Here is a 57,671-nt window from a genome sequence, read left to right as displayed (position 1 = left end):
CGCGCTGCGGCGTGAGCATTTCGGCTTCATCTTCCAGCGTTATCATCTGCTGCCAGAGCTGACGGCCATCGGCAATGTCGAGATACCGGCGATCTATGCTGGTATCGACCCGTCGGCGCGTGCCAAGCGCGCCGGGTCCTTGCTGACGCGTCTTGGCATGGGTGACCGGCTGCATCACCGGCCCGGCCAGCTTTCCGGCGGCCAGCAGCAGCGAGTATCCATTGCGCGTGCGCTGATGAACGACGCCAGCCTAATTCTGGCCGACGAGCCGACCGGCGCGCTCGACAAGCATAGCGGCGAAGAGGTGCTGCGCATTCTGGGTGAGCTGCATGCCGAAGGGCGCACGGTCATCATCGTCACCCACGATATGTCGATTGCCAGCAAGGCAGAACGCATCATCGAAATCAGCGATGGCGAGATCATCGCCGACCGTCCGGTGGAAAAGACCGAAATCGTGGAAAGCGCCGTCAGCCCGGAAGATGCGGCCTCGAAGCGCAAGCGCGCGCTGTCGCTCTATGGATTGATGGGTTCGATCCGCGAGGCCTTTCTGATGGCATTGCTCTCGATGCGGGCGCATAAGCTGCGCACCTTCCTGACCATGCTGGGCATTATCATCGGCATCGCTTCGGTCGTCAGCGTCGTGGCGCTAGGGCGCGGTTCGCAGGAGCGGGTGCTGGCCAATATTTCCAGCCTCGGCACCAATACGCTGGAAATTTTCGCAGGCAAGGATTTCGGCGATGTGCGATCCGGGAAAATCACCACGCTGGTGGTTTCGGACGCTTTGGAACTGTCCAAACAGCCCTATGTCGCGGCTGCCACGCCAACAGTCTCGACAAACAGCACGGTGCGTTTCGGCTCGCAGGAGTCCAATGCGCTGGTAAATGGCGTCAGCGAGCAATATTTTGTCGCCAAGGGCAGCAAGATTGCCGATGGACAGTTTTTCGACCGCGAAAGCGTGCGAACCACGGCGCAGGATGTGGTCATCGACCAGAACACCAAAAACGCGCTGTTTGCCGATATCAATCCGGTGGGACAGGTGCTGCTGATCGGCAATGTTCCCGCGCGCATTGTCGGCGTGATGGAGCCGCAGCAGGGCGGTTTCGGCTCCAATCAAAACCTGTCGCTTTATCTGCCATACACCACCGTTCAGGCACGGTTTCTGGGAAGCAATTCGCTGCGCAGCATTACCTTGCAGGTCAAGGACGGGATCGATACGGCGCTGGCCCAGCAGTCGGTCACCGAATTTCTGTTGCAGCGCCACGGCACCAAGGATTTCTACATCCTGAACACCGACGATATTCGCAAGACGATCACCAGCACGACCCAGACGCTGACGCTTCTGGTGGCGGCAATCGCCATTATTTCGTTGATCGTCGGCGGCATCGGGGTGATGAACATCATGCTCGTCACGGTGTCCGAACGTGTTTCGGAAATCGGGGTACGCATGGCGGTCGGCGGGCGACAGAGCGATATCTTGCAGCAATTTCTGATCGAGGCGGTGCTTGTCTGCCTGATCGGCGGCGTTCTGGGCATTCTGACGGCGCTCGGCTTCGGCTTGCTCTTCAGCTTGTTCAGCTCGAATTTCAGCCTTGTCTATTCAACCACGTCGATTATCGCAGCTTTCCTGTGTTCGACGCTGATCGGTGTCGTGTTCGGCTATCTGCCAGCGCGAAACGCTTCGCAACTGGACCCGGTCATCGCGCTTTCCAAGGGGTAAGTGCGACGACTAGCGCCAAACGCAGGTTTGCAGCGGCACTCTTAAAAAAAAATCAGCGGCAATAAAAGAAAATGCGTGTGTCTGTAGGGATTTTTGCTAAATCCCTACAAAATAATAAAAACTTATAAGCTGAACTCTGCCCCCGATCCTTTAAAAATACGGATAAAGGTTGCAGTGCTCACTGTTCGTCATCTGATTGTAACAGAAATGGGCGAAGCATCCGGACATTCGCAGTTCGTTGGGGGACAACGGCTGCGGGGATGTATTGAAGAGGGGTGAAATATGGCGGGTTTGGCTACCATCGAAAATGTTGAGGCGATGTCTTGCACGCTGCCAAGGCGGTGCATGATGTCGCTCGCTTGCACAATAGCTGCCCGCGGCATGTAGCGTTTCCACCATCTGCACGGGTTCCACCGGGAAGCTGCAGAAATCCTCAAAACAGCGCTCCGGGCATCCGGGGGATCGAAAATCCAGATCCCGCAAAAGTGGGAGAGCGGCGGGCCATGGCTAATTATGACTGTTGCAGAATTTCAACGGTCGCTAATGAAGTAACGGTCTGTATCTTATTGGGAAAAAACGCCATTGACTAACGAAACCATCAATGAAAATCGTATTATGCAATCGTAAAAAACGACTCGTAAAAAAATCGAAACTTCTATCAACTTGATCCTGGAGGTCAGAAATGAACATCAAGAGCCTTCTTCTCGGCTCCGCTGCAGCGCTCGTTGCAGTTTCCGGCGCACAGGCTGCCGATGCAATCGTTGCACCGGAACCTGAAGCAGTTGAATATGTCCGCGTTTGCGATGCTTACGGCGCTGGCTACTTCTACATTCCGGGCACCGAAACCTGCCTGCGCATCAGCGGCTACGTCCGTTACGACGTAAAGGGCGGCGATGACGTCTACACCGGCGTAGACCGTGAAGGCTGGGACAAGGGCGCACGCTTCACGCTTCGTACCCACACGGCTTCGGAAACCGAACTCGGCACCCTGAAGACCTACACCGAAACCCGCTTTAACTACGGCGCCAACAATAGCCGTGAAGATGGTGATTACGGTTATACGACGCAGGGCGTTGATTTCCGTATCGGTTACATCCAGCTCGGCGGCTTCAAGGTTGGTATCGACGAATCCGCATTCCACACCTTCACCGGTTACCTCGGCGGCGTCATCAACGATGACGTGGTCGGCGCAGGCAGCTACACCACCGGTCAGATTTCGTACACCTACAAGGGCGGCAACGGCTTCTCGGCTATCCTGGCTGTTGAAGAAGGCGGCTCGGGCTACGTCATCGACGGCTACACCCCGCACATCCTCGGCGGTCTGAAGTACGAAGGCGGCTGGGGTTCGATCGCAGCTGTTGCAGCTTACGACTCGGTCATCGAAGAATGGGCCGCCAAGGTTCGCGGTGACGTGAACATCACCGACCGCTTCTCGGTTTGGTTGCAGGGTGGTTACGCTTCGGAAGAATCTCCGGTGCAGAACTACGGCCAGTGGGGCGGCGATTGGGCTGTCTGGGGTGGCGCGAAGTTCAAGGCAACCGACAAGGCTACCTTCAACCTTCAGGGCGCACACGACGACTGGGGCAAGACTGCAGTTACGGCTAACGTAGCTTACCAGCTCGTTCCTGGCTTCACGATCACCCCGGAAATTTCGTACACCAAGTTCGGTGGCGAATGGCGTGATCTCGCTGTCGAGAAGGACGCTTGGGGCGGTATCGTTCGCTTCCAGCGCTCGTTCTAATAACACATATCAAGATTGGATATCGGGGCATCGTCCCGATATCCGGACAGGTTTCGTCTAGGTTTATGTTCGCAGTAATGTGTCGGGTTATCTGACGAAGCTTGAAAATATGAACTGATAATAATGTGACCTCCAGTCCATTGTTATAGACAGGCGATAGGTCTCCGATCTGTCGCCTGCTTTTTATCGGGGCGGCGGTATTGCCATTTGGGTTGCCCTTTGAAGCGCACCAGTTCGGGTCGAGCAAAGCGGCTCCCCGGCCGTAACTCCCGCTATTTTTCAGAAAACTGCTTTCCGTTTCGCCTCATCACGCGCCGATCACATTGGCGTGCCCTCAAGCGAATGGAACTCCCGCGCGTGCAGATTTTTGTTATAAATTTGTCACGGAGGATTTACCGCGCGTGAACATCATCGTAACAGCACCCCGGACGGACGGAACAGTGACGCAAACCGGTTTGAGCAATCTTCAGGTGGAAGTTGCGCATAAGATGCTGGCGCTTATCACCAAGGAGCGCTGGCAGATCGGTGATCGCATTTCCGATGCCGCGATTGCGCGCGAATTGCATGTCTCACGCTCGCCGGTCCGGCAGGTTTTGCATCTTCTGGTGGAGCGGGGGATCGTCGCGCAGGCACCGAACCGTGGTTATCTGTTGCAGCGTTTTCCGAAACAGGACGAGCTGTCGAACGAGATTTTGCCGCCGTCCGATTTCGAAGACCTCTATCACAGGCTGATGAGCGCGCGTGCTTCCGGTTCGATCGGCCTGGAAGTTTCTGAAGCAGCCCTCGCGGAACAGTTCGAAGTGACCCGTGGAACGGTGCGCCGCACATTGATGCGCTTTGCCGCCGAAGGACTGGCCGAGCGGCTTCCAGGCTACGGCTGGCGCTTTGCCGAAGCGCTCGACAATGAACATGCCGTCAATGAAAGCTATTCTTTCCGGGTGGTCATCGAATGCGGCGCGCTGACACAAGCTGATTACAGCCCGGTTCTCTCCGAGTTGCAGGAACTGCACCGCGAACAGCTTGAAATACTCGAACGCCCGATATCCGATTTTCCGGATGGGTTTTGGTTCGACGTCAATGCGAATTTCCATGAAACGCTGGTGTCATGGGCCAATAACCGGTTTCTCACCCAGGCTCTGCGCTGGCAGAACCATTTGCGGAGACTGACGGAATCCTGTGAGTTTGAGCGTATGGGAGAAGCGCGAATTCGTCAGGCCTGCGCGGACCATCTGGAAATTTTGCAGGCTATCGAGGCTGGGGATTTCGAATTTGCAGCCGCATTGCTGAAGCGGCATATCGCGCGTCCAGCTCACGATAGCGTTTGATTCCGCGCGGCATTTTTCAACGAATGAAATGGAAAAGGCCGGGATCCGAAGCGATCCCGGCCTTGTTCTTGGTTAGATTTTGGCGGCCTGCACAAAGCGCGGATCGAAAGTCTGCGCAAATGAAATATCCGCGCTGGAAAGCTCCGGATCGAGCGCCTTCAACATTTCATAGAGGCTCTTGAAGCCTTCTTCGGCAATCAGGCCCTTTTCGGAATACATGGCGCGGGATTTCTCAAAGCCGGTTTTGTAGAGTTCGCGGTCGCCAAGCAGATATTCCTCCGGCACGGCGTCGGCAACGTCGTCGGCGGATGCCTTGTGAATCCAGTCCAGCGACTTGACGAAGGCATTGACGACGCGCTGCGTGGTGATCGGGTTTGCGTCGATAAAGCTCTGCTGCACATAAACTGTCGCGGCCGGATTGGTGCCGCCGAACAGCTGTCGCGTGCCTTCTTCTGTGCGGGTGTCGATCAGCAGAGTGATATCGCCATCGACTTCGAGGCGGGTGATTACCGGATCGAGATGGACGAGAGCGGCGATTTCGCCTTTCTTGATGGCTGCAACCGCGCTTGCGCCGCCGCCAACGCCGATAATCGACGCGGCATCTTCCGACAGACCGTTCTTCATGAGTGCATATTGCAGGAACAGCGACGTGGAGGAGCCGGGCGCCGTAACGCCGACATTCTGGCCCTTCAGGTCGGCAATGGTCTTGATTTCGCCTGCGAGGTCCTTGCGCACGCCGATGCAGATGCCCGGGAAACGTCCAAGTTCGCAGACTGCCTTGATGTCCTGGCCCTTGTTCTGCATGCGGATCGTGTGTTCGTAAGCGCCCGTCACGACATCGACCGAACCACCGATCAGAGCCTGCAACGACTTCGCGCCGCCGCCAAAATCGTTGACCGTTGCCTTCAGGCCCTGTTCTTCAAAGAAGCCTTTGCGCTCGGCAATCGTTAGCGGCAGGTAGTAGAAAAGCGGCTTGCCGCCGACGCCGAACATCAGTTCGGGTTTTTCTGGCGTTGCCGATGCGTCCTGCGCATAGGCGGGCAGGCGGGAAGCAATGCCGGCCAGTCCAAGAGCTGCGGCGCCCAGCAGGGCGTCTCTGCGATTAATCTTCATGATTTTCCTCCTAGAGCATTTCCAGCAAAAGTGCGTAGCGGTTTTGCGTGGGATAATGCGTGAAAACAAATAGATAGAGCGGTTCCATGATTCCATTTTGACCGGAACCGCTCTCGTAAGCGCGACGCGCCGTTATGCGTTGTGGCTTGCGGCTTTGGGGCGCCAGACAAGCAGGCGCTCCTCGATGATGGTGACGCCCCAGTCGATGATCAGCACAAAGACGGTCAGCACGAGCATACCGGCGACAACGCCGGTCACGTCGAACACGCCTTCCGCCTGATGAATGAGGTAGCCAAGCCCCGCCGAAGAACCGAGATATTCGCCCACGACCGCACCCACGACGGCGAAGCCGACAGCGGTATGCAGGCTCGAAAACATCCATGACAAAGCCGAGGGCAGGTAGACGTTGCGCAACAATTGCCGCTCGTTCATGCCGAGCATGCGGGCATTGGACAGCACGGTCTGGTTCACTTCCTTCACGCCCTGATAGACGTTGAAGAAGACAATGAAGAACACCAGTGAAACGCCAAGCGCTACCTTGGACCAGATGCCGAGGCCAAGCCACAGCGCAAAAATCGGTGCCAGAACAACACGCGGCAGGGAGTTGGCGGCTTTCACATAGGGATCGAAAACAGCTGCCAATATGGGCTTGCGCGCAAACCAGAAGCCGATCAGGACACCCGCAATCGAGCCGATGGCAAAGGCGAGCATGGCTTCGAGCAGCGTGATGCCGAGGTGATACCAGATCGTGCCTTCGGCAAACCATTTATAGGTGCGCAAGGCGACATCGCCCGGTGTGGCGAAGAAGAATTTCGCCTTGGCGGGGTTGCCGAAAAGATGCGTGGCGGAGAAGACGTGCCACACGAGAATAACGGCAACAGCAATACTGAGCTGCGCCAGAAACAGCAATGGCTTTTTCATGAACGTCCTCCGGCGCGTTCTCCACTCGTCTGCTGGTAGCCCTTGAGGACTTCTTCCTTGAGCGCGCTCCAGATTTCCCGGTGGATTTCGTGAAACTGGTTGTCGAGGCGGATTTCGGAAATCTCGCGAGGGCGTTCGAGCGGAATGCGATATTCCGCCATGATACGCGCCCGCGGACCGGCAGACATGATGACAACGCGGTCGGCAAGCGCGATGGCTTCTTCGAGATCATGCGTGACGAACATGACCGCCTTCTTGTCCTGCGACCAAAGATCGAGCAGCAAATCGCCCATGATGACGCGGGTTTGCGCGTCCAGCGGGCCGAATGGCTCATCCATCAGCAGATATTTCGGATTGCGGATCAGCACCTGCGCCAGACCCACACGTTTGCGCTGGCCCCCGGAAAGCATATGCGGATAGCGGTCGCCGAAGCTTGCAAGCCCGACGCGGGCCAGCCATTCCTGCGCATGTCTGCGGGCTTCGGCCTTTGTTGAGCCCGCGATTTCAAGGCCGATGGCGACATTGTCGAGCACCGTCTTCCAGGGCATCAGCGCGTCCTGCTGGAAGAGATAACCCGCCTTGCGATTTAGCCCTTGCAGGCGCTGGCCGTTGATCTCGACAATACCCTGCGCAGGCGTCAGAAGACCGGCCACAGCATTCAGCAAGGTGGATTTACCGCATCCGGTTGGGCCGACAATGGCGACGAATTCGTTTTCCGCGACCTTGAGATTGCTTTCGGCAACCGCATCGAACCGACCGCCATCGGCCAGTTTGAACGAAATCTCTACATTCTTCAGCTCGATGGCCGTCTTGTCGGTTCCACCCGCCTGCGCGTGTTTTACTTCGGCGTTCATCGTCTTCTCTCCTTGGGAAGTCGACGAGGCGCCTTGCCGCAATATTGCATATAATCACTCCTCCGAAGGCGCACTTCAACGATGGGGGTTGGGCAAGACGGCCAGAATTCAGGGTCCTGCACGTCGCGAATGAAGCGCGCGAACGTTTAATTTCAGCCTTCCTATACCGCTCTTGCAACAAGGCGCAATGGAAAGCTGACCGCGCTTTGCATTATATCTACATAAATAAGTCTATACGAAATAATATTGCCGTCTGGCAATGTGCCGCAAATTGGCAGCGCATATCGCCTCTTTCGTCCGTCGAAGCGGGGCTTTAAAGTCCCAATTTAAAAAGCCGTCCGGCGATGTTGGGAGGAGCTAGGCGTGACGCTTCGATATCAGATTCTGGCTCTGGCCATTGTGCCGTTGATCGTCGCGATCCTGACGGTCACGGCCTTCATCACGTGGCAATCGGCCAATCTCGTGCAGAGCAGCATCGCGACTTTTGAGAAGAACATGCTGAAGGCGAAGGAGACCGAGCTTCTGAACCTCACCAATCTGGCTCTGTCAGCAATCCAGAAAATCTATGACGAGGCCGGTCCCGACGATACAGCGGCCATGCAGAAGGTGACGAGCATTCTCACCTCGCTCGATTACGGGCGGGACGGTTATTTCTTCGTTTATGACTATGACGGCAACAATGTCGTGCATCCGCGCCAGACCTTTCGTCCCGGTCAGAACTGGCTCAATCTGGTCGATCCTGATGGCGATCATGTCATTGCCAATCTGATCGACAAGGCAAAGCAGGGGGCGGGCTGCACCAATATAAATGGGAAAAGCCGTCGAGCGGCGAAATGGCCGACAAGCTGTCCTTTGCGGTTGGGCTGGATAAGTGGAAATGGATGCTGGGAACCGGCGTTTATCTGGATGATGTTTATGCGCAGACGGCGGCGGCCAATGCCGATTTTCGCGCCAATATCCGCAACACGTTTCTGGTGGTCAGTCTCATCGCCGTGCCTGCCGTCATGCTGGTTTTCGCGACATGCATGTTGTTGAACATTCGCGAGCGGCGCATGGCGGACAGCAAGCTCAAGGAGCTTGCCCAGCGCATCATCGATACGCAGGAGGAGGAACGCGCCCGTCTGGCCCGCGAACTTCACGACGGCATTTCGCAGAATCTGGTGGGCGTGCGCTATGCCATCGATCTGGCCAGCCGTCAGGTGCATACGGGCAGCGACGGTGCGCCGAGGGCTATCGAGAAGGCATCGGATGTGCTGAACGGCGCGATCAAGGAGGTGCGGCGGCTTTCGCATGATCTGCGACCGCGTATTCTGGACGATCTGGGCATGACGGTGGCGCTGAAAGCGCTCTTCGAGCATTTCGCGGAGCGGACTGGTATCGAGACCCGCTTTGAGGCCGATACGCTGCGCGTCAATCTGAAACCGGAGCCCAGCACGGCGCTCTACCGGGTGGCGCAGGAAGCGCTGACCAACATCGAGCGCCATTCGGGCGCGAGCGCGGTCTCTGTGCGCCTTTGGGATTCGAACGGGCGCGTGACGATGACGGTGAGCGACAATGGCGATGGATTTGCCGGTCAGGATCTGAAAGGGGCGACATCGGGACTTGGCCTCAGAAATATGCAGGAACGCATGGCACATTTCGGCGGTGTGCTCTTGGTGGAAACCGGCAGCGATGGTACGCAGTTGACCGCGCGCCTGCCGCTTTCGGCAGTCGAAAGACCTATGACGAAGCCGTCCCTGATGAAACCGGAAGTCGCATGACGAAAGAATGCAAGATTCGCGTATTGCTGGTCGATAATCATCCGCTGGTTCTCGACGGCTTGCGCGCCGTGCTTGAAACCTATGACGACATTGAAATCGCGGGCGCGGCATCCAATGCGCGGCTGGCGCTGGATATGGCGCAGACCGCCAAGCCCGATGTCGTGCTGATGGATATCAATATGCCGCTTCTCAACGGTATCGATGCCATCGAGCTTTTCAAGCGGCAACTGCCGGGTACGCGCATTCTGATGCTCTCCATGCATGACAGTCGCGAATATATCTCGACCTCGATCATGCGCGGTGCTTCGGGCTATGTGCTGAAGGATGTTTCGACGAGTGAAATCGTCGCCGCCATCCATGCAGTCGCATCGGGCGGAACCTATTTTTCCTCCGGCGTTTCGGAAGCACTTCTCGACAATGCCGAGAAGAAGGCGGAAGGCCTGTCGTCGCGTGAAAACGATGTGCTGGTTCTGGTTGCCGAAGGTAGCAGCAATCGCGAGATTGCTTCCGCGCTCGGCATATCGGAAGCAACAGTCGAGACTCACCGCAAGAACATCAAGAAGAAACTCGGCATCGCCAGCACCGCCGGATTGACCCGTTATGCCATTGAAAACCGGCTTGGCTTTTCAGAAAGTTAGCCGCCGGAAGACGGGAAAGCTCTGCTTATTACCCACTAGTGGGTAATTGTGCTTTTGTTGCGACTATCGTCTGCTTGCGGGTGGATTCCCGCGCACTTATTCTCTTTTGCAAAACGGCTTGAGGAGGCCGAAACAAAAGGGGAGGAGCAATGTCAGTTTTGCTGGCGTTGTCGCGCGCTATTGACGCGGCCAATAATTTCATCGGAAAAGCAGTATCCTGGCTGATACTCGTGGCGGTGCTGATCAGCGCCATCAATGCGGTTTCGCGCAAGCTTTTCAATCTCAGTTCCAACGCATGGCTGGAAGCGCAGTGGTATCTGTTTTCAGCAGTTTTCCTGATCGCCGCCGGTTACACGCTGCTACACAGCGAGCATGTGAAGGTCGATCTGCTCTACAGCCGTTATTCGCGCCGCACCCAGCTGCTGGTCGAGATTTTCGGCACTATCGTCTTCCTGCTGCCCTTCTGCCTCATCACGATCTATCTTTCATGGCCCATTGTGGAAGCGAAGTTCGCCAGCGGTGAAACCTCCAACAATACAGGCGGGCTGGTTCTCTGGCCTGTCTGGACGCTGATCCCCATCGGTTTCGGACTCTTGGCGCTGCAAGGCCTGTCCGAACTCATCAAACGCATTGCCATTCTGCAAGGGCGTCTACCGGACACGGTGGCGGCTGAAGACGCAGAAGCCCAAGCGCTCTGAGGGGGACGGATATATGGTTGCTTTCTTCGCGGAAAATCTCGCGCCGCTGATGTTCCTCTCGCTGATCGTCGTGCTTTTGCTCGGCTATCCGGTGGCTTTTGCGCTTGCCTTTGTCGGGTTTGCCTTCGGTTTCGTCGGCATCGAAATGGGGCTTTTGCCGGTCAATCTGTTCGGGGCCATACCCGACCGCATCTTTGGCCAGATGTCGAACGAAACCCTGCTCGCCATTCCTTTCTTCACCTTCATGGGGTTGATATTGGAGCGAAGCGGCATGGCCGAAGACCTGCTCGACACGATCGGGCAGTTGTTCGGCCCCGTGCGCGGTGGCCTGGCCTTTGCGGTGATTATTGTCGGCGCACTTCTGGCGGCGACCACCGGCGTCGTTGCCGCTTCGGTGATTTCGATGGGCCTGATATCGCTGCCGATCATGCTGCGCTACGGCTATGATCGAAAAGTGGCCAGCGGCACTATTGCCGCTTCCGGCACATTGGCGCAGATCATTCCGCCGAGCCTCGTTCTGATCGTTCTCGCCGACCAGCTCGGTCGGTCGGTTGGGGATATGTATAAGGGCGCGCTCGTGCCGGGCCTGATGCTGGTCGGCTTTTATTGCGCCTACATCATCGGCATGTCGATCCTACGGCCTCAGACTGTTCCAGCCTTGCCGTTGCAGGCCCGCACCTTGAAGGGGTGGAAACTGGCGCAGCGCGTGGTGGTCTCGCTCGTGCCGCCGCTGGTGCTGATCTTCCTCGTTCTGGGCACGATCTTCATCGGTGTCGCTACGCCGACGGAGGGCGGCGCAATGGGCGCGGTCGGTGCGCTTCTGCTTGCGATCATCAATCGCCGCCTGAACATGAAGATGCTGACCTCGGCGCTTTACGCCACGGCGAAGCTTTCGTCTTTCGTCATTTTCATTCTGCTTGGCGCACGTGTGTTTTCGCTCACCTTCTACGGTGTCAACGGTCACGTCTGGGTTGAGCATCTGATGACGTCGATTCCCGGCGGCGAAGTCGGCTTCCTGATCGTCGCCAATATTCTCGTCTTCTTTCTGGCCTTCTTCCTCGATTATTTCGAGCTGGCCTTCATCATCATCCCGCTTCTGGCGCCGGTTGCCGACGCGCTCGGCATCGATCTCGTCTGGTTCGGCGTCATGCTGGCGGTAAACATGCAGACATCGTTCATGCATCCACCGTTCGGCTTCTCCCTGTTCTATCTGCGTTCGGTGGCGCCGTCGCGCGCCTATAAGGACAAGGTAACGGGAGCCACGATCCAACCGGTCACGTCGGGCCAGATCTATATGGGGTCAATCCCGTTCCTGCTGATCCAGCTGGTGATGGTCGCGATCATCATCGCGTTTCCCGGTATCGTTACCCATTACAAATCCGGCCATCCGGTCGCCGATCCGTCGACGATCCAGATCAACGTGCCGATGCCGGGTGCGGATGGCGGCAATCCGTTCGGCACTGCGCCCGCCCCATTCGGTGCGCCTTCGCCGTCCACGGACCCGCTGCCCGCCCCATCGTTCGGATCGCCGCAGCCAAGCTTCGGACAACCGGAAAAGCCAGCGCAGTAACCGAGGGGAGACCAGTTACCGCGCCGGTGATAAGTGAAACAGTTTTGGAGGAGGAAAACATGAAACAGGATTTGAACCGCCGTACATTTCTAACCAAGGGGGCGGCCATCGGAGCCGCCGCCGCCACAAGCGGTGCGGCGCTGGCCACACCGGCAATCGCAGATGAATTGCCGAACATACGCTGGCGTCTGACATCGGGCTTCCCAAACAATCTCGACACGATCTATGGCGGCGCGGTCTTTATGGCCAATGCTCTGTCGAAGATGACGGACGGCAAGTTCCAGATACAGGTGTTTCAGGCGGGCGAACTGGTGCCCGGTCCGCAGGCTATTGACGCGGTGCAGGCCAATACCGTCGAAATCGCCCATACCTGCGGCTATTATTTCACCGGCAAAAACCCGGCTTTCGCCATCGGCACCGCTATTCCCTTCGGCATGAACACGCGCCTGCAAAATGCATGGCTCTATCATGGCGGCGGCAATGAGCTTTATAACGAATTCCTTTCCGATTACGGCGTTGTCGGTATCGTCGGCGGCAACACCGCTGCACAGATGGGCGGCTGGTATCGCAAGGAAATCAAGAGCCTCGAAGACCTGAAAGGTTTGAAGATGCGCATTGCCGGTGTGGCTGGTGAAGTCATGTCGCGCCTTGGCGTCGTGCCGCAGCAACTGCCCGGCGGCGACATCTATCCGTCGCTGGAACGCGGAACCATCGATGCCGCCGAATGGGTCGGCCCGTATGACGATGAGAAGCTCGGCTTCTACCAGATCGCGCCTTACTACTACTATCCGGCGTTCTGGGAAGGTGGCGCTTCGGTGCATTTCTTCGTCAACAAGCAGCAATATGAAAGCCTGCCGGAAGCCTACAAGGTGGCGCTGAACACCGCCGCTCAGGCTGCAACGCAGAACATGATTTCGCTCTATGACGTGAAGAACACCGGTGCAATCCGCTCGCTGGTGTCGAAGGGCGTAAACTTGCGGCCTCTCCCGCGCGACGTGCTGGATGCCGCTTACAAGGTCACCTTCGATCTCTACGCTGAATATACCGAAAAGAACCCGGCCTGGGCGAAGATCTATCCGAGCTGGAAGAAATTCCGCGACGAGGGTTTCGAGTGGTTCCGCGTCGCTGAATATACCTATGACAGCTATGTCTATGCCGCGCAGGCGGCGGGCAAATAGCGTAGCGTCAAGCCTGTTGAACTTAGAGAAGGGGTCGGTTTACCGTCCCCTTTTCCATTTGCGCATGTATGACAGTGCCCCGTGCTTGCCCCTCGCTGAACTATGCGCCTATATAACCCACCAGTTGGTACATTTTAAAAGGCGGCCAGACGATCACGATGGACAGCGCAGTCGAGCTTGCACAGGCCCGCGCGGGACGGAAAAACGATCCCGACAGCACCAGGGAAAACATCCTTGAGGTCGCGACCGAAGAATTCGTTCGGGCAGGTTTTTCCGGTGCGCGTGTTGATACGATTGCCGAGAAGACTAAGACGTCGAAGCGGATGCTCTATTATTATTTCGACAACAAGGAAGGGCTTTATCTGGCTGTGCTGGAGCGCGCCTATGCCAAGATAAGGGCGCTGGAAAACCGCCTTCAGCTTCAGGATTTCGAGCCGGAAGAAGCGATGCGGCGGTTGATCGAGGCCACATTCGATCATGACGACGCCAATCCCGATTTCGTGCAACTGGTCAGCATCGAGAACATCCATCGCGCCGAGCATCTGAAGAATTCCAGCGTTTTCCAGCGCACCAATTCCGGTGTGATCGGGATCATTGCCGAGATTCTGGCACGCGGGGAAACAAGCGGTGTATTCACCCGCAAGGTCGATCCGGTCGATCTGCATCAGATGATCAGCGCCGCCTGTTTTTTCCGGGTCGCCAACCGGCACACATTTGGCGCGCTTTTCGACCGGGACCTCATGGCCGATGAGTACCGAACGCGGCATCGTCAGCTTATCGCGGATATGATCCTGGCTTACCTGAAATCGTGAGGCTCAATAGCGGTTCCGGTTGAAACGGAATCGTTGGACCGTTCTAGATAGTTGTTTTCACGTATTATCCGACGCCAAACCGCTACGCACTTTTGCTGGAAATGCTCAAAGCACATTCAATTCGGTGTGCATTGCAAAAATAGTCGCCATGTCCGATTGACGTTACTAACCAGTTCGTACATTTTCAAAAACAAGAAACCTGCCGTGCGAAAATGGCGGGACGATAGGGGTGGAGTTTAAATTCCGTGACGGAAACAGTGACGCGGTCGGTTCGCGTGGGCTTGATTGGCAGCGGCATCGGTGCCTCTCGCACTCCAGCCATGCATATGCATGAAGGGCGCATGAACGGCATCGATTACCGCTATGACCGATTCGATCTTTCGGTGCTGGGCGTGGGCGTTGAGGCTTTGCCGCAGCTGATGGATCAGGCGGAGAAAGACGGGTTTGCAGGGCTCAACATCACCTATCCCTGCAAACAGGCGGCGATTCAGTTTGTCGATGAATTGTCGCCCGATGCGGCGGCACTCGGCTCGATTAATACGGTGACATTCAAAAACGGTCGCAGAACCGGCTATAACACCGACTGGTGGGGCTTTTCGCAGGGCTTCCGGCGCGCTTTGCCCGATGCCCCGGTCGACAATGCAGTATTGATCGGTGCCGGTGGTGCGGGTGTTGCGGTTGCGCATGCATTGGCGACAATGGGCGCGCGAAACGTGCAGGTTTTCGATTTGGATGCCGCCCGAACCGAAGCGCTGATTGCGCAACTGGCGCCGAGGCATGAGGCTTGCCGGTTTGTATCAGGCGGGGATATCGCCGCCGCGCTGGAAGTTACCGATGGGCTGGCCCATGCCACGCCGACCGGAATGGCCAAGCACCCCGGCGTGCCTTTGGATACGGGTCTGCTGACGCCACGGCATTGGGTGGCGGATATTGTTTATTTCCCGCTTCAGACGCAGCTTCTGGTCGAAGCGGCAAAGCGCGGATGCAGCATCGTCAACGGCGGCGGCATGGCCGTTTTTCAGGCGGTCGGCGCGTTTGAATTGTTCACGGGTCTGACACCCAATGTCGATCGCATGATCGAGCATTTCGGCACTCTCGGCGAGGGCGGCGGTATCTAACGAAACGGCCCGCATGAAGCGGGCCGTTTTTGTTTGCGTAGCGCTTACTCCGCTGGCTCCAGCTGCGGCATCGCATCGGTGATGGCGGGGGTGCCAGCCAATGCGGCGGCAAGCTTGTCCTGATCCAGCTCGTTTTCCCAGCGCGCAACAACGATGGTGGCGACTGCATTGCCAACGAGATTGGTCAGGGCGCGGCATTCCGACATGAAACGGTCGATGCCGAGGATGAGCGCCATACCGGCCACAGGCACAGCCGGGACGACCGACAAGGTCGCGGCCAGCGTGATGAAGCCCGCGCCGGTTATGCCAGCGGCACCCTTGGAGCTGAGCATGGCCACCAGCAGGAGCAGAATCTGGTCGCTCAACGACAGCGGAATATCTGTCGCCTGCGCGATGAAGAGGGCAGCAAGCGTCATATAGATATTGGTGCCATCGAGATTGAACGAATAGCCGGTGGGAATGACGAGGCCGACAACCGAGCGTTTGCAACCTGCCTTTTCCATCTTGTTCATCAGGGCAGGCAGAGCCGCTTCCGATGAGGAGGTGCCCAGCACGAGCAGCAACTCTTCCTTGATGTAACGGATCAGAGCGAGAATGGAGAAGCCGTTATAGCGCGCCACCGCACCCAGAACGACGAGCACAAAAAGCAGCGAGGTGAGGTAGAAGGTGCCGATCAGCATGGCGAGATTGGCGATGGAACCAATGCCATATTTGCCGATGGTGAAGGCCATCGCGCCGAAAGCGCCGATGGGTGCGGCTTTCATTAGGATCGACACCAGCTTGAAAACCGGTGCGGTCAGCACATGCAGGAAGTCGGTGACCGGCTTGCCGCGGTCGCCCACAAGCGCAAGCGAAATACCGAACAGGACCGAGAAGAACAGCACCTGCAGAATGTCACCTTCCGCAAAAGCGCCGACAATCGTCGTCGGGATGATGTTGCTGAGGAAGCCAGTAATGCTCTGCTCATGCGCCTTGGTGGCGTAGTCGGCCACGGCCTTTGGGTCGAGAGAGGCTGGGTCGATATGCATGCCAGCGCCCGGCTGCACGACATTGGCCACGACGAGACCGATAATCAGCGCCAGCGTGGAGAAGGTGAGGAAGTAGATCATCGCCTTGCCAGCAACGCGCCCCACCTTCTTCATGTCGGTCATGCCAGCAATGCCGGTCGCGACCGTCAGGAAGATGACGGGCGCGATGATCATCTTCACCAGCTTGATGAAGGCGTCGCCCAGCGGCTTCAGCTGCGTGCCAAGTTCGGGATAGAAATGGCCGAGCGTGATACCGGCGGCAATCGCCACCAGTACCTGAAAATAGAGATGCTTATAAAGCGGGATGCGGCCGCGCGGCTCATCCGCCGTGCCAGTCGGAACTGCAATCATTGTGTCCTCCATTTGGCTCAGTCTGGATCGCGTCCAGCCTCCCGAGCCTTTCAGTCCTGGATTTCAGCGGCGCTCAACCGCTGTTGGAGGTTCTAATTGCAATGTCCGTGCCAAGTTTGTGAGCGCGTACTTATCCGATTGAAAACTATGGATATTATACCATGGGCAGGGGTAGCGTTACTCAGTATTGTGCGAATTTTTACACATTCTTCTTTTCAATTTGTGCGAAATATCGCACATTGATTTGATGAACAAGTTGGTGTCCCCAATCATTGATGAAGCGGATCTGCGAGCCGCCAATCGCCGGGCCTGGGCTCTGTTTGCGCTCATCTGCGCCGTGTTCTTCGCGCTGGCATTCTGGCTGGTTGGCAACACGGCGCATGAGCGCGCCGTCGAGGACTTGAGCGAGCAGACGCGCATTGATGCCAATCTGAATACAGCGCTGCTGCGCGCTGTTCTCGACAAGCAACGCGCCTTGTCGCTTGTGCTTTCAAAGGATCGGGAGCTGGCGTCGGCACTTCTGGACAAGACGGTGGCGACGATAGACCCCGCAAACCGAAAGCTGGAGACGCTCGCGGATGGCACGCAGGCGGCGGTGATCTATCTGGTGGGGATGGACGGGATCGCGATTGCGGCCAGCAACTGGCGCGAGCGGGACAGCTTTGTCGGCAATGATTACAAGTTCCGGCCCTATTTTCGGGATGCCCTGACCAATGGCGGCGACGAATATTTTGCGCTCGGCAATGTGAGTTTCCGCCCCGGCCTTTATATCTCGCGGCGCGTCGATGGGTCTTCGGGCCCGCTCGGCGTCATCGTCGTCAAACTGGAATTCGACGATCTGGAGCAGGACTGGCGCAATGCGGGCCGTCCGACTTTCGTGACCGACGAACGCAACATCGCGCTGATAACCAGCCTTCCGTCCTGGCGCTTCATGACCATAGGCCGCATCGGTTTGGAACAGTCTCAATCTATTCGTGACAGTCTGCAATTCGGCGATGTGCCGCTGCAACCCTTGCCGCTGTCTATGAAGGCGGTGGGCGAGGGCGATGTGCTTTTGATGAATGCGCAAATGCCCGGCGAGGGGCGCAGCACGCAGTTTCTGGCTATTCATTCCACGGTGCCGTCCACGCCCTGGCAGATGTACAGCATGGCGCCGACAAAGCCGCAGATTCCAGGCGCGGTGCGCGAGGCGCGGCTGATTGCCTTCATCATTCTGGCGGCCATTGCGACCATCGCCGGGATGTTGTTGCGCAGGCGGCAGAAGGTGGTGGCGCGCATCGCAGCGGCAGCGCGCACGCAACAGGAACTGGAGCAACGCGTAGAAGAACGCACCCGCGATCTCAGTCTTGCGCGAGACCGGCTGGAAGCTGAAATCAGCGACCACCATCGCACGGAATCCATGTTGCAGGGCGTGCAGCAGGATCTCGTCCACGCTAACCGTCTCGCCATTATGGGGCAAGTGGCGGCGGGTGTTGCGCATGAGATCAATCAGCCGGTCGCGACGATAAGGGCCTATGCGGACAATGCGAAGACGTTCATCGAACGAAAGCGGCTGGAGGCCGCAACCGAGAATCTCGATGAAATCGCCGCGCTGACCGATCGTATCGGCACTATCACCGGCGACCTGAAGGCCCTTGCCCGCAAGGGACGTTCACCTTCGGAGCCGACACCGCTCAGTCAGGTCATATCGGGCGCGCTTGTGCTGCTGCGCAGCCGTTTTTCCGGTCGGATGGATCAACTGGATATCGAACTGCCGCCGCCCGATCTGCGCGTTGTCGGACATTCGCTTCGGCTGGAACAGGTGCTCATCAATCTGTTCCAGAACGCGCTGGAGGCGGTGGAACTCAAAGGCAATGACGGACGCATCGAAGTGCGCGCAACAGAACAGCGCGAGACGGTGCTGGTCACCGTGTCCGATAACGGACCGGGCATGCCGCAGCATATTCGCGACAACCTGTTTTCGCCCTTCAATACATCGAAGGAAAAGGGCCTCGGCCTTGGTCTGGTGATCGTCAAGGAAATCGTCACCGATTATGGCGGAACCATATCTGCGGAAAGCAGTGCCGACGGCACAGTCTTCCGCGTCGAATTGAGAAAAGCATGATGAACCCTCCTCACTCCGTTATCCTGGTCGATGATGACAGGGCATTGCGCCGCGCCACCCGGCAGACACTGGAGCTTGCCGGTTTTTCCGTCGCCGATTATGGCAGTGCCGTGGACGCGCTGGCCGATGTGACGGCGGATTTTGACGGCGTGATCGTATCCGACGTGCGGATGCCGCAGATTGATGGGCTGCAATTTTTTACGCGGATCAAGGGCATCGATCCCGATCTGCCGGTGATCCTCATCACCGGTCATGGTGATATTCCGATGGCGGTTCAGGCCATTCAGGATGGCGCCTATGATTTTATAGCCAAGCCTTTTGCTGCGGACCGGCTGGTGCACAGCATTCGACGCGCCGGTGAAAAGCGCCAGCTTGTGCTTGAAAACCGCGCCTTGCGCGCCGCTGCAATCGACGCCGAAGGCGATCTGCCGCTGATCGGCCAGACGTCCGTGATGGAAAACCTGCGCCGCACACTGCGCGATATTGCGGATACAGACGTGGATGTGCTGGTGGCGGGCGAAACCGGCAGCGGCAAGGAGGTCGTGGCACAACTGCTGCACAATTGGAGCCGCCGTCGCAAAGGCAATTTCGTTGCGCTCAATTGCGGCGCGCTGCCGGAAACTGTGATTGAAAGCGAATTGTTCGGCCATGAGGCGGGTGCCTTCACCGGCGCGCAGAAAAAGCGGCTGGGACGCATCGAACATGCAAGCGGCGGCACGCTGTTTCTCGACGAGATTGAAAGCATGCCAGCCGCAACGCAGGTAAAACTGCTGCGCGTGCTGGAAATGCGGGAGATTACCCCGCTCGGTACCAATGAAATCCGCCCGGTCGATTTGCGCGTGGTGGCTGCCGCGAAGATCGATCTCGGCGATCCGGCGCAGCGCGGCGATTTTCGTGAAGACCTTTACTATCGGCTCAATGTTGTGACGCTATCGATACCGCCGCTGCGGGAGCGCCGCGAGGACATTCCGCTGCTTTTTGCGCATTTTTTGACGCGCGCGGCAAAGCGCTTCAATCGCGATGTACCGGTGGTTGACGCCGCCACGCATCGCCATCTGATGAGCCATGTCTGGCCGGGCAATGTGCGTGAACTGGCGCATTTTGCTGACCGGGTGGCGCTTGGCGTCTCATCTTCCAATGGCGTGGGCCGTTCCGTGGCGGATGATCAGGAACCTTTGCCGAAACGTCTGGAGCGTTATGAAGAAACGCTGATCCGCGAAACGCTTGCCGCTCATAGCGGCAATGTGCAGGAAACGATCAAGGCGCTCGGCATTCCGCGCAAGACCTTTTACGACAAGATGCAACGTCACGGCATTACCCGCGCTGATTATCGAGCCAATGACTGACGTCAGAGCGCGTTTCGATCCGATTGTATCAGATCGGCACTCTAACTGTTTGTTTTAACACACATCTTATCCGAAAACCGTTTCACACTTTTCGGGATGTGCTCTAAAATGAAGGAGAGCGGGTTCCTCCCCAAGAACCCGCTCTCCAGATGCATCGCCCCCCGCTTCGGTGCGATGCTTGTTTTGTCGGCCTAACTATTAGCTGTCTATATTTTTCTTGCAAGCAAAACGTTACACAGTTTTGCGGGAATTGCCGCCGGTCAATTCTTGCCGGACAAGGCGCTTTCCAGAAGCTTCAGCGCGCCTTCCTTGGTAAGCTCAATCGGGTTGCCGCCAGCCGTCGGATCAACGATTGCCATCTCTGCAATCAGGTCCTTGCGAGCGCTGTCCATCTCCAGCCCTTTGATGAATTCCGGCAATGTGTCCGGCACGCCGAGGTCCTTGCGCAGTTTCATGATGGCAGCGACGAAGCCGTCGAAACCGCCCTTGATACCGAGATAATCCGCAAGGCGTTCAATCCGCTTTTCGATAGCGGCGCGGTTATGATGCAGCACATAGGGCATGAAAACGGCGTTGGTCATGCCGTGATGGGTGTCGTAGAGCGCGCCAATCGGGTGCGACAGCGAATGGATCGCGCCGAGCCCTTTCTGAAAAGCGGTTGCGCCCATCGCGGCTGCGGCCATCATATTGGCGCGGGCTTCAATGTCGTTGCCGTTGGCATAGGCCCGGGGCAGATTTTCGAACACAAGGCGGATACCTTCGAGAGCGATGCCATCCGCCATCGGGTGAAAGCCCGGCGCGCAATAAGCTTCAAGACAATGTGCCAGTGCATCCATGCCGGTGCCGGCAGTGATGAAAGGCGGCATGCCGGTGGAAAGTTCGGGATCAGCAATGACCGTGACCGGGAGCATTTTCGGGTGGAAAATGACCTTTTTCGTGTGCGTCGCTTCATTAGTCAACACGCCCGCGCGGCCCACTTCCGAGCCGGTTCCAGCGGTGGTTGGCACGGCAATCACCGGCGCGATGGCGTTGCTGTCGGCGCGGGTCCACCAGTCGCCAATATCCTCAAAATCCCAGACCGGGCGCGTCTGGCCCGCCTGAAAGGCGATCAGCTTGCCAAGGTCGAGCGCAGAACCGCCACCAAAGGCGATGACGCCATCATGTTTGCCGTCCTGAAAAACCTTGACGCCCGCATAGAGATTGCTTTCGACCGGGTTAGGCTTCACATCGGAAAAGACGCCATATTGCACACCTGCCGCATCGAGAACGGCCAGCGTGGAAGCAACCACGGGAAGTTTCGCGAGACCCGGATCTGTGACGAAAAGCGGGCGCGCGATACCTGCCGCCTTCAGAACAGCAGGCAGTTCCTTGATGCGCCCCGGCCCGAAAAGAACGGTGGTCGGGAAGTTCCATTTAGCGGTCAGTGTCGTCATATCGATTGCTTTCAAAGTAGGGCAGAACAGGGATCAGATCAGATTTTTTCACGTAGGTGGAAGGATTTAGGCCGGGTCAGATTGCCGTATCCGATGGGCGAAAGGGAAGCGCCTTTGCCGGTATCCTTAACGCCGGTCCAGACAAGGCCCGGATCGAGATAGTCGCAGCGATTCATGAAAACAGTGCCGGTTTCGATGCGGTCGCCGAGCGTTGCCGCGCGGTCAGTGTCCGTCGTCCATAGCGAAGCGGTGAGGCCATAAATGCTGTCATTCATCAAAGCGAGCGCTTCCTGATCGTTGCGTACCTTCATGATGCCGACGATGGGGCCGAAACTTTCCTCGCGCATGACGCTCATCTGGTGATCGACATGGGTGAGTACTTCCGGCGCGATATAGGGTGAGCCGGCGACGTCATTTTCAACTTTCATGTTCACATGCGCCTTGGCACCCTTGCGCAGCGCTTCGGCCTTCTGCTCGCGGATAAGATCGGCAAAACGCGCCTGCGCCATGGGGCCGAGCGTTGTACCAGCGTCCAGCGGGTTGCCGACGACATATTGGCGGGTCAGATCGATGAAACCGTCCACGAAACGATCATAGACATCTTCATGCACATAGATGCGCTCGATGCCGCAGCAGCACTGGCCCGAATTGAAGAAGGCACCGTCCACCAGATTGGCGACCGCATGATCGAGATTGACGTCCGGCAGGACATAGGCCGGGTCTTTGCCGCCAAGCTCCAGCCCCATGGTCATGAAGGTGCCTGCGGCAGCGCTTTTCAATCGCCCGTCCGCCGCCGACCGACCCCGTGAAATTCACATGATCGACCGTGCCGGAAGCCAGCAGTTTTTCGGTGGAGGCATGATCCAGAACCACATTCTGGAAAACACCCTTGGGAAGCCCCGCCTTCTCAAAGGCTTGGGCGAAGCGCTCGCCCGCCAGAAGCGTCTGCGTCGCATGTTTCAGGATGACGCTATTGCCCGCCATCAGGGCTGGGATGATGGTGTTGACGGCAGTAAGATACGGATAGTTCCACGGCGCGATCACCAGCACGACGCCAAGCGGCACATGTTTGACATAGCGGCGGAAACCGTCCTTTGGCGCGGGGAGATAAGGTTCCAGCGCTTCCGCGGCAATATCGATCATATACTGACCGCGCTCCTGCACGCCGCCATTTTCGCCGCCATAGCGAGTCGGGCGACCCATCTGCCAGGCAATCTCCGGCACGATTTCGTCCTGCATGGCGGCAAGCGCTGCAAGCGCGGCACGGCAATAGCGCGCCCGCTCCGCAATGCTCAGTTCAGCCCAGGCGGCTTGTGCCGTTCGCGCCGCCGCAACGGTGGACTGAATGGCGGCTTCGCTCAAAAAAGGGCGCTCGGCATAGACCGAACCGTCGATAGGCGAGATGATTTTCGCAGTGCCGCTCATTGGGCAGGTCCTTCATAGCTCATTCTGGATATCCATGGACGGTCAGTAGCGCTCGAAACCGCGATGCAATTCCCAATCGGTGACGCGGCGGTCATATTCGATCTGCTCCCAATGGGCGGTGTGGACATAATGGCTGACCACCTCCTCACCGAGTGCTTCCTTCAGGAAAGACGAATTCTTAAGCGCAAGCGCTGCTTCGCGCAGCGTGTAGGGAATTTCCTTCAGCTTCACCGCGCCATAGGCATCGCCGACAAAAGGTTCTTCCAGTTCAAGCTTCTCATCGATCCCTTGAAGACCAGCAGCGATCAATGCCGCAAAGGCGAGATAAGGATTGAGATCGGCCCCGCCGATGCGGCACTCGATGCGAATGCCCTTGGTGCCTGCACCACAAAGCCGGAAACCTGCGGTGCGGTTGTCCTCGCTCCACATGATCTTGGTGGGCGCGAATGTGCCCGCCTGAAAGCGCTTATAGGAATTGATGTAGGGCGCGAGGAAATAGGTGTAGTCGGTTGCATATTTCAGCTGTCCGGCCACCCATGACCGCATCAGCGGAGTCATCGTATGTGGCGCCTTCGGGTCAAAGAACAGCGATTCCTTGCCGTCAGCGCTCCAGATCGAATTGTGCACATGGCTGGAACTGCCAGCCTTGCTGTAATCATACTTCGCCATGAAGGTGATGCATTTGCCATGCTGCTCGGCAATGTCCTTCATCGCCGTTTTCATGATCACATGCCGGTCAGCCATTTCCAGCGCTTCGGCATAGCGCACATTCAGCTCTTCCTGACCCGGACCCCATTCGCCTTTCGAATTCTCAACCGGAATTCCGGCTGCGGCCAGTTGATTGCGCATGGCGCGCAGGACCGGTTCTTCCTTGGTGGTGAGGTGGATCACATAGTCCTGCACATAGGGCGAGGCCGTTTCCATGGCCTGCCAGTGCTTGTTGCGGGCGGTCTTGTAGGTCTCGTCGAAGAGATAGAATTCCAGCTCGGAGGCAAAATAAGCGCGATAGCCGCGCTCTTGCAGGCGGGTGAGCTGCTTCTTCAAAATAGCGCGCGGCGAATGGGCGAGATCGTCATGGTGATGGTCCTGCACGTCGCAAAGAACGAGGGCGGTCTTTTCCAGCCATGGCGCAAGCCGGATGGTGGAAAGATCGGGTTTCATGACGAAGTCGCCATAACCCTTGTCCCAACCGGCGGCTTCATAGCCGGGCACCGGTTCCATGTCGATATCGTCGGCGAGGAGATAGTTGCAGCCATGCGTTTCGTCATAGGCGGATTCCACGAAGAACGGCGCATAGAAACGCTTGCCGATCAGGCGTCCCTGCATATCCACGATGCAGGCCAGAATGGTGTCGATCTCTCCGGCGGAAACGGCTGTTTTCAGCGCGTCGAAAGTCAATTGTCCGGCCATTTATATGCCTGCTCCTCAAAGCATGAAAGGATAGACCGGGATCGGAGACTTTCCCGTAAGCCTCCGATCCCTCGCTGGTTCGTTATGTTCACCGTCAGCTGTAGCGATACGGCGCTCCGGCATTGCGCATGGTTTCCTGATATTTCTTCAGAATGGCCACGACCTTGGCGTTGCGCTCGCTCTGCTTGGAAATGTCGTCCCAGAACTCCTGTGCCGCATCTTCGATCTGCTTCCATTCCGATTCCGGAATGGTGGTCAGTTCCAGCTTGCCGCCGGTAGTGCGGTAATGCGCTTCGCCCCACCAGTACCAATGCTGACGGTAGTAGTGCGAGGAATCCATCGCCAGCTTGAAGAGCGCTTTCAGGTGTTCCGGTACGGCATCCCACTTTTCGGTGTTGGCGAAATAGGAACCGGCCCATGCGCCGTTGATATTGTTGGTGAGGTAGTACTTGTTGATATCCGCCCAGCCAACGGTATAGGCCTCGGTCGCGCCGCACCAGGCCACGCCGTCGAGTTCGCCGGTCTGGATGGCGACTTCAATATCTTCCCAGGGCAGCGTGACAGGCACCACGCCGAACTTGGTCAGGAAACGACCGCCTGTCGGGAAGGTGAAGACGCGAAGGCCCTGCAAATCGGCAACGCTGCGGATCGGTTTTGTGGTGACGAAGTTGCACGGGTCCCACGAACCGGCGCTGAGCCAGGTGACGCCGGGAATTTCCTTATAGGCTTCCTCCCAGATTTCGTTCAGCCCGTACCAGTTGAAGAGTGTCGGCACGTCGAGGCTATAGCGCGAAGCGAAGGGGAAATAAGCGCCGAACACCGCGACATCGACGGGCGATGCCATGGAATCGTCATCGCTTTGCGCGGCATCGATGGTGCCCGACTGCACGGCGCGGAAGAGTTCGCCCTGCGGCACCAGCTGGTCAGCGGTGTAAAGTTCAATTGTCATTTCGCCGTTCGCCGCCTTGTTGAAGGCGTCAATCGACGGCTTAATGACATGTTCGGCCAGTGCCGGGCCTGCATAGGTCTGCAATCGCCACTTGATCGGGCTTTGTGCTTTGACATAGGGCGTCGCAAGTGTGCTGGCACCCAATGCTCCAACCGTCGTCAGCCCGGCCTTCTTGAGAAAGTCACGTTTATTAAGCTTGTTATTCTCGCTCATGCCCATTCTCCCGTTTGTTTGAAGTTCACCCTTTCACATGAGCCGGGCCGGTCCATTCGGACTCTTGTCACCGGATTATTCGTATTTCCTCCATCGTTTCTCATCGCCCGGTATACCAGTTCGGCAGCCACAGCGCGATTTGCGGGAAAATCATCAAGATGATGATCGTCAGCACCATAAGGAAGAAGAACGGCACGATGGATTTGTAGATGTCGATCAGCGTGATTTCCTTGGGTGCCAGCGCTCGCATCATGAAGAGATTGTACCCGAAAGGCGGCGTGATATACGCAATCTGGCAGGTGATCGTGTACAGAATGCCAAACCAGATCGCATTGAAGCCGAGGCTCTTGACCAGCGGAATATAGAGCGGCGCCACGATCACCAGCATGGCCGTATCATCCAGAAACATGCCGAGCAGAATGAACGACAGCAGCATCAGGATGAGAATGGTCCACGGCGACAGATCGAATGTGCCAAGAAGGATCTTCTCGATTGCCTTGACGGCGCCCAAACCGTCATAAACCGACGAAAAGCACAGCGCGCCGAGAATGATCCAGAGGAACATGCAGGTGACGGTCAGGCTGTTGCGGGACGTCGTTTCCCACACCTGCTTGTTAAGACGCCCGGTGAACAGCGCCGCCAATGTGGCGAGCAAAGCGCCGACCGCCGCACTTTCCACCAGGCTGGTAATGCCCGTCAGGAACAGGCCCATCATCGCGCCGAAGACGACGAGTGGCAGCAGACCGGCGCGCAACACGGAAAAGCGTTCGCTCCAGCTGAATTTCTCCAGCTCTTCTTTTGGCAGGGCTGGTCCAAGTTCCGGGTTCAGGCGGCAGCGTATATAGATATAGATCGCGAAAAGTGCCGCCATCAACAGGCCGGGGCCGATGCCAGCCAGCCAGAGTTGCAGCACCGGCTGGCGAGCGATCATCGCATAAAGCACCAGCACGACGCTCGGCGGAATGAGAATGCCGAGCGAACTGCCCGCCTGTATGACGCCGGTGACCATGACCTTGTTGTAGCCACGCTTGAGAAGCTCCGGCAGCGCCACGGTCGCCCCAATGGCCATGCCTGCAACGCTGAGGCCGTTCATGCAGGAGATGATGACCATCAATCCGATGGTGCCGAGCGCCAGACCGCCGCGTATGCCGCCGAACCAGACATGGAACATGCGATAAAGATTGCTGGCAATGCCGGATTCCGACAGCATATAGCCCATGAACACGAAGAACGGCACGGTGATCAGCGGATACCAGTTCAGGACCGCGAAGGTCGCGTTGAACGGCATTTCAAACGAGCCTTTGCCCCAAAGGAGCAGGGCCGCCAGCGATCCGACAAAGCCGATGACGCCGAAAACCCGCTGACCGGTCATCAGCAGCGCCATCATTGTGGCGAACATGAAAAGTGTTATGAGTTCAGAGCTCATATATGATGGCCCTCCTCAATGGCCGGACCGGCAAGCGTGTCGATGGGCTGGCCGCGCAGCGATGCCCAGTCCTTGAAAAAGTTGGAAAGGCATTGCAGCAGCAGGAGCAAAATGCCGGTCGTCATGATGAGCTTGATCGGCCAGAGCGGAGGCGCCCAGGCGGTATAATTCTTCTGCCCATAGACGATGGCGTAATTCGTGGAAGAAATGCCGCCCATCACCATGACGCCGAGATAAAACACGATGAACAGAATGGTGATCAGGTCGGTCAGCGTCTTTTTGCGCGGGGGCAGACGGTCGAAAAAGAGGTCCATGCGGACATGCGCGCCCTGTTGCATCGCATAGGCGCCGCCGAGCAGATAATAGGCCGACAGCAGAAACTGCGACATTTCAAGGACCCAGTTGACGGGCACGCCGAAAGCAACCCGCGAGAAGGTGGAATAGAGAAGGCAAGCCGCCAGCACGAAAAGCAGATACATCGAAAAGCGCCCGACACGATAATTCAGCGCATCCACATATTTGACGAAAAGCCTGATCGGCTTGGGCATTTCCCTCTCCTTCAGTTCTTCGTTCCGTTCGGTTGCGCTGCGGGGCAAAGCGTCTCGCCAATCCGGCTAAATATCGGCGCCAGCCGCTCGGCCCATGCTCTTTGAGCCTTTGCATCGGCGATTTCGTTATTGCGGATTTCGATCATGGCGCAGGGCGCATTGCGCGGGCGCGCATGGCGCTCCAGCGTGTAATAGACGCGGTCGGACGGCGCATAAGGCTCGTTGACGCCGACATTGAGCGTTTGGTCCTGCTTGAGTGCGGCAATCAGCGGCGCTGCAACCCGGTCATCCGCATCGTGGATGATGCCGACATGCCATGGGCGCGATATGGCGCGATAGACCGGCGTGAACGAATGGATCGTGACCATCCATGACGGAAAGCCGCGTGCGGCGCGCGCCGCAATAAGCTGTTCGATCCGGGCATGAAACGGGCGATGCGACAGGTCGATGCGCGCGGTGCGCTCCAGCGAGTTCAGCTCGTGATTGCCGGGAATGACCGTCATTTCGCTGATTTCGGGGATCAGGTCCGGCGCATCAAGCGGGCGATTGCAATCGATCAGCAGGCGCGACAGACACGACTCTACGAGCGGCGCATCAAGCGCGGCGCTGAGATGTCGGGCAACCTCCACCGCTCCGGGATCCCAGGCGATGTGGGCACGAAGGGCATCCTCCCCCAGCCCCAGGCCGTCGAAACCGTCCGGCACATGGTTGGAGGCGTGTTCGCAAACGAAAAGCCAGGGACTTGACCCTGTTTCGTTGACGACAAAAACCGGCTCATGCGAAGCCGGGCGTTTCTTTCGCTCGTCCGCCATTTGGTTTGTTCCCCGCGCTGTAACTTATGTTACGTTTTTTAAAAATTATGCGCTATTGCGGATTATTTGATACGTCGTATGATAATTTGTCAAACACAATTTTGCCCGAATTGAATTGGGCATCGGGATGGAAAATATCGTGCCGGAAAGCGCCCCGGAAAACACCAGCGTTGCCGAACGCATCAATGAACGGATCGATACGATGCCTGCCGGCGAACGGGCCGCAGCGCAGACTTTGATCGCCAATTATCCGATACTCGGATTGAAGACGGTGGCGGAATTTTCAGCGCAGGCGGGCGTCAGCTCGCCGACGATCCTGCGCTTTGTAAATCGGCTCGGTTTCCAGAATTATCCCGAGTTTCAGGCGCATCTGCAAAACGAACTTGCGGCGCAATTACAATCGCCGCACCACCGCAATGAAAATCCGGACAAAGCCCCCGATACGGCCTATCCGGCGGTAGAGCACACACAGGAAAATATCCGCGAGACATTCCGGCATCTTGGCGCCAGACAGTTGCAGCAGGCGGTGGCCGCACTGTCGAATGCCAAGGGCAATATTTATCTGATCGGGGGCCGGTTCACCGATCCCATCGCGCAATATATGACGGCGCATATGACGATCATCCGCCCGCAAGTGTTTCATCTCGGCGGTCAGGAAAGTGTCTGGCGCGACCGGTTGCTGGATATGGGAAAACGCGATGTGCTCGTCGTTTTCGACATTCGCCGCTATCAGGACAGCCTGTTGGGGCTGGCGGAAAAAGCACGGGCGCGGGGTGTCGAGGTTATTCTTGTCACCGACCAGTGGTTGTCGCCGATTGCCCGCGTTGCGCGCCATGTTCTGGCGGGTCGCACGGCGGTGCCCTCTGCCTGGGATTCGTCGGCGGCCCTGTTTGTACTGGCCGAAACGCTTATCCGCGAAATGACGCGCATGCTGGAAAAGGATAGCGCCGCGCGCATCGCAGAACTCGAAGGGCTGCGATAATTACTCCAGCCCGCATGCCCGCAGAAACAGCGCCGAGACTTCCTTTTCGATGCGCTCGAAATCCAGCGGAACGTCCTCGCCCACTTCCATCATGCTGCGCACCTGCGTTTCAAAATCGGCATAATGCTGCGTCACGGCCCAGATATGCATCTGGAACAACAGCGGATCGACCGGTTTGATGCGCCCGTCATCCACCCATGACTGGATCAGTTTGACCGCGCTGTGGGTGGCTGCGACATGCTTGTTCCAGTGGCGGCTGAGATAGGGCGCACCATTGGCGATTTCGGTGGTGAAAAGCCTCGATGCCTTGGGGTTCTTCTGGCTATAAGCGAGCTTGGCCCGGATATATTGGCGGATCACCTTGGCCGGGTCATCCTCGGCGCTGGCATCGAGGAAAATATCTTCCCACTGGTCGAGGATGAAGACGATGATGTCTTCGTAGAGCTCTTCCTTGCTGGAAATATAATAATGCAGCTGAGGCTTGGTCAGTCCGGCACGGTGCGCAATGCCTTGGGTCGATGCGCCGACCAGACCCTTTTCCGCGAATTCGTCAATCGCGGCAGTGCGGATCGCGCCGAGAATGCGCCGCCGGCGGTCGAGAACCTTGTCTCGCCCGGTCGGCTCGATATCGTCATTCTCGTCGTCGATAGTCATGTCTCTAACCGTGGTCGGGAGGGAAAGCCGCCGGGCATTCAAACAGGCGGGCGACTTTCCGTTTTCGTCGGGGGCTTACTGGCCCAGCTGCTTCTTGATGTCGAGGCCTGCGCCCTTGTTGACGAAGGCGTCGGTTGCAACCTTGCTCATGTCGAGTTCTTCGCCGCTGACGATGCCGGACTTGCGCGCCAGCTCGTAGAACGACTTGACGCGGTTCATGTCGATGGCGCCAATGCCCTTGGTCAGCGTGTCGCCGCTGTCGATGAGCTGCAGTTCCTTGAGATTGGCCAGTTCTGCGTCGAGCGTTTCCTTGCTCATATCCGCATTGTCCTTGAGGATCATCTCATAGGCCTTGCTGTGGTCGCCATACATGAAGTTGACCCAGCCTTCGATCGAAGCCGTCACAAAACGCTGCACGAGGTCGGGGTTCTTGTCGACCAGTTCCTGACGCGTCTCAATGGTGTTTGCGTAGGTATTGTAGCCCTGATCAGCGAGCAGGAACGTCTTGACCTTTGCGCCTTCCTTGGCCGCGTAAAGCGGTTCGGCGGTCGCATAGGCCTGCTGCACGGTCTTCTTGTCGCCGAGGAACTGGGCGAGGCTATAGCCATAGGGACGCAGCTGTTCGTCCTTGAAACCAAATTCCTTCACCAGCCAGGGCCAGAACGAGAACTGGCCGTCCTTGGAGATAAGGATCGTCGGTGCGTTCACCAGATCCTTGAAATCCTTGTATTCGCCGTCATGCGCCATCAGGGCCTGCGGGTCCTTCTGATAGAAGGCAGCCACAACCGTGGTCGGCACGCCATTGGCGACATTGTTGAAGGACAAAAGCAGATTGCCGGTGAGCAGGAAGTCGAGGCGGCCTGCGGCCAGCATCGGGCGGTTGTTGACCTGCGGCCCGCCCATCTCGATCTTCACGTCGAGGCCGTATTTTTCATAGGTGCCATCGGCGAGCGCCTGATAGAAGCCGCCATGACCGGCCTGCGCCAGCCAGTTGGTGCCAAGCGTCACCTTGTCGAGCGCAAAGGCCATCTGCGCCGAAAGGCCAAGCGAGAAAGCGGCGACTGCCACAAAGAGTGCTTTTTTCATTGGTTTCGTTCCCCTATTATCAGTTCGAAAGTGCCATGTCGGCGGTCCAGCCGCGTGTTTTACCGGGATTGAGCAGACCATAAGGGTCGGCCAGTTTCTTGAATTCGATCTGCACACTGTCGATCTCCTTCATGCCGCCATCCTCGATGGTATAGGCATGGGGATCGTAGATGTCGCAGCCGTCAACCTGTTCCAGCTCGCCGATGAGCTTATACATCGCGTCGCGGTCCTCGAAGCGCACCAGTGGCAGGCCGAAAATCTGCACTTCGCCTTCAAGGCGCGCCATTTCATGGTGCATATATTGCGTGTCGCCATAACGCTCGATCTGGCGATTGACCAATGCCGGGTCGAAGGGGCGCGGATAGGCGACCTGAAGATAGGTCCAGCCCGGTTCCGCCTTCAGCGCCTGAAGCGTGGTGTGGTTCCAGCCGCATTCATAGGCAGGCTGAAGGCCGGCCTTGTGCAGCTCGTCCAGCGTCATGGAGAACGACACCTGACCGTTGAACTCTGTGGCGAGCTCTGCGAACCGCTCGCGTTCTTCCGGCGCGATCATGGCGAAAACGGCATCCTTGTCGGATGGGAAAAGGTTGCCGAACTTGGTGTAGAAGCGCGCGAAGCGGCGATCCACGGTGGTCAGGAGATAGCAATCCAGGTTTTCTTCCAGCGCCTTGAGGCAGAAGTTCAGCGTTGCTTCATAGCTGTCGAAGAGCGCTGCGGTATGGATCCAGTCGGTCGCCTTGGTCAGCCCGATTTCCAGCTCCAGAATTATGCCGTTGGTGCCATAGGCATGCTGGACCTTGTGGATGTCGCGGCCCGTCAGCTCGATGATTTTCGGCTCCGGCTCGACGGTCAGAACCTTGACCGAATAGACATTGCCGTCATCGCGCAACATGCCATGTCGCAGTGATCCGATACCGCCCGAACCGCCTGAGAAGAAGCCGCCAATGGTGGCGATGCGACGGGTGGAAGGATACATCAACAGTTCTTGTCCGGTTTCGCGCACGGCGTCGTCAAGACGCGAAATGCGCGCGCCGCCTTCGACGCGCACCTTGCCCGGCTCGACGGCTATGATGCGGTCGATCTTGGTCATGTCGAGGATGATGCCGCCTTCAAGCGGAACGCACTGGCCGTAATTGCCCGTACCGCCGCCGCGAACCGTGATTGGTATGCGCAGTTTCGCGGCTGCCGCCGCCACACGGCGCACTTCGTCCTGATCCTTCGGAATGACGACGAGGTCGCCGACATAATGGCCGATATCTTCGGTCAGGATCGGGCTGTACCAGAAGTAATCGCGGGAACGCAGTTCGACCTGCTTGGGGTCGTCATAGATGCGGATGCCGTCGATTTCGGCGCGGAATGCGGCCCAGTCATAGATGCGCTGCGGGGCGACAGAATTCATGGGTTTCTCCCGTAAACATGGTCCGAGGCAACGCCGTCGCGCCAGACACGGCGGAGGGCTTGCGGACGGCTGATGAGATCATTGAGGTCTTCGGCATCGTGCCAGATGAAATTGGCGGCACCGCCTGCGGACAGCGCCTGCACGCGCTCGCTCCTGATCAGGCGCGCGGGCAGGGTGGTGATGCTGTCGAGCCATTCTTCCGGCTCCAGATGGCAGACAGGTGCCGCAAGGCGCAGGATCGCGAGCGGATCATAGTCGCCATAGGGGTAAAAGGCATCGCGTACATTGTCGGAGCCAAGCATGGTTTCCACACCGGCCAGACGCGCTTCTTTCAGCGGGGCCACACCACGAAGACGCGGCGATTTTCCGCCGATCCGGTCTTGCAGATAGAGATTGGTGGTGGGTAGCGAGACAAGCGCGACACCTGCTTGCGCGGCGGCATCCAGAATACGCGTGAGTTCATCCACTGTTCGCAGCGAAAGCGAGCAGGCATGGCCGCACAAAACGCGGCCCGCCATATGATGCCGTGCGCTCGCATTGACAATCAGCGAAAATCCGTCCGCTTCAACATCCAGACCTTCATCAACATGAAAGTCGAGATCGAGATCGTTTTCGACAGCGAGACGGAACATTTCCTCTATTTCGGCTGCAAGATCGGCATTGCGATAGAAAAACGCGCCAAACACACCGCCATCGGCCTTCACGTGGGTCGCAATGTCACTGCCTGCTTCCAGAACCAGATCGCCGTGAACAAGGGCCGCAAGTTGAAGATCAATGCGGTCTTTCCATTCCTGTCGCAATTCGTTGAGAACAGGCCAGGCGGTCGGAACTTCCGGGCTGGTCCAATCCACATGGCTGCGAATAGCGCCGACGCCCTGCGCAAAAGCCGCCTCAAGGCCGCGCGTGGCGCGGGTGCGGATGTCTTCGGCGTTCCAGTTCTGGCGGTCGGTGTTCATCAGGTCGATGGCATCGAACAGGCACTCGACCTTCGTGTCGCCATTCTGCGCGATGCGCTGGATGGTGAACGTCTTGTCGAGATGCACATGCACATCGGCCAAAAGCGGCGTGACGCACCCGCCGCCTGTCGCTTGCGACGACGTGATCGCGGCAATGCGTCCATGCTCGACGGTGATGTCGTGGCGGCCCGGACGGCCCGCGATGGCGACGCCATTCAACATATCAGCGGTCCCGGCGAATTTCGCTTTCGTGCCAGCGTCCTAGGACAAGGCGCGACAGCCAGCTGGTGATCAGGAAGATCACGATACCCAGCAGCGAAACGAGGAAAAGCGCCGCAAACATGCGCGGGATTTCATTACGGAAGCTCGATTCCAGAATACGCGAGGCAAGGCCGGTGCTCTGGCCTGCGGTGCCTGCGACGAATTCAGCCACCACGGCGCCGATCAGCGACAGGCCACCGGCGATTTTCAGGGCCGCCATGAAATAGGGCAGCGCGCTCGGGGCCAGCAGATAGCGCAGGCGCTGCCACGGCGAGGCGCGATAAAGCTTGAACAGATCGCGCAGATTGTGGTCGGCGCTGCGCAGTCCGATCACCGTATTGGACAGAATCGGGAAGAAAGCGACAATCCACGCGCAGATAAGCAGGGCCGAGAAAGTATCGCGCACATAGATCAGGATCAGCGGCGCGATGGCGATGACCGGCGTCACCTGAAGGATGACGGCGAAGGGGAAGAACGCCATTTCGATCGGACGCGAAAGCGCAAACACCATGCCGAGCAAAACGCCGCCAATGATGGCGCAGGCCAGCGAGATGAGCGTCAGCTTGACGGTGAACCACATGGAGGCCATCAGCGACGGGCCGTCCTTGAACAGCGTTTCGGCAATCAGTGACGGGGCCGGGATCAGGTAATGTGGCACTTCATAGAAGCGCACCAGACCTTCCCAGATGCCGAGCGCGATAATGATCGCCAGCGTCGGCATGAGAATGCGCAGCGTGCGTTCGCGTCGTGCGAGACGATCCTGTTCGGAATTGAGGACTGGCAGTTCGTTTTGCATCTGGTTCATTTGCATGTCCTCAGTGATCGATATCTTCAGAGGAAAGCGTCGCGGTCAGCGTATCGGAAACCTTGGCGCAATATTTCGCGTAAGAATCCGTGGTGCGGTAGTTTTCGGCCCGCGGATAAGTGCCGATGATGGGAATGTCCGCGACGACACGACCCGGACGCGCCGCCATCACGATCACGCGGTTGGAGAGATAGACCGACTCATAGACGCTGTGGGTGACGAAGATCACGGTCAGTCCGTGTTCCTGCCACAGCCGCAACACGTCATTATTGAGCTTGAAGCGCGTCATCTCGTCGAGCGCTGCAAAAGGCTCGTCCATCAAAAGCAGGCGCGGGCGAGTCACCAATGCGCGCGCAATGGAAACGCGCATTTTCATGCCTCCCGAAAGCTCCCGCGGAAAGGCATTGGCAAAACGCGACAGGCCAACCTGCGTCAGCACTTCTTCAATGCGGGGCTTGGCTTCCTTGCGCGAAACGCCGGAAAGCCGCAGCGGCAGATAGACATTGTCATAGACGCTGGCCCAGGGCATCAGCGTCGGCTCCTGAAACACAAAGCCGATATCCTGTGCGCCGGAAGGACCCTTGCCGGGCGCATGACCATTGACGCGAATTTCGCCAGCCGAGACCGATTCCAGTCCGGCGATCATGCGCAGCGCCGTGCTCTTGCCGCAGCCCGAAGGCCCAAGAAAGCTGACGAACTGGCCTTGCTCGATCTTGAGCGACATGTCGTTCACGGCCATGACGCCGGTGCCGTACTGCTTGTAGACGCCGTTGATGTCGATCAGTGGTGACTGGTTCTGCGAGTTGGGGGCCACGCTCATCGTCCTTACCAAGCGGGATTTTTGTCGAGCCAGGAGAGCGGCGCGCGCTCAATCTCGCCCAGCGCTTCAATCAGCCGGTCGGCAGCAAAATCGATGGTCTTGCGACCCTTTTCAGCGGTGGCAATCGATGCGTTGCCGGCTGCGCCATAGGCATTGATATCCTGCATCTGCCATGCGGGCTTGGCGCCGCCGCCAAGGCTGATGTGCTTGTATTCGTCGGCGAAAACTTCGGTCAGCGTGCGGAAATCCTGCGCCTTTTCCATCACCACCAGATCGGGATGCATTTCCAGCATCACCGATGTTTCCATGTCGCCAGCATGAATGCCATGCTTCAGGTCATGCTCGCTGTAAACGCCATCGGGCATGCCCAGGCCGAACCAGTTGAGGCAGAAGACCATCATATTGTGCTGCACGCGCAATTCGCGGGCGACAATGTCCATCACCGGAATATTGCCGCCATGGCTGTTGAACAGCACCATCTTGCGCACGCCGCTTGCCGCCACGCAGGTGCCTATCTCGCACCACATGCGGATGACAGTTTCGACTGAAAAGGTCAGCGTGCCGGGATAGCGCTTGTGTTCATTGCTCTTGGCAATGGCCTGTGTCGGCAGGAACAGAACCTTACTCGTGTCCGGCAAGCGTTTGATCAGTTCCGCCACCATGCCATCCGCGACGGCGGCATCCACGCACATCGGTAGATGCGGTCCGTGCTGCTCGATTGCGCCAACAGGCAACACCGCCACGAGCTTGTCGCGCTCAAGGCGCGAAAACGCCTCGCTCGTGTAATCGGACCAATATCGTTTCAAGGTGGCGCTCCAAATTTTGTCTTGAAGCAGCAACCTTACTAAACAATCTGACCGATTGGTCAAACTAAATGTTTAAAAATTGCGAGCCGCGTGCAATTAAGATGTGAATCCGTGGTAGATGCGCCACGCGACAGACCAGCACATGACTATGATGCGCGGAAATTTCCGGAGGTCCTATGGACGAGAGATGCATTATTATTGGCGCGGGCCATGCGGGCTCGCAGGCCGCAATCAGCCTTCGTCAGGAAGGCTATGCCGGAGACATCGTGCTCATCAACGATGAGACGGATATTCCCTATCATAAGCCGCCGCTTTCCAAATCCTATCTCAAGGCACCGGAGCATGGCGGCCTGGTGCTGCGTCCGGAAAGCGCCTATCGCGACAATAATATCGAGATGTTGTTCGGGCATCGGGTCGAAGGCGTATCGCTGACCGACCGCACGGTGACCCTTGATGACGGTCGCGTGCTGCACTGGTCTGATCTGGTCTTTGCAACCGGTGCCCGCGCGCGCGTTCCCGACATGCCGGGCGTCGATCTTGACGGTGTCGTCACGCTGCGCCGGATGGAAGATGCGCGCCGCATTGCTGGCCTCATGCCCACCATCAGCAATGTCGTGATCATCGGCGGCGGCTTCATCGGGCTTGAAATGGCACATAGCGCGATGGCGCTCGGCAAGAATACCGTGCTGATCGAGGCCGCGCCGCGTGTTCTTGGCCGCTCGGTCGCGACACAAATCTCTGCACATGTCGAAACGCGCAGCCGCGCCGCGGGAATTACGCTGCACACCGGGCTTGGTGTGATGGCAATCGAAGGCGAAAACGGTCGCGTGACCGGTGTAAAGGCAGCAGATGGGGCCGTGTTCCCGGCGGATATGGTTGTTATCGGCACCGGCGCGCTGCCCAATGTCGAACTCGCTGCCGCAGCCGGACTCGTCACCGACAATGGCATTGTCGTGGATGAAAAGATGCGCACATCAGCGGATCATGTCTACGCCATCGGCGATTGCGTGAGCTACGACCATTTTCATGCCGGTCGCCGCGTGCGGCTGGAATCGGTGCAGAACGCGACCGATCAGGCCAAGCATGTGGCCCGCAGCATTGTCGGGCGCGCCACGCCGTTCCGCGAAGTGGCGTGGTTCTGGTCTGATCAGGGCGACATGAAGCTCCAGACGGCAGGCCTGTCATTTGAAGCAGATCGTCATATTCTGTCAGGCAATCCCGATGATAATGCCTTTTCGATCTTCCATTTTGCCGGTGACAGGCTGGTGGCGGTTGATTCCATCAATCGCCCGGCCGACCACATGATCGCCCGCCGCCTGCTGGCGGCCGGGATCACCCCCACGGAAGCCGACATTGCCGCGGGTGCGCCGCGCCTGAAGGAACTTCTGGCCAGCGCCCCCAAATCATAAGGATCGTTCGATGAGCACTTTGCAACATTTGCTGCCTGCCGACATGGCGGCACCCTTCGCCGCCTATAGTCATGGCGTGAAGGTGCAAGCCGGTGCCGAACTGGTGTTCTGCTCCGGCCAGCTCGGTATCGCGCCGGATGGAAGCGTGCCCGAAGATGCGGCCGCGCAAGCCGAGCTTTGCTTCGAGAATATCCGTCGCATTTTGCGCGATGGCGGCATGGATCTTTCCAATGTCGTGCGCATCAACGCCTATGTGACGGATCGCGCCTATATGCGCCCCTATATGGACGTGCGCGACAGGCTGTTTCCGCAGCCAGCGCCCGCCTCGACGCTGATGATCGTTTCCGGCTTTACCCGCGAGGAATTCAAGGTCGAAATCGAAGTCGTCGCCGCAAGTTGATCTCTCGCGCGCATCTTATCCGAAAACCGCTTCGCGCTTTTCGGGATGCGCTTTCGAACTTTACGCGTGACAAGAAGGCGTATCGCCTTTGCATGAAATGGGTGGTAGGTGTGCGAGACTCCTACACTCCCTTCAGGCCTATTCATGTCACAATTTCAGTCTTCCGCTGCGATGCGGAAATCTTCGCCACGCTCGTCCCAACGCATGGCGGAAATCGCGCTTGCCATTGGTGGCTTCGGCATCGGCACCGGCGAGTTCGCCATCATGGCACTGCTCCCGGATATTGCCCGCGACCTCAACGTCACGATCCCGCAGGGCGGACATCTCATCAGTTCTTATGCACTGGGCGTGCTGATCGGCGCGCCGGTGCTGGCCGTCATCGGCGCGAAGCTCGACCGCCGCAAGCTCCTGTTCCTGCTGATGGGCCTGTTTGCCTTTGGCAATCTCGCCAGCGCTTTCATGCAGGATTATTCCAGCCTTTATATAATGCGTTTTATCGCAGGCTTCCCACATGGCGCTTATTTCGGCGTCGCATCGCTGGTTGCCGCATCGCTGGCCGAGCCGGGCAAGCGCGCGCAGGCGGTTGGGCGTGTCATGATGGGCCTGACGATTGCCACGCTGTGCGGCACGCCGCTGGCCACATGGCTGGGGCAGGTGGCGGGTTGGCGCGCCATGTTCGGCGCGGTCGGCCTGATCGCCATTCTGACCATGGTGATGGTGACGCTTTATGTGCCAAAGCTGCCCGCCGCAGAAGGCGCATCGCCGCTGCGTGAGCTGGGTGCGCTGCGCCGCAAACAGGTGCTGCTAACGCTTGCCATTGGCGCCATCGGCACGGGCGGGCTGTTTTCCGTCTTTTCCTATGTCGCCGCCACCGTGACGGAAGTTTCACATATCGATATGAAATGGATGCCGCTGGTCTTTGTCATGTTCGGTCTCGGCATGGTGCTGGGCAACATCGTCGGCTCCCGGCTGACTGACCGTTCCGTCATGGGAACCGTTGGGATCGTGCTGCTTTATGACATGGCGGTGATGCTGGCATTCCCGCTGCTGATGCAGCATCCGCTCACCGCTTTCCTCAATGTGCTTCTGGTCGGCGGCGGTTTTGCGCTGGTGCCTGCACTGCAAACCCGCCTGATGGATGTCGCAGCCGATGCCCAGACGCTCGCTGCGGCGCTCAACCATTCAGCGCTCAATCTCGCCAATGCACTCGGTGCATGGCTCGGCGGACTGGCAATTGCATGGGGCTATGGCTGGACATCGACCGGTACGGTCGGCGCGCTTTTGGCTCTGGCCGGTCTGGTTGTGTTCGGAATTTCGATGCTGCTGGATCGGGGAACTGCGACGACGCCTGCCTCACAGGAAAGCTGAACAGGTCGGCGCAAACGAAAACACCCGTCGCGGGAGGAGCGACGGGTGCTTATGGGGAAGACCGGACAATGGGGGGAGGAGGATGTCCGGTCTTTGGATCGCCAGGGAAAAATGGGAGGAGGAAACCCCGGCGATAACTCGTTTGAGCCATTGAATGCTCTGGAAACTATAAGGACCGCGCGGTTTGGAGGACGCGATCCTGAAAGAAGGCTGATGCCTTCGGATGGCGCTTTTCCCGCTGATTAGCGAGCAGCAGCCTTGCGTGCGACGAACGGAATTTCCGAAGGCAGGATGCCGAGGTCGTTCAGTTCACGTGGGCTCAGGCGGCTCAGTTCGTTTACGGTTGTACGGTAACGGCGCCAGTTGTTGTACGAGCGGATCAGGTTCATTTCTCTCACCTAGTAAAATCTATCTCTCTGTGTTGCAGACAGCATATAGGCTGGTGCGATCTGAAAAAGGAGAGCCAGATTTGCATAGCTGATGTGCAATTAAGCTTGGAGATTGCATGTTTTTTACGCAGATCGGTCATTATGTTATCACAATTGCCGTTCTCCATGGCCAAATCACCAAATTTGAGGCCGTAAAGAGCCTCCATCGCTATCATTTTCCGCATAGCTAGTGAAAATCTCCGATTTATACATGCATGTCGGCTGATCCTTGGGCGGCGGGCGCAATGGCTCAAGTTTTGTCGCAAAACTTCTGGAAATTGTCGGTTGAAGACTACAATTCTACATGACTCCCAAAGCGGATTAAGCTAAGGGATTTGTGTCGGGTGCCGAAGCATGCGTTTTACAAATGCTTTTTCACTGTCTGTCTGCGGGAGAGCGCCAATTGGCCGCCGAAGGGGAAATCGCCCGAAATCTCTCAGGTACAAGGAACCGCAGACGGGTAAGACAACTCTGGAAAGTCGGGGGAAACTCCGCGCCGAAGGTGTAAGTATAGCGCTTTGCTATGCGAGTCTCTCAGGCCTGAGACAGAGGGGCACGAAGCTACCGCATTTTGCGGAAGGCACACGTGCGACTCTGGAGTTGTTATGGGCGATACCGCACATTTGAATATCCTGCCTTTGCAGGACTTGCATGAACAGGCTGGCGCGCGCTTTGGCGGCTTTGCCGGCTGGAACATGCCGATCACCTATCCGCTGGGCGTCATGAAGGAACATCTCCATACGCGTGACCATGCGGGCCTTTTCGACATTTCTCATATGAAGCTGGTCGAAGTTTCCGGCAGCGATGCCGCAGCGCTTCTGGCGGAAACCTGCCCGCTCGACCCGACCGTGCTGAAGCCTGGCCAGTCGAAATACACTTTCTTCCTTAATGACAAGGGCGGCATTCTGGACGATCTCATCGTCACGCGTCTTGGCGACGACCGCTTCATGGTCGTCGCCAATGCGGGTAATGCCGAGGCCGATATCGAGCATTTGAACGAAGCCGCTTCCGGCAAACAGGTTACGGTCAATCCGCTCGACCGCGTATTCCTCGCCATTCAAGGGCCGGAAGCCGAAAGCGTTATTAACGATGCCGGTCTTACCGGTGCTGCCGATCTCGCCTTCATGAGCGGCTTTGAGCCGAAGCCGGGCTGGTTCATGACCCGCTCGGGCTATACCGGCGAAGACGGTTTTGAAATCGGCCTGCCTGCCGATGAGGCGCGCGCGCTGGCGACCAAGCTTCTCGCCGACGAACGCGTTGCGTGGATCGGCCTTGCCGCTCGCGACAGCCTGCGCCTCGAAGCCGGGCTTTGCCTGCACGGACAGGACATCACGCCGGAAACCGATCCGGTCTCCGCCGGTCTCACCTGGGCGATCACCAAGGCCGTGCGCGAGAAAGCCGCCTTCAACGGTGCCAAGCCAGTGCTCGACACTATTGCCAAGGGCGCTGCCGCCAAGCGCGTCGGCCTCAAGCCGGAAGGCCGGCAGCCGGTACGCGGCGGCGCAGACCTGTTCGATGAAAGCGGCCGCCAGATCGGCACGGTCACATCGGGCGGCTTTGGTCCCTCCGCCGGTTTCCCGGTCGCCATGGGCTATGTCGAGGCCAGCCTCGCCACGCCCGGCACACGTATTTTCGCTGAAGTTCGCGGCAACAAGGTTCCCGTTGACGTTTCGGCGCTTCCCTTCACACCGCATCGCTATCGCAAAGGATAATTTCCATGGCCAAAATCCTGTTCACCGAAGATCACGAGTGGATCAGCGTCGAAAACGGCGTCGCCACTGTCGGCATAACGATCCACGCACAGGAACAGCTGGGCGACCTCGTTTTCGTCGAGCTGCCGGAAGTCGGTCGCACCGTTTCCAAGGGCGAGGGCGTCGTGGTTGTGGAATCGGTCAAGGCCGCTTCCGACGTTTATGCGCCGGTTGACGGCGAAGTGGTGGAAGTCAACGAAGCCGTGTCGTCCGATCCGGCTCTGATCAATCAGGCTGCCGAAGGCGATGGCTGGCTGTTCAAGCTGAAGCTTTCGGATGAAGGCCAGCTTTCCGGTCTGCTCGACAAGGCCGGTTACGACGCTCTGGTAGGATAAAGCGATGACCCAGCAGGTTCTTCCCTTTGTTGCCCGTCATATCGGGCCGAGAATTGAAGACGAGCGCGCCATGCTGGCCGCGCTCGGCCTTCCTTCCATGGAAACCCTCATCACGCAGGCCGTTCCGGCGTCCATCCGTCTCAACCGCGCTCTGGATTTGCCAGCGCCGTTGAGCGAACATGCGGCGCTGGCCGAATTGAATGAAATCATGGGCCGCAACGTGGTGAAGAAGAGCTTCATCGGTGCGGGCTATCATGGCGTGCATACGCCGCCGGTGATCCAGCGCAATCTGTTTGAAAATCCAGCCTGGTACACGGCTTATACGCCTTACCAGTCGGAAATCAGCCAGGGCCGTCTGGAGCTGCTGTTCCACTTCCAGACGCTGGTTGCCGAGCTGACCGGCCTGCCGGTTGCCTGCGCCTCGCTGCTCGATGAAGCAACCGCCGTTGCGGAAGCTGTCGGCGTTGCCTGCCGTCATCATCGCGACAAGCGCAGCCGCGTGCTTCTGGCGGGCGATCTGCATCCGCAGACCGTCGATGTCGTCAACACGCGCGCCGAGCCGCTCGGCTGGCTGGTTGAAGCTGGCAGCACTGTCGATGACAACACCGCTGCGGTCATCGTGCCGTGGCCGGATACCAAGGGCGTTTATGGCAACTTCACCGGCGTTATCGCCGATGCAAAAGCCAAGGGTGCGCTGGTTATCGCCGTTGCCGATCCGCTGGCGCTGACCATCATGGAAGCTCCTGTCAAATGGGGTGCCGACATGGCTGTCGGTTCCATGCAGCGTTACGGCGTGCCGATGGGCTTTGGCGGCCCGCATGCCGCTTATCTCGCCGTGTCCGAGCCGCTCACCCGCATCATTCCGGGCCGCATTGTCGGCCAGTCGGTCGATGCGCATGGCCGCGCGGCCTATCGGCTGGCGCTCCAGACCCGCGAACAGCACATCCGTCGCGATAAGGCGACCTCGAACATCTGCACTGCGCAGGCGCTGCTCGCCAATATGGCTGCATCCTATGCCATCTGGCACGGTCCGGCTGGTTTGCAGGCGATTGCCACACGCATTGCCGCTCTTGCTGCCCGTTTTGCTGCCGGTCTCAAGGCCGCTGGTGTCGAAATCGCAGGCGAAAGCCTGTTCGATACGGTTTCGGTCAAGGTCGCCGGCAAGGCTGCGAAAATCGCTGACGAGGCCGACAAGGGCGGTCGTCTGCTGCGCATCATCGATGCCGACACGGTTGGCGTGACCTTCGACGAAACCTCGACCGAAGACGATCTTGCGGCACTCGCCGTTCTGTTCGGCGCGAAGGTAGTCGAAGGCGACGCGGTTCTCGTTCCGGGCAAGGGACGCGGTGAGGGCTTCCTGACGCAGGATGTGTTCCATTCGCACCGTTCGGAAACCGAGATGATGCGCTTCCTGCGTCGTCTGGCCGACAAGGATCTGGCGCTTGACCGCGCGATGATCCCGCTTGGTTCCTGCACCATGAAGCTCAATGCGGCGGCAGAAATGATGCCGGTGAGCTGGAACACGGTTGCGAACCTGCATCCCTTCGCACCTGCGGCACAGACCGAAGGCTATGCGAAGATGACGGCTGACGTCGAAGCATGGCTTTGCGAAATCACCGGCTTTGCAGGTGTTTCGCTGCAGCCGAATGCGGGCAGCCAGGGCGAATATGCCGGTCTCTTGGCCATCCGCCACTATCACCAGTCGCGTGGTGAAGGTCATCGCAACATTTGCCTGATCCCGTCGTCTGCGCATGGCACCAATCCGGCCAGCGCCTCGATGGCAGGCATGAGCGTTGTCGTGGTCAATTGCCGCCCGGATGGCGACATCGATATCGATGACCTCAAGGCCAAGGCCGAGAAGCATCGCGATAATCTTGCCGCCTTCATGATCACCTATCCGTCGACCTATGGCGTGTTCGAAGAAGGCATCAAGGCTTTCTGCGAAATCGTCCATGACAATGGCGGTCAGGTCTATTTCGACGGCGCAAACCTCAATGCACTCGTTGGCCTTGCGCGTCCATGCGATATCGGCGCCGATGTCTGCCATATGAACCTGCACAAGACCTTCTGCATTCCGCATGGCGGCGGCGGTCCGGGTGTCGGTCCGATCGGCGTTGCCAAACATCTGGTGCCTTATCTGCCAGGCCACGTTGATCTTGGTTCCAAGCACGCCGTTTCGGCAGCTCCCTTCGGCAGCGCGTCTATTCTGGTCATTACGTGGATGTATATCCGCATGATGGGCGGTGCAGGTCTTAAAAAGGCGACCGAAGCTGCGATCCTCAATGCCAACTACATCGCGCATCGCTTGAAGGACGCTTATCCGATCCTTTATACGGGCGCGCATGACCGCGTGGCGCATGAGTGCATCGTGGATACGCGTGTTCTCAAGGATAGCGCGGGCGTAACCGTGGAAGATGTGGCCAAGCGCCTCATCGACTATGGTTTCCATGCGCCGACCATGTCGTGGCCGGTTGCGGGTACGCTGATGATCGAGCCGACAGAATCCGAGCCGAAGTCGGAAATCGACCGTCTCTGCGACGCTATGATTGCCATTGCTGGTGAGGCGAAGAAGATCGCCGAGGGTGTCTGGCCGCAGGATGACAATCCTCTTGCCAACGCACCGCACACGGCAGGCGATACGCTGGCCAGCGAATGGACGCATCCTTACACCCGTGAGGAAGCGGTGTTCCCGGCCATTGCCTTGGGCGGCGAATTCGACGCCACGGCAAAATACTGGCCGCCGGTCAGCCGCGTGGACAATGTCGGCGGCGACAGAAACCTCATCTGCTCGTGCCCGCCGGTTGCAGCCTACGGTTGATTGCCAGTTGGATGACTGAAAACACGAAGGCGCCGCAGAAATGCGGCGCTTTTTTCTGTCCGGTTTGTTGGGGTTTTCAGAAAACGCCGCTTTTGCAATTATCTGCTGATCGCAAATAGAAGAAAACATATCGGACGGATTTATCATGAAGATAATAGTTTTAGTCTTGTCTCTCTTTCCGATCTTTATCGGCTTTTCTTCCAGAGCGGCGTTCGCGAAGGATAATGCTGCCAGATTAGAATCCACATTACAGTGCTGGCGCTACGGCGAGAAATTGTGTTGTTTTGATCATTACGGTGAGAATGTATGCTTCCCGAGAATGTGAAGCATTTATTATAATTCAAATATTGAAGCTCTACTGCGGTGGAGCTTCTTTTATTTGGCGCTACAGGAATTCAGGCAAAAAAAGAGCCGGACTAGGAAGTCCGGCTTAGTTATGAAGGTGCCACTTGGGCAAACCTCCAGAGGGGAACACTTACCGCGCGCAATGGGAGGAGGCACAGCGGTAAGTAACCCCGATATGGATCAGTCAGCAGCATTGTTCAACCCCTTAGTCGACTTTTTTTTGTCGATTTCGGAAGATTATGAACTTTTTCACGGGTTTATGATCGCGCTACCGCAATGCAAACGGGGGTTGTGTTTCATTTCGGTTCAGGTTGCGGCACAGAAAAATTCAAAATCTTTTCCGTGGGATAGGGCGTGAGTCGCCCCGGCCTGTCTGCCGCGGTTCGTCAGCCGTGCCTTAATTGCTCCCATAAACGCATGAAATCGTTAGAATAATTCTAAAACATTCCTAGCGTGGTCATGTTCATTTGTCTTGCAGTGGGTGTAAGCTAATTATAAAAGGTGACCAATTGACGAAGGCTTAGGCTGATCGAGAACTGGTCAAAAGGGGCGGGCCGGTTTCTCTGTCTGTTTGGATAGAACGAAATGCTCGTACCGTTTCTCATCATGTTCCGCGAAGGCGTGGAGGCAGCGCTGATCGTTGGTATCATCGCGAGCTATCTGCATCAGACGGGACGCAGCGCCTGGATGCCCGTTGTCTGGATCGGCATTCTTCTGGCGCTTGCCATGTCGCTGACCGTTGGCGCGATCCTGCAAATTCTGAGCGCAGAGTTTCCGCAAAAGGCGCAGGAACTGTTCGAAGCCATCATTGGATTGATCGCCGTTTTCGTGCTGACTTCCATGGTGTTCTGGATGCGCAAGGCAGCGCGCTCGATCAAGGCCGAGCTGCATCATTCCATCGACGCTGCTTTTGAAACGCCGACGCATAAGGGCGTCGGCCTTATCCTGATGGTGTTTTTCGCTGTTGCCCGCGAGGGGCTGGAGTCGGTCTTCTTCCTGCTGGCCGCATTCCAGCAAAGCGAAGGCGCTGCCGCCCCGCTCGGTGCGCTTCTGGGTGTGCTGCTTGCCGCTGTCGTCGGCTATGCCATCTTCAAGGGTGGTTTGAAGCTCAATCTGCGCCGTTTCTTCCGCTGGACTGGCGTTTTCATCCTGATTATCGCCGCCGGTATTCTGGCCAATTCGGTGATGGCGTTGCACGAAGCCGGTCTCTGGAACCATTTCCAGACGGTGGTTTTCGACGCAAGCGACATTCTACCGCTGGACAGCACGCTCGGTTCGGTTCTGGCCGGTATCTTCGGCTATATCGCAACGCCGACGGTTAGCGAAGTCGTGGCCTATGTCGCCTTCCTTGTTCCAGCACTCGTTCTTTTCCTGATGCCATCCTCCGCGCCTGTTCAGGGCGCTGAGGCCAAGCATAGCGCTTAGTCGAAGAGATTTTTCATGACGAACCCTAAAGCCACCGAACCTTTCTCCCGCAATCTGGTTCGCATCGGGCTGGTGCTGGCCGTGCTGCTGCTCGTGGCGGCGGGGGCGGCCTTCTATTACGCCTCTCGCGTTTCGGACAAGGCGCGCCATGCCGATGCAGAAGGCAAAATTCAGGTGGCGATCAATGCCAAAAGCTGCGAGCCGAACGAGTTGTCCGTTCCGGCGGGCCGCTCGGTGTTCGAGATCGTCAACAAGTCCGACCGCACCGTCGAGTGGGAAATTCTGGATGGCGTCATGGTGCTGGAAGAGCGCGAAAATATCGCGCCCGGTTTCAAGCAGACAATCACGGCAAAGCTTGCGCCCGGCGAATATCAGATCACCTGCGGCCTGCTGTCCAACCCGCGTGGCAAGCTGACGGTGACGCCGTCCGCTGCCAGCGATGCCGAGAAGGGCAAGAAGCTGCCACTGACCGCCTTCATCGGCGCGCTGGCGGAATACCAGATTTATCTTGCAGCAGAAGTGGCTGAATTCCAGAAGGAGACAGGCGATCTGTCGGCTGCTGTCACCAGCGGCAATCTGGAAGCAGCGCAGGCAGCCTATGGTCCGGCCCGCGCCGCCTATGCCCGCATTGCGCCGGTTTCCGAAGCCTTCTCCGATCTCGATACGGCCATCAATGCGCGCGCTGATTATTTTGAAAAGCGTGAGCAGGATGCTGCTTTTGGCGGCCTGCATCGTATCGAATACGGGCTGTTCGAGCAGAAATCGGCAGACGGTCTGGCTCCGGTCGCGACTAAGCTGGCGCAGGATGCCGGTGCCTTGAAGGAGCGTATTCGCGCCCTGCGCATTTCGCCGGATCGCATGCTGGCAGGCACTGCATCGGCGCTTAATCGCTTTGCTTCGACGGCGGGCGATACGGGTGAAGACCGCTATGCCCACACCGATCTGCACGCATTCGCCGGTCTCGTTGAAGGCGCGGCCAAGACGGTGGATGTGTTGCGTCCCATCGTGGACAAGGTCGATGCGAAGGCATTTGAAGGCATCGACAAGGAACTGGCTGCGGTGAACGCTCTTTTGAGCGCCAATGCCGAAGGCAATGGTTTCAAGACCTATGACAATCTTTCGTCTGATGAAAAGGCGAAGATCAAGGACGGTGCCGCTTCGCTCGCCGCCCAATTCTCTAAACTCCGCGATCAATTGGGAGTGGATTAATGACCAAGAAATTTTTGAAAACCGATAATCCTGTTTCACCTTCACGCCGCGCATTGCTGCTGGGCGCTGGGGCAACCGGCGTTGCCGGCGCGGTGGCGGGCGTGTTGAACCCGCAACCGGCCCATGCACTGTCTTCCGACAGCGTGACCAACGCGCCGGAAAGCGACAAAATTCACGAAAGCCAGCCGTTCCATGGCGTTCACCAGCCGGGCATTGTCAATGCGCGTCCGGCGGCTGGCCTGGTTGCCGCCTTCGATGTTCTGGCGCGGGATCGCGGTGAACTTGAGCGCATGTTCAAACTCCTGACCGAGCGCGCTGCCTTTCTCATGAAGGGCGGCGAGCCGCCGGTGCTCGACACAAAATTTCCGCCGTCTGATTCAGGCATTCTCGGCCCGACGGTGACGCCGGACAATTTGACGATAACGGTCGCGCTCGGCAATTCGCTGTTCGATGACCGTTTCGGCCTGAAGCCGATGAGACCGAAGCGCCTTCAGCGCATGACCGGCTTCCCCAACGATGCCTTGCAGAAGGACATCTGCCATGGCGATCTGATGATCCAGTTCTGCTCCAACACGCCGGACACCAATATTCACGCGCTTCGCGATATTATGAAGAATATGCCGGACTTGCTGATGGTGCGCTGGAAGCAGGAAGGCACTGTGCCGGTGCAGCCGCCGCATTCGCCGAAAGCCAAGGAAAGCGCGCGTAACTTCCTCGGTTTCCGCGATGGGTCGGCCAATCCGGATGCATCCGACAAGAAACTGATGCAGCAGGTTGTCTGGGTGCAGAAGGAAAGCGACGAGCCGGATTGGGCCGCCAATGGCAGCTATGTCGCGGTGCGCATCATCCGCAATATGGTGGAGCGCTGGGACCGCACGCCATTGCAGGAGCAGGAGACGATTTTCGGTCGTCGCAAGGATAGCGGTGCGCCGTTCGACGGTAAGACAGAAGCCGATGTGCCGGATTTTGCCAAGGATCACGATGGCAAGGTCACGCCGATGGATCCGCATATCCGTTTGGCCAATCCGCGTGATGCCAAGGCGCATGAGAACCTGATCCTGCGCCGTCCGTTCAACTATTCGAACGGTGTCACCAAGTCGGGCCAGCTCGATATGGGGCTGCTGTTCATTGCCTATCAGGCCAACCTCGAAAAAGGTTTCATCACGGTCCAGAACCGCCTCAATGGCGAGCCGCTGGAAGAATATATCAAGCCCATCGGCGGCGGATATTTCTTCGCGCTGCCGGGCGTGACGGACGATCAGGACTATTACGCGCGTGGATTGCTTGCGGCGAGCGGGCCGCAAAACGCCCGCGGGTGAGGTGGAGGCATTTCCCCCACAACTGCCCAAGCTGTTTGGAGAAATGCACAAACAAGATGACAGAGCGTTTTGACGGTTGAGGCCGGAGCGCTCTGTCCATCATCATGGAGAGGCTAAACATGAAGTATCGTCTGCCCCTGTATGTTTCTGGGCTTGCTTCGGCTTGCGCCGTCGCGCTCTCGCTCAGCTTCGGCGCTGCCAAGGCCGAGGTTTCGCCGCTGGATCTCGTCCAGCCGATTGCCGACTACAAGGTCTATGTGCAGGAGCACCTCGACATTCTGGTGAAGGACACCAAGGCTTTCACGGATGCGATCAAGGCTGGCGATCTGGCGAAGGCCAAAGAACTCTATCCGTCCTCGCGCGTCTCCTATGAAAAGATCGAGCCGATTGCCGAACTTTTCGCGGATCTCGATGCATCCATCGATAGCCGCGCCGACGATCATGAGAATGGCGAGAAGTCGGAAGATTTCACCGGCTTCCACCGCCTCGAATATGGCCTGTTCGCACAGAACACGACCGATGGCCTGACGCCTTTTGCGGACAAGCTCTATGCCGATGTTCTGGAACTCCAGAAGCGTGTAAAAGACCTGACTGTTCCGCCCGAAAAGGTCGTGGGCGGTGCAGCCGCACTCATGGAGGAAGTGGCTGCTGGCAAGATTTCCGGCGAAGAAGACCGTTACAGCCACACCGACCTTTGGGATTTCAAGGCCAATGTCGATGGCGCGCAGAAGATTGTCGAGTTGTTCAAGCCGCTGATCGAGAAGGAAAATCCTGACCTGATCAAGAAGGTCGAAGCCAACTTCAAGACCGTTGACGATATTCTTGCCAAGTACAAGAAGGGCGACGGCTACGAAACCTATGACAAGCTGTCGGAAGACGACCGCAAGGCGCTTGCCGGTCCGGTGACGACGCTGGCCGAAGACCTGTCCACGCTGCGCGGCACGCTTGGCCTGAACTAATCCGTTCCAGTAATGGAAAATGAAAATGGCGGGCAATGCCCGCCATTTTCTTTTGGTCAGATCGCGCCCGGATAGACTCTGACGGGGCGATTGTCCTTGACGGATTCCATCACCACGAAGGTCGATGTGCTTGCCACATTGGGCAGGCTGGAAATCTTCTCGCCCAGCACTTCGCGATAGCGACGGATATTTGGTGTACGCACTTTCAAAAGATAATCGAACGAGCTCGCGATCATGTGGCACTCTTCCACCTCGCGTATCTTGCGCACCGCCGTGTTGAAGGCGTTGAGCGCCGCCTCGCGTGTGTCGGACAGTTTGACCGTCGTGAAGGCGATGTGATCGATGCCAAGTTTCTCCGGATCGATAGCCGCGCGAAAGCCCAGAATATAGCCTTCATCGACCAGCCTTTTCAGTCGCGCCTGACATGGCGTCTTGGAAAGACCGACCTTTTTAGACAGCTCGGTTACCGGAATTCTGCCGTCTTCGCTGAGAACTTCCAGAATGCGCCGGTCGAACTGATCCAGATCGTCTATAGACTCTATCTTTCGCATTCATTTTGCCTTTATAGATCGCGATAATAAGATCGTTTTTCCTTTATATGGTTCAAATCAAGGCAGAATGCAATTTGCGCCGATGATAGTGTGCACCCAAATAAAACAGAGGTAAACTGGGCGTTACGCCCGGGCCTGTTCTCTTTTGCGAGCCTTGCACCATGACCGATAAAATTCCAGCTCCCACAAATCCGGTTTTCCAGAATTTTGCGCCGCCGATCCGCGAGCAGAGCGCTCTGCGTCAGATCATCACGAGCGCCTATCGTCGTTCGGAAGCGGAATGCGTGACGGCTCTGGTTGAGCAGGCGACACTGCCGGATGAAACCCGCAAGGCGGTGCGCGCAACGGCGCGCAAGCTGATCGAGGCGCTGCGCGCCAAGCACAAGGGCACCGGCGTTGAAGGTCTGGTGCATGAATATTCGCTGTCGAGCCAGGAAGGCGTGGCGCTGATGTGCCTTGCCGAAGCGCTGCTGCGTATTCCAGACATGGCGACCCGCGACGCGCTTATTCGCGACAAGATTTCCAACGGCGACTGGAAGTCCCATATCGGCGGCGGTCGCTCGCTGTTCGTCAATGCTGCCACCTGGGGCCTCGTCGTCACCGGTAAGCTGACCAACACCGTCAATGATCGCGGCCTTTCGGCTGCGTTGACGCGCCTGATCGCCCGCTGCGGCGAGCCGGTTATCCGCCGTGGCGTCGATATGGCCATGCGCATGATGGGCGAGCAGTTCGTCACCGGCGAAACCATTGATGAAGCGCTGAAGCGCGCCAAGCCGCTCGAAGAACGCGGCTTCCGTTACTCCTACGATATGCTGGGCGAGGCCGCGACCACCGCTGCCGACGCCGAGCGCTACTACAAGGATTACGAAACCGCCATTCATGCCATTGGCCGCGCTTCCGCTGGTCGCGGCATCTATGACGGCCCCGGCATTTCCATCAAGCTTTCGGCGCTGCATCCGCGTTATGTCCGCTCGCAGAGCGAACGCGTCATGGGTGAATTGCTGCCGAAGGTGAAGGCACTCGCGGCCATCGCCAAGTCCTACAATATCGGTCTGAACATTGACGCCGAAGAAGCTGACCGTCTGGAACTGTCTCTCGATCTGTTGCAGAGCCTGATCGAAGATCCGGATCTGGCCGATTGGGAAGGCATCGGCTTCGTGGTGCAGGCCTATGGCAAGCGCTGCCCGTTCGTGCTCGATTTCATCATCGATCTGGCCCGCCAGAACAAGCGCCGTGTCATGGTGCGTCTGGTGAAGGGCGCTTATTGGGACGCCGAAATCAAGCGCGCGCAGGTGGACGGTCTGGAAGACTTCCCGGTCTATACCCGCAAGGTGCACACCGACGTTTCCTACATTGCCTGCGCTCGCAAGCTGCTGGCGGCAACCGATGCCGTCTTCCCGCAGTTCGCGACCCACAATGCGCAGACGCTGGCGACGATCTATCACATCGCCGGCCAGGATTTCAAAACCGGCAAGTTCGAATTCCAGTGCCTGCACGGCATGGGTGAGCCGCTTTATGACGAAGTTGTCGGCCCGTCCAAGCTTGGCCGTCCGGCCCGCATTTATGCGCCGGTTGGCACGCATGAAACACTGCTGGCCTATCTGGTGCGCCGCCTGCTCGAAAACGGCGCGAACTCATCCTTCGTCAATCGCATTGGCGATGAAAATGTGTCCGTTGATGAGCTGGTCGCCGATCCGGTCGAGGTCGTGCGCTCCATGGCCGTCGTCGGTGCGCGCCATGACCAGATTGCGCTGCCGGAAGGTCTCTATGGCGCTCGCCAGAATTCCGCCGGTTTCGACCTGTCCAACGAAGTGACGCTCGATGCGCTGAGCAAGAAGCTTGAAGCGACGGCAGATCGCAGCTGGACGTCCGAGCCGCAGGTTGCAGGCGTCAAGGTAAAGGGCGCAAGCCGCCCGGTTCTCAACCCCGGCGACCACGAAGACGTTGTCGGCACGGTCACGGAAATCGACGCCGCTGATGTTGCCAAGGCGATGGCCATTGCAAAGACGGCGACTGCAAGCTGGTCCGCCGTTGCGCCCACCGAACGCGCCGCTTGCCTTGATCGCGCTGCCGACATCATGCAGCGCGACATGCCGGAACTGCTCGGCCTCGTGATGCGTGAAGCGGGCAAGTCCATGCCGAACGCCATTGCCGAAGTGCGCGAAGCCATCGACTTCCTGCGCTATTATGCCGAACAGACCCGCCGCACATTTGGCGTTGCGCATAAGGCGCTCGGTCCAATCATCTGCATCAGCCCGTGGAACTTCCCGCTCGCTATCTTCACCGGCCAGATTGCAGCCGCGCTTGTCGCTGGCAATCCGGTTCTGGCGAAGCCTGCTGAGGAAACGCCGCTGATCGCAGCGCAGGGCGTGCGTATCCTGCACGAAGCCGGTATTCCCGCTGACGCGCTTCAGCTCCTGCCGGGCGATGGTCGCATCGGTGCGGCACTGGTTGCAGCGTCGGAAACCTGCGGCGTGATGTTCACTGGCTCGACGGAAGTTGCGCGACTCATTCAGGCGCAGCTTGCTTCGCGCCTGCTGCCAAACGGCAAACCGATCCCGCTGATCGCCGAAACCGGCGGCCAGAACGCCATGATCGTCGATTCTTCGGCTCTGGCCGAACAGGTTGTCTTCGACGTGATCGCTTCTGCCTTCGACAGTGCCGGTCAGCGCTGCTCGGCGCTGCGTGTGCTTTGCCTGCAGGAAGATGTGGCCGACCGCATTCTGGTCATGCTCAAGGGCGCGCTGCGCGAATTGTCCATAGGGCGCACCGACAAGCTGAAGGTTGATATCGGCCCGGTCATCACCGATGAAGCCAAGAGCATCATCGAAAAGCACATTCAGGGCATGCGTGAGCTTGGCCGCAAGGTCGAGCAGCTTCCGCTGGGACCGGAAACGGCCAAGGGCACCTATGTTGCGCCGACCATCATCGAAATCGAAACGCTGCGCGATCTGGAAGCGTGAAGTGTTCGGCCCGGTTCTGCATGTGGTGCGCTACAAGCGCGACGACATGGAGCGCCTGATCGATGATATCAACGCCACGGGCTATGGTCTGACCTTCGGTCTGCATACGCGCCTTGATGAAACCATCGCCAATGTCGCCGACCGTATCCGCGTCGGTAACATCTATATCAACCGCAACGTCATCGGTGCGATTGTCGGCGTTCAGCCGTTCGGTGGCCGCGGCCTGTCCGGCACCGGCCCGAAGGCGGGTGGTCCGCTCTATCTCGGACGTCTGGTTGATACCGCTCCGATCCCGCCGCGCCATAGCTCGGTACACACCGATGCAGCGCTCAAGGATTTCGCGAAGTGGCTTGGCCAGCGCGGCATGAACGATCTGGCGCAGGCAGCGCGTGAGACGGGCAGCGTTTCGGCGCTCGGTCTCGATATCGAGCTGCCGGGTCCGGTTGGTGAACGCAACCTCTATGCGCTGCATCCGCGTGGTCGCATCCTGCTGGTGCCGCAGACCGAGATAGGTCTCTATCGCCAGCTGACAGCAGCGCTTGCCACCGGCAACACGGCGGCAATCGATGCGGCTTCCGGCTTGCAGGCCAGCCTGAAAGACTTGCCAGCCAGCGTTGCCGCCCGCATCGGCTGGAGCAAGGACTGGCAGGCGGATGCGCCTTTCGCCGGTGCACTTGTCGAAGGTGACAGTGCGCGCATTCTTGAGGTCAACCAGAAGATCGCGGGGCTGCCGGGACCATTGGTTCTGACGCAGGCCGCATCGACGGAAGAACTGGCCGCCAAGGACGATGCTTACTGCCTCAACTGGCTTTTGGAAGAGGTCTCGACCTCGATCAACACGACGGCTGCAGGCGGCAATGCCAGCCTGATGGCAATCGGCTAACCGGTCTCGCTCTTGAAATTGAAAAAGGCGGCTTTCGAGCCGCCATTTTCTTTTTCATAGCTCCGATGCTCAATCCACCACGCACGATATGCAATGCCGTCCCTGGCATTGGTGCAGCGGATGATCAGAAGAGAATTGCGGGACCATAAGAGAGGCTCCGGATTTCCGGGGCTTTCTTTCAGATATATTGGATTTCCCAGGGAGTTGCTACGTCAGGTGTGAAGTAAACAACCTCATCTTTTGCAGCGCTGGAAAGATACAGAGAAGCGCTTCCAGCATTCGTGATGATCGTTTTGTTGTTAGCGTTGTACTTAAGTTCCACAGGTGACGCAAAATCGGGCTTGGCAGCCCTTAGGATGGGGAATTCTTTGGGGTCACTGGAGAATGAAATCAGATGTACCCCAAGAGGCTCCATTCTTAGAATGAAGACATTTTCATCCGGGGTTACTGGAACCAAAGCCCAAGTCTCGTAAATAGTTTGACTCTGGTATCCACCAATATCCAGTGTTACGTCATACGTTCCATCTCCCACTGGCCCGCTCCCGCAGACCAAATAGCTTTCATTTTCATTATCGTATATTTTCACTTTTTTGTACATAATAACTCTATTGATTTTGTTAAATTTTGTCTCTTTATACGGATGTTTTTCATGGAATTATACTGACAGTATTGCCGGTTCTGTTTTCATCATCTGCAAGATTGGGTTATCACGCAGGAAATCGAGTTGTAGCTCGGGATGATTTTTGAAGCAGCCCCTTCGCAAGGGGCGGGGTTGCCATCTCATGGTCGCAATAACGTCTCACGCCGTAGGCAGTTAGGAAGATCGTTGAGAACCTGCTTGTAGCGGGAGACACGTTCATACGCGACCGTTCTGGAGCACTGATGATTGCCTATGTGGCTGCGGCGCGTTTGGTTTTTGTACCCGTTCCCGGTGCAGTAGATGATCCGAAGATGGCTGTTGGACTATAAGAAAATCCAAATATTAAATTTTCTTATTCCAGTCATACTGGATTTCCCAGTATTTCTGCGGTTCTATATCAAAATAAGCGAAAGATTCTTTGAGGTCGCTGGTAAGATACAGAGAGGAGCTTCCAGCATTTGTTTTGATGCTATTTTCTTTCGCGTTATATATAAGTTCTACGGGCGATTTATAGCTGGTTTTGGCGGCCCACGCGGTGTGTGCCGTTGGTATAGGATTAATCGGGCTTTGGGGATCGAACATAAACAGATTCACTTGAATGGGTGCTATCTCGAGAATGAAGACATGCTGATCTTGCCAAGCTAGGGTCCAGGTTTGGTAAAAATCTTCAATTGAGGGGTTTTTATTTAATTCTACTGGGTGAATTCCATCCCATGTTGATCTCCGGCAAACCAAGTATGCTCTATGTTCAGAGTTGTATATCTTAACATGCTGCGACATTTTATTCCCTAAAAAATGATTTTCTTTAGATTTATACCTAAAATATTTTTTTCATTATGGTACTGACAGTACTGCCGTCTTCCGCTCTCATCTTTTACGAGGTTGGATTATCGCGCTGATAAATCCAGTCGTGATCGGGGTGGTTCTTGAAGCGCCATTTGCGCAAAGGTCCGGCCATGACGTTGAGATAATACATCTCATAGCCATAGGGCGAGCCGCAGGGGTGGTGCCCCTTCGGGACCAGCACGACATCACCATCTGAAACAGCCATTGTTTCATCGAGGCTGCCATCTTCGGTGAAGACGCGCTGGATGCCATAGCCCTGCGCCGGATTGAGCCGGTGGTAATAAGTCTCCTCCAGATAGGTCATATCCGGATAATTGTCCTCGTCATGCCGGTGCGGCGGATAGGACGACCAGTTGCCCTGTGGCGTGAAGACTTCCGTCACCAGCAGGCTGTCGGCAACATCGCGGCCTTCCATCGCGATATTGTGAATGTAGCGCGTGTTGGAACCCTTGCCGCGCTGCTCCAGCGTCAGGCCTTCGGGGCCAAGTTTCTGCGCCTTGCGTCCGGGCTTGCCGGGTGCTGTGCAGACGGCGAGGACGCAATCGCTTGTCGCTATGGCGAGCCAATCGCTTTCCGCCGGAACATAGACGCAATGCGGCGGCAGCTTGTCGAACACGCTCATGCGTTCGCCCATTTCGCCAAAATCTTCGCCCGATGCGGTGATTTTGGCCTTGCCTTCCACCAGCACCAGAATGACTTCGTTGACATCGGTCCGCTCGGAGACCGTGTCGCCCGGTTTCAACCGGTAGAGACCGAAACCGACATAACCCCATTCGGCACTTTCCGGCGTGATGTCGTGGACTTTGCCATGCGTGCCTTGCGGCTTGCGTAACAGATTAGCCATGTCTCAGTCTCCCTTGTCGAGCCCTGCGTCCCTGGCGAATGCTTTCAGCGATTTCAGCCCCAGCGTCTGATATTCGAACGGGTTGCGAATATCCGGGTCCTGTTCGGCTTCGATGACGAGCCAGCCCTGATAGCCGTGTTCGGCAGCTTGCTTGAGAACAGGTACGAAATCGACCGCGCCTTCCTTGTCGCCCGGAACCGTGAACACGCCGCGACGCACCCCTTCAAGGAAGGAAAGGCTTTGGTCGCTGACTTCGGTTGCAATAGTCGGGCGAACATTCTTGGCGTGGATATGGCCGACGCGCGCCATATGCTTTTTTGCTGCGCGCTCAGGATCGCCACCGCCAAACAGGCAATGCCCGGTGTCGAGCAGGAGTTTCGTCGCCGGGCCAGTATGGTGCATCAGCAGGTCGATTTCGTCCTCGCTTTGCACGATCGTGCCCATATGGTGATGATAAACGAGCGCAATCCCCTGTTGAGCCGCATGAGCTGCGAGCGCTTCGACGCCAGCGCCGAAAGTTGGCCAGCGCGCTTCTTCCAGCACGGGGCGTTCGGAAAGCGGCTTGTCGTTATCGCCGTGAATGGCGTTGGAGGTTTCGCAGACGATGATGACCTTCGAGCCCATGGCCTTCAGAAGGTCAAGCGCGGGCTGCATCGCGGCTTTCTCGTCTTCGACCGAATTGACGAGCAGGTTGAGCGAGTGCCAGCCGGAAACATAACGCAATCCCCGCAGCTCCAGCACAGCCTTGAGCGCTTGTGGTTCCTGCGGGAATTTATGGCCCTTTTCGATGCCGTCGAAGCCGATTTTCGCCGCTTCATCCAGGCATTGATCCAGCGTGATATGCGCGCCGAGGCTGCGGTCGTCATCATTGGACCAGGCAATGGGATTGGTGCCGTACAAGATCATCGGTCAGTTTCTT

46 protein-coding genes, 4 pseudogenes and 1 riboswitch (2 of these 51 cut by a window edge) are annotated in these 57,671 nt (G+C 57.7%); of the genes and pseudogenes, 25 read left to right on the top strand and 25 right to left on the bottom strand.

What is annotated here, in order from left to right:
• The 3 genes from QLQ11_RS15205 to QLQ11_RS15195 form a co-directional block, all read left to right on the top strand.
• Positions 1–1,717 carry the 3' portion of a MacB family efflux pump subunit gene (locus tag QLQ11_RS15205; protein WP_283736173.1) on the top strand. It extends 245 nt beyond the left edge of the window, so 1,717 of the gene's 1,962 nt are visible here — the last part of the coding sequence; the start codon falls outside the window, past its left edge; its stop codon occupies positions 1,715–1,717.
• Positions 1,718–2,399: 682 nt separating this feature from the next.
• On the top strand, positions 2,400–3,458 hold the full coding sequence (locus QLQ11_RS15200) for a porin (protein WP_109367155.1): 1,059 nt from the start codon (positions 2,400–2,402) through the stop codon (positions 3,456–3,458).
• A 401-nt stretch (positions 3,459–3,859) separates the two neighbouring features.
• A complete protein-coding gene (locus tag QLQ11_RS15195) occupies positions 3,860–4,783 on the top strand; it encodes a GntR family transcriptional regulator (RefSeq protein WP_235858952.1) in 924 nt (307 codons plus the stop codon).
• Positions 4,784–4,855: 72 nt separating this feature from the next.
• Here QLQ11_RS15195 and QLQ11_RS15190 read toward each other — a convergent pair whose 3' ends face one another.
• The 3 genes from QLQ11_RS15190 to QLQ11_RS15180 all read right to left on the bottom strand — a co-directional run bounded on the left by QLQ11_RS15190 (position 4,856) and on the right by QLQ11_RS15180 (position 7,671).
• Positions 4,856–5,896 carry an ABC transporter substrate-binding protein gene (locus QLQ11_RS15190; RefSeq protein ID WP_109367157.1) on the bottom strand — a complete coding sequence of 347 codons (1,041 nt, stop codon included), beginning with the start codon at positions 5,894–5,896 and terminating at the stop codon, positions 4,856–4,858.
• A gap of 132 nt (positions 5,897–6,028) precedes the next feature.
• Complete coding sequence (locus tag QLQ11_RS15185) at positions 6,029–6,817, bottom strand: ABC transporter permease (RefSeq protein ID WP_283736172.1); 789 nt, start codon at positions 6,815–6,817, stop codon at positions 6,029–6,031.
• Positions 6,814–7,671, bottom strand: a complete 858-nt coding sequence (locus QLQ11_RS15180; protein ID WP_109367159.1) for an ABC transporter ATP-binding protein — start codon at positions 7,669–7,671, stop codon at positions 6,814–6,816. The genes QLQ11_RS15185 and QLQ11_RS15180 overlap by 4 nt, the downstream gene beginning before the upstream one ends.
• Before the next feature lie 363 nt (positions 7,672–8,034).
• On the opposite strand from QLQ11_RS15180, the pseudogene QLQ11_RS15175 reads away from it, so the two are divergent.
• The 7 genes and pseudogenes from QLQ11_RS15175 to QLQ11_RS15145 all read left to right on the top strand — a co-directional run bounded on the left by QLQ11_RS15175 (position 8,035) and on the right by QLQ11_RS15145 (position 15,445).
• Positions 8,035–9,431 (top strand): annotated as a pseudogene (locus tag QLQ11_RS15175) (cache domain-containing protein).
• A complete protein-coding gene (locus tag QLQ11_RS15170; protein ID WP_109367161.1) occupies positions 9,428–10,069 on the top strand; it encodes a response regulator transcription factor in 642 nt (213 codons plus the stop codon). Before QLQ11_RS15175 ends, QLQ11_RS15170 begins: the two are co-directional and overlap by 4 nt.
• 149 nt (positions 10,070–10,218) lie before the next feature.
• Positions 10,219–10,767 (top strand): TRAP transporter small permease subunit, encoded by a 549-nt coding sequence (locus QLQ11_RS15165; protein ID WP_109367162.1) that lies wholly within the window; start codon positions 10,219–10,221, stop codon positions 10,765–10,767.
• A 13-nt stretch (positions 10,768–10,780) separates the two neighbouring features.
• Positions 10,781–12,337 carry a TRAP transporter large permease subunit gene (locus QLQ11_RS15160; RefSeq protein WP_109367163.1) on the top strand — a complete coding sequence of 519 codons (1,557 nt, stop codon included), beginning with the start codon at positions 10,781–10,783 and terminating at the stop codon, positions 12,335–12,337.
• Between the two features lie 59 nt (positions 12,338–12,396).
• Complete coding sequence (locus tag QLQ11_RS15155; RefSeq protein ID WP_109367164.1) at positions 12,397–13,515, top strand: TRAP transporter substrate-binding protein; 1,119 nt, start codon at positions 12,397–12,399, stop codon at positions 13,513–13,515.
• Between the two features lie 158 nt (positions 13,516–13,673).
• Positions 13,674–14,327 carry a TetR family transcriptional regulator gene (locus QLQ11_RS15150; RefSeq protein ID WP_109367165.1) on the top strand — a complete coding sequence of 218 codons (654 nt, stop codon included), beginning with the start codon at positions 13,674–13,676 and terminating at the stop codon, positions 14,325–14,327.
• Positions 14,328–14,572: 245 nt separating this feature from the next.
• Positions 14,573–15,445, top strand: a complete 873-nt coding sequence (locus QLQ11_RS15145) for a shikimate dehydrogenase (RefSeq protein WP_109367166.1) — start codon at positions 14,573–14,575, stop codon at positions 15,443–15,445.
• Between the two features lie 44 nt (positions 15,446–15,489).
• On the opposite strand, the gene QLQ11_RS15140 is transcribed toward QLQ11_RS15145, so the two are convergent.
• Complete coding sequence (locus QLQ11_RS15140; RefSeq protein WP_109367167.1) at positions 15,490–16,824, bottom strand: dicarboxylate/amino acid:cation symporter; 1,335 nt, start codon at positions 16,822–16,824, stop codon at positions 15,490–15,492.
• A gap of 247 nt (positions 16,825–17,071) precedes the next feature.
• Between QLQ11_RS15140 and QLQ11_RS15135 the strand changes: the two genes are divergently transcribed.
• Positions 17,072–18,928: an ATP-binding protein gene (locus QLQ11_RS15135; protein ID WP_109367168.1), complete on the top strand. Its 1,857-nt coding sequence runs from the start codon at positions 17,072–17,074 to the stop codon at positions 18,926–18,928.
• Positions 18,928–20,274 (top strand): sigma-54 dependent transcriptional regulator, encoded by a 1,347-nt coding sequence (locus QLQ11_RS15130; protein ID WP_109367967.1) that lies wholly within the window; start codon positions 18,928–18,930, stop codon positions 20,272–20,274. Before QLQ11_RS15135 ends, QLQ11_RS15130 begins: the two co-directional genes overlap by 1 nt.
• Before the next feature lie 260 nt (positions 20,275–20,534).
• Here the strand turns inward: QLQ11_RS15130 and QLQ11_RS15125 are convergent, their stop codons facing one another.
• The 7 genes and pseudogenes from QLQ11_RS15125 to QLQ11_RS15095 all read right to left on the bottom strand — a co-directional run bounded on the left by QLQ11_RS15125 (position 20,535) and on the right by QLQ11_RS15095 (position 28,490).
• Positions 20,535–21,707, bottom strand: a complete 1,173-nt coding sequence (locus QLQ11_RS15125; RefSeq protein WP_109367968.1) for an iron-containing alcohol dehydrogenase — start codon at positions 21,705–21,707, stop codon at positions 20,535–20,537.
• A gap of 38 nt (positions 21,708–21,745) precedes the next feature.
• Positions 21,746–23,132: pseudogene (locus QLQ11_RS15120) on the bottom strand (aldehyde dehydrogenase family protein).
• 42 nt (positions 23,133–23,174) lie between these two features.
• Entirely contained in the window at positions 23,175–24,542 is a 1,368-nt protein-coding gene (locus QLQ11_RS15115) for a glutamine synthetase family protein (RefSeq protein WP_109367170.1), read from the bottom strand.
• A gap of 94 nt (positions 24,543–24,636) precedes the next feature.
• Positions 24,637–25,704 carry a TRAP transporter substrate-binding protein gene (locus tag QLQ11_RS15110; protein WP_109367171.1) on the bottom strand — a complete coding sequence of 356 codons (1,068 nt, stop codon included), beginning with the start codon at positions 25,702–25,704 and terminating at the stop codon, positions 24,637–24,639.
• Between the two features lie 100 nt (positions 25,705–25,804).
• Positions 25,805–27,130, bottom strand: a complete 1,326-nt coding sequence (locus QLQ11_RS15105) for a TRAP transporter large permease subunit (RefSeq protein WP_109367172.1) — start codon at positions 27,128–27,130, stop codon at positions 25,805–25,807.
• Positions 27,127–27,678, bottom strand: a complete 552-nt coding sequence (locus QLQ11_RS15100; protein WP_109367173.1) for a TRAP transporter small permease subunit — start codon at positions 27,676–27,678, stop codon at positions 27,127–27,129. The genes QLQ11_RS15105 and QLQ11_RS15100 overlap by 4 nt, the downstream gene beginning before the upstream one ends.
• Positions 27,679–27,689: 11 nt before the next feature.
• Positions 27,690–28,490 carry an N-formylglutamate amidohydrolase gene (locus QLQ11_RS15095; RefSeq protein WP_109367174.1) on the bottom strand — a complete coding sequence of 267 codons (801 nt, stop codon included), beginning with the start codon at positions 28,488–28,490 and terminating at the stop codon, positions 27,690–27,692.
• 202 nt (positions 28,491–28,692) lie between these two features.
• On the opposite strand from QLQ11_RS15095, the gene QLQ11_RS15090 reads away from it, so the two are divergent.
• The gene (locus tag QLQ11_RS15090) at positions 28,693–29,472 is read left to right on the top strand and encodes a MurR/RpiR family transcriptional regulator (protein ID WP_371830816.1); all 780 of its coding nucleotides are present in this window, start codon (positions 28,693–28,695) and stop codon (positions 29,470–29,472) included.
• Here QLQ11_RS15090 and QLQ11_RS15085 read toward each other — a convergent pair whose 3' ends face one another.
• The 7 genes from QLQ11_RS15085 to QLQ11_RS15055 all read right to left on the bottom strand — a co-directional run bounded on the left by QLQ11_RS15085 (position 29,473) and on the right by QLQ11_RS15055 (position 36,259).
• Positions 29,473–30,126 carry a TetR family transcriptional regulator C-terminal domain-containing protein gene (locus tag QLQ11_RS15085; protein ID WP_109367175.1) on the bottom strand — a complete coding sequence of 218 codons (654 nt, stop codon included), beginning with the start codon at positions 30,124–30,126 and terminating at the stop codon, positions 29,473–29,475. It lies immediately after the preceding gene.
• A 75-nt stretch (positions 30,127–30,201) separates the two neighbouring features.
• The gene (locus QLQ11_RS15080; RefSeq protein ID WP_109367176.1) at positions 30,202–31,212 is read right to left on the bottom strand and encodes an ABC transporter substrate-binding protein; all 1,011 of its coding nucleotides are present in this window, start codon (positions 31,210–31,212) and stop codon (positions 30,202–30,204) included.
• Positions 31,213–31,231: 19 nt separating this feature from the next.
• Positions 31,232–32,611 (bottom strand): FAD-binding oxidoreductase, encoded by a 1,380-nt coding sequence (locus QLQ11_RS15075; protein ID WP_283736170.1) that lies wholly within the window; start codon positions 32,609–32,611, stop codon positions 31,232–31,234.
• Entirely contained in the window at positions 32,608–33,789 is a 1,182-nt protein-coding gene (locus QLQ11_RS15070; protein WP_283736169.1) for an amidohydrolase family protein, read from the bottom strand. Before QLQ11_RS15070 ends, QLQ11_RS15075 begins: the two co-directional genes overlap by 4 nt.
• A gap of 1 nt (position 33,790) precedes the next feature.
• Positions 33,791–34,633 (bottom strand): ABC transporter permease, encoded by an 843-nt coding sequence (locus QLQ11_RS15065; RefSeq protein ID WP_171058738.1) that lies wholly within the window; start codon positions 34,631–34,633, stop codon positions 33,791–33,793.
• A gap of 10 nt (positions 34,634–34,643) precedes the next feature.
• Positions 34,644–35,453: an ABC transporter ATP-binding protein gene (locus QLQ11_RS15060; protein WP_109367179.1), complete on the bottom strand. Its 810-nt coding sequence runs from the start codon at positions 35,451–35,453 to the stop codon at positions 34,644–34,646.
• A 5-nt stretch (positions 35,454–35,458) separates the two neighbouring features.
• Entirely contained in the window at positions 35,459–36,259 is an 801-nt protein-coding gene (locus QLQ11_RS15055; RefSeq protein ID WP_109367180.1) for a creatininase family protein, read from the bottom strand.
• Positions 36,260–36,435: 176 nt separating this feature from the next.
• On the opposite strand from QLQ11_RS15055, the gene QLQ11_RS15050 reads away from it, so the two are divergent.
• The 3 genes from QLQ11_RS15050 (at position 36,436) to QLQ11_RS15040 (ending at position 39,436) form a co-directional block, all read left to right on the top strand.
• Positions 36,436–37,668 (top strand): NAD(P)/FAD-dependent oxidoreductase, encoded by a 1,233-nt coding sequence (locus QLQ11_RS15050; protein ID WP_109367181.1) that lies wholly within the window; start codon positions 36,436–36,438, stop codon positions 37,666–37,668.
• A 10-nt stretch (positions 37,669–37,678) separates the two neighbouring features.
• Positions 37,679–38,068, top strand: coding sequence for a RidA family protein (locus QLQ11_RS15045; RefSeq protein ID WP_109367182.1), 390 nt, complete (start codon positions 37,679–37,681; stop codon positions 38,066–38,068).
• Positions 38,069–38,332: 264 nt separating this feature from the next.
• The gene (locus QLQ11_RS15040; protein ID WP_244597129.1) at positions 38,333–39,436 is read left to right on the top strand and encodes an MFS transporter; all 1,104 of its coding nucleotides are present in this window, start codon (positions 38,333–38,335) and stop codon (positions 39,434–39,436) included.
• Positions 39,437–39,678: 242 nt separating this feature from the next.
• Here the strand turns inward: QLQ11_RS15040 and QLQ11_RS15035 are convergent, their stop codons facing one another.
• Positions 39,679–39,825 (bottom strand): DUF1127 domain-containing protein, encoded by a 147-nt coding sequence (locus tag QLQ11_RS15035; protein ID WP_078336788.1) that lies wholly within the window; start codon positions 39,823–39,825, stop codon positions 39,679–39,681.
• A 418-nt stretch (positions 39,826–40,243) separates the two neighbouring features.
• Positions 40,244–40,327, top strand: a riboswitch (glycine riboswitch).
• 142 nt (positions 40,328–40,469) lie between these two features.
• On the opposite strand from QLQ11_RS15035, the gene gcvT reads away from it, so the two are divergent.
• From gcvT to efeO (QLQ11_RS15000), 7 genes are all read left to right on the top strand, one after another.
• Positions 40,470–41,576: a glycine cleavage system aminomethyltransferase GcvT gene (gene gcvT / locus QLQ11_RS15030; protein WP_109367185.1), complete on the top strand. Its 1,107-nt coding sequence runs from the start codon at positions 40,470–40,472 to the stop codon at positions 41,574–41,576.
• A 5-nt stretch (positions 41,577–41,581) separates the two neighbouring features.
• Positions 41,582–41,950 (top strand): glycine cleavage system protein GcvH, encoded by a 369-nt coding sequence (gene gcvH / locus QLQ11_RS15025; RefSeq protein WP_109367186.1) that lies wholly within the window; start codon positions 41,582–41,584, stop codon positions 41,948–41,950.
• A 4-nt stretch (positions 41,951–41,954) separates the two neighbouring features.
• Complete coding sequence (gene gcvP, locus QLQ11_RS15020; protein ID WP_109367187.1) at positions 41,955–44,768, top strand: aminomethyl-transferring glycine dehydrogenase; 2,814 nt, start codon at positions 41,955–41,957, stop codon at positions 44,766–44,768.
• Between the two features lie 930 nt (positions 44,769–45,698).
• Entirely contained in the window at positions 45,699–46,538 is an 840-nt protein-coding gene (efeU, locus tag QLQ11_RS15015; protein WP_109367188.1) for an iron uptake transporter permease EfeU, read from the top strand.
• 15 nt (positions 46,539–46,553) lie between these two features.
• Entirely contained in the window at positions 46,554–47,747 is a 1,194-nt protein-coding gene (efeO, locus tag QLQ11_RS15010; protein WP_109367189.1) for an iron uptake system protein EfeO, read from the top strand.
• Complete coding sequence (gene efeB, locus QLQ11_RS15005) at positions 47,747–49,066, top strand: iron uptake transporter deferrochelatase/peroxidase subunit (protein ID WP_371835960.1); 1,320 nt, start codon at positions 47,747–47,749, stop codon at positions 49,064–49,066. The genes efeO (QLQ11_RS15010) and efeB overlap by 1 nt, the downstream gene beginning before the upstream one ends.
• A gap of 119 nt (positions 49,067–49,185) precedes the next feature.
• Positions 49,186–50,025, top strand: a complete 840-nt coding sequence (gene efeO / locus QLQ11_RS15000) for an iron uptake system protein EfeO (RefSeq protein ID WP_109367191.1) — start codon at positions 49,186–49,188, stop codon at positions 50,023–50,025.
• A 56-nt stretch (positions 50,026–50,081) separates the two neighbouring features.
• On the opposite strand, the gene QLQ11_RS14995 is transcribed toward efeO (QLQ11_RS15000), so the two are convergent.
• Positions 50,082–50,576 (bottom strand): Lrp/AsnC family transcriptional regulator, encoded by a 495-nt coding sequence (locus QLQ11_RS14995; RefSeq protein WP_109367192.1) that lies wholly within the window; start codon positions 50,574–50,576, stop codon positions 50,082–50,084.
• A 161-nt stretch (positions 50,577–50,737) separates the two neighbouring features.
• Here QLQ11_RS14995 and putA point away from each other — a divergent pair.
• Positions 50,738–54,422, top strand: a pseudogene (gene putA / locus QLQ11_RS14990) (trifunctional transcriptional regulator/proline dehydrogenase/L-glutamate gamma-semialdehyde dehydrogenase).
• Between the two features lie 178 nt (positions 54,423–54,600).
• On the opposite strand, the gene QLQ11_RS14985 reads toward putA, so the two are convergent.
• Positions 54,601–55,020 carry a hypothetical protein gene (locus QLQ11_RS14985; RefSeq protein ID WP_109367194.1) on the bottom strand — a complete coding sequence of 140 codons (420 nt, stop codon included), beginning with the start codon at positions 55,018–55,020 and terminating at the stop codon, positions 54,601–54,603.
• Between the two features lie 215 nt (positions 55,021–55,235).
• Between QLQ11_RS14985 and QLQ11_RS14980 the strand changes: the two are divergent.
• Positions 55,236–55,337: pseudogene (locus QLQ11_RS14980) on the top strand (inositol monophosphatase); the annotation flags it as partial.
• Between the two features lie 67 nt (positions 55,338–55,404).
• Here the strand turns inward: QLQ11_RS14980 and QLQ11_RS14975 are convergent.
• The 4 genes from QLQ11_RS14975 to iolD all read right to left on the bottom strand — a co-directional run.
• On the bottom strand, positions 55,405–55,842 hold the full coding sequence (locus tag QLQ11_RS14975; RefSeq protein ID WP_283736166.1) for a hypothetical protein: 438 nt from the start codon (positions 55,840–55,842) through the stop codon (positions 55,405–55,407).
• Between the two features lie 94 nt (positions 55,843–55,936).
• On the bottom strand, positions 55,937–56,752 hold the full coding sequence (gene iolB, locus QLQ11_RS14970; protein ID WP_109367196.1) for a 5-deoxy-glucuronate isomerase: 816 nt from the start codon (positions 56,750–56,752) through the stop codon (positions 55,937–55,939).
• Positions 56,753–56,755: 3 nt separating this feature from the next.
• Positions 56,756–57,658 carry a myo-inosose-2 dehydratase gene (gene iolE, locus QLQ11_RS14965; RefSeq protein WP_121538225.1) on the bottom strand — a complete coding sequence of 301 codons (903 nt, stop codon included), beginning with the start codon at positions 57,656–57,658 and terminating at the stop codon, positions 56,756–56,758.
• 3 nt (positions 57,659–57,661) lie between these two features.
• Positions 57,662–57,671 carry the final stretch of a 3D-(3,5/4)-trihydroxycyclohexane-1,2-dione acylhydrolase (decyclizing) gene (iolD, locus tag QLQ11_RS14960; protein WP_121538227.1) on the bottom strand. Its footprint extends 1,814 nt past the window's final position, so only the last 10 of its 1,824 coding nucleotides appear in the window; the start codon falls outside the window, past its right edge; the stop codon is at positions 57,662–57,664.

Source organism: Ochrobactrum sp. SSR (assembly GCF_030067775.1).
GTDB classification, from domain to species: domain Bacteria; phylum Pseudomonadota; class Alphaproteobacteria; order Rhizobiales; family Rhizobiaceae; genus Brucella; species Brucella teleogrylli.
Note: the sequence above shows the minus strand (reverse complement) of the source record. Positions and strands in the feature narration are given on the sequence as shown.

Bases quoted from the DNA above. Each gene is read 5' to 3' on its own strand.
- QLQ11_RS15200 (WP_109367155.1), top strand. From the start codon at position 2,400: ATGAACATCAAGAGCCTTCTTCTCGGCTCCGCTGCAGCGCTCGTTGCA.
- QLQ11_RS15190 (WP_109367157.1), bottom strand. From the start codon at position 5,896: ATGAAGATTAATCGCAGAGACGCCCTGCTGGGCGCCGCAGCTCTTGGA.
- QLQ11_RS15185 (WP_283736172.1), bottom strand. From the start codon at position 6,817: ATGAAAAAGCCATTGCTGTTTCTGGCGCAGCTCAGTATTGCTGTTGCC.
- QLQ11_RS15180 (WP_109367159.1), bottom strand. From the start codon at position 7,671: ATGAACGCCGAAGTAAAACACGCGCAGGCGGGTGGAACCGACAAGACG.
- QLQ11_RS15170 (WP_109367161.1), top strand. From the start codon at position 9,428: ATGACGAAAGAATGCAAGATTCGCGTATTGCTGGTCGATAATCATCCG.
- QLQ11_RS15165 (WP_109367162.1), top strand. From the start codon at position 10,219: ATGTCAGTTTTGCTGGCGTTGTCGCGCGCTATTGACGCGGCCAATAAT.
- QLQ11_RS15160 (WP_109367163.1), top strand. From the start codon at position 10,781: ATGGTTGCTTTCTTCGCGGAAAATCTCGCGCCGCTGATGTTCCTCTCG.
- QLQ11_RS15155 (WP_109367164.1), top strand. From the start codon at position 12,397: ATGAAACAGGATTTGAACCGCCGTACATTTCTAACCAAGGGGGCGGCC.
- QLQ11_RS15150 (WP_109367165.1), top strand. From the start codon at position 13,674: ATGGACAGCGCAGTCGAGCTTGCACAGGCCCGCGCGGGACGGAAAAAC.
- QLQ11_RS15140 (WP_109367167.1), bottom strand. From the start codon at position 16,824: ATGATTGCAGTTCCGACTGGCACGGCGGATGAGCCGCGCGGCCGCATC.
- QLQ11_RS15135 (WP_109367168.1), top strand. From the start codon at position 17,072: ATGAACAAGTTGGTGTCCCCAATCATTGATGAAGCGGATCTGCGAGCC.
- QLQ11_RS15130 (WP_109367967.1), top strand. From the start codon at position 18,928: ATGAACCCTCCTCACTCCGTTATCCTGGTCGATGATGACAGGGCATTG.
- QLQ11_RS15125 (WP_109367968.1), bottom strand. From the start codon at position 21,707: ATGACGACACTGACCGCTAAATGGAACTTCCCGACCACCGTTCTTTTC.
- QLQ11_RS15115 (WP_109367170.1), bottom strand. From the start codon at position 24,542: ATGGCCGGACAATTGACTTTCGACGCGCTGAAAACAGCCGTTTCCGCC.
- QLQ11_RS15110 (WP_109367171.1), bottom strand. From the start codon at position 25,704: ATGAGCGAGAATAACAAGCTTAATAAACGTGACTTTCTCAAGAAGGCC.
- QLQ11_RS15105 (WP_109367172.1), bottom strand. From the start codon at position 27,130: ATGAGCTCTGAACTCATAACACTTTTCATGTTCGCCACAATGATGGCG.
- QLQ11_RS15100 (WP_109367173.1), bottom strand. From the start codon at position 27,678: ATGCCCAAGCCGATCAGGCTTTTCGTCAAATATGTGGATGCGCTGAAT.
- QLQ11_RS15095 (WP_109367174.1), bottom strand. From the start codon at position 28,490: ATGGCGGACGAGCGAAAGAAACGCCCGGCTTCGCATGAGCCGGTTTTT.
- QLQ11_RS15090 (WP_371830816.1), top strand. From the start codon at position 28,693: ATGCCTGCCGGCGAACGGGCCGCAGCGCAGACTTTGATCGCCAATTAT.
- QLQ11_RS15085 (WP_109367175.1), bottom strand. From the start codon at position 30,126: ATGACTATCGACGACGAGAATGACGATATCGAGCCGACCGGGCGAGAC.
- QLQ11_RS15080 (WP_109367176.1), bottom strand. From the start codon at position 31,212: ATGAAAAAAGCACTCTTTGTGGCAGTCGCCGCTTTCTCGCTTGGCCTT.
- QLQ11_RS15075 (WP_283736170.1), bottom strand. From the start codon at position 32,611: ATGAATTCTGTCGCCCCGCAGCGCATCTATGACTGGGCCGCATTCCGC.
- QLQ11_RS15070 (WP_283736169.1), bottom strand. From the start codon at position 33,789: ATGTTGAATGGCGTCGCCATCGCGGGCCGTCCGGGCCGCCACGACATC.
- QLQ11_RS15065 (WP_171058738.1), bottom strand. From the start codon at position 34,633: ATGAACCAGATGCAAAACGAACTGCCAGTCCTCAATTCCGAACAGGAT.
- QLQ11_RS15060 (WP_109367179.1), bottom strand. From the start codon at position 35,453: ATGAGCGTGGCCCCCAACTCGCAGAACCAGTCACCACTGATCGACATC.
- QLQ11_RS15050 (WP_109367181.1), top strand. From the start codon at position 36,436: ATGGACGAGAGATGCATTATTATTGGCGCGGGCCATGCGGGCTCGCAG.
- QLQ11_RS15045 (WP_109367182.1), top strand. From the start codon at position 37,679: ATGAGCACTTTGCAACATTTGCTGCCTGCCGACATGGCGGCACCCTTC.
- QLQ11_RS15040 (WP_244597129.1), top strand. From the start codon at position 38,333: ATGGCACTGCTCCCGGATATTGCCCGCGACCTCAACGTCACGATCCCG.
- QLQ11_RS15035 (WP_078336788.1), bottom strand. From the start codon at position 39,825: ATGAACCTGATCCGCTCGTACAACAACTGGCGCCGTTACCGTACAACC.
- gcvT (WP_109367185.1), top strand. From the start codon at position 40,470: ATGGGCGATACCGCACATTTGAATATCCTGCCTTTGCAGGACTTGCAT.
- gcvH (WP_109367186.1), top strand. From the start codon at position 41,582: ATGGCCAAAATCCTGTTCACCGAAGATCACGAGTGGATCAGCGTCGAA.
- gcvP (WP_109367187.1), top strand. From the start codon at position 41,955: ATGACCCAGCAGGTTCTTCCCTTTGTTGCCCGTCATATCGGGCCGAGA.
- efeU (WP_109367188.1), top strand. From the start codon at position 45,699: ATGCTCGTACCGTTTCTCATCATGTTCCGCGAAGGCGTGGAGGCAGCG.
- efeO (WP_109367189.1), top strand. From the start codon at position 46,554: ATGACGAACCCTAAAGCCACCGAACCTTTCTCCCGCAATCTGGTTCGC.
- efeB (WP_371835960.1), top strand. From the start codon at position 47,747: ATGACCAAGAAATTTTTGAAAACCGATAATCCTGTTTCACCTTCACGC.
- efeO (WP_109367191.1), top strand. From the start codon at position 49,186: ATGAAGTATCGTCTGCCCCTGTATGTTTCTGGGCTTGCTTCGGCTTGC.
- QLQ11_RS14995 (WP_109367192.1), bottom strand. From the start codon at position 50,576: ATGCGAAAGATAGAGTCTATAGACGATCTGGATCAGTTCGACCGGCGC.
- QLQ11_RS14985 (WP_109367194.1), bottom strand. From the start codon at position 55,020: ATGTACAAAAAAGTGAAAATATACGATAATGAAAATGAAAGCTATTTG.
- QLQ11_RS14975 (WP_283736166.1), bottom strand. From the start codon at position 55,842: ATGTCGCAGCATGTTAAGATATACAACTCTGAACATAGAGCATACTTG.
- iolB (WP_109367196.1), bottom strand. From the start codon at position 56,752: ATGGCTAATCTGTTACGCAAGCCGCAAGGCACGCATGGCAAAGTCCAC.
- iolE (WP_121538225.1), bottom strand. From the start codon at position 57,658: ATGATCTTGTACGGCACCAATCCCATTGCCTGGTCCAATGATGACGAC.